General features: G+C 67.6%; 55 protein-coding genes, 1 tRNA gene, 2 rRNA genes and 1 pseudogene (1 of these 59 running past the window's edge). 28 read left to right on the top strand and 31 right to left on the bottom strand.

Annotated elements, in window-relative coordinates; all coding sequences use genetic code 11:
• The 3 genes from FHU31_RS18325 to FHU31_RS18315 all read left to right on the top strand — a co-directional run.
• A protein-coding gene (locus tag FHU31_RS18325) for a flavin reductase family protein (protein ID WP_208411102.1) crosses the window boundary here: on the top strand, positions 1-132 show its 3' end. 408 nt of this gene lie to the left of the window's left edge; the window shows 132 of its 540 coding nt (coding positions 409-540); its start codon lies beyond the left edge, outside the window; it ends in the stop codon at positions 130-132.
• 7 nt (positions 133-139) lie between these two features.
• Positions 140-742: a PaaI family thioesterase gene (locus FHU31_RS18320; RefSeq protein ID WP_167161180.1), complete on the top strand. Its 603-nt coding sequence runs from the start codon at positions 140-142 to the stop codon at positions 740-742.
• Positions 743-924: 182 nt separating this feature from the next.
• Positions 925-1,590: a TetR/AcrR family transcriptional regulator gene (locus tag FHU31_RS18315; RefSeq protein ID WP_167161265.1), complete on the top strand. Its 666-nt coding sequence runs from the start codon at positions 925-927 to the stop codon at positions 1,588-1,590.
• Between the two features lie 119 nt (positions 1,591-1,709).
• Here FHU31_RS18315 and FHU31_RS18310 read toward each other — a convergent pair whose 3' ends face one another.
• Both FHU31_RS18310 and FHU31_RS18305 read right to left on the bottom strand, forming a co-directional pair.
• Complete coding sequence (locus FHU31_RS18310; protein ID WP_167161263.1) at positions 1,710-2,435, bottom strand: SDR family NAD(P)-dependent oxidoreductase; 726 nt, start codon at positions 2,433-2,435, stop codon at positions 1,710-1,712.
• Positions 2,436-2,477: 42 nt separating this feature from the next.
• Positions 2,478-3,263 (bottom strand): FadR/GntR family transcriptional regulator, encoded by a 786-nt coding sequence (locus FHU31_RS18305; protein ID WP_409371267.1) that lies wholly within the window; start codon positions 3,261-3,263, stop codon positions 2,478-2,480.
• A gap of 30 nt (positions 3,264-3,293) precedes the next feature.
• On the opposite strand from FHU31_RS18305, the gene FHU31_RS18300 reads away from it, so the two are divergent.
• The 10 genes from FHU31_RS18300 (at position 3,294) to FHU31_RS18255 (ending at position 12,368) form a co-directional block, all read left to right on the top strand.
• Entirely contained in the window at positions 3,294-4,451 is a 1,158-nt protein-coding gene (locus FHU31_RS18300) for an acyl-CoA dehydrogenase family protein (protein WP_167161259.1), read from the top strand.
• Positions 4,448-5,344: an acyl-CoA dehydrogenase family protein gene (locus FHU31_RS18295; RefSeq protein WP_167161257.1), complete on the top strand. Its 897-nt coding sequence runs from the start codon at positions 4,448-4,450 to the stop codon at positions 5,342-5,344. Before FHU31_RS18300 ends, FHU31_RS18295 begins: the two co-directional genes overlap by 4 nt.
• The gene (locus FHU31_RS18290; RefSeq protein WP_167161255.1) at positions 5,341-6,504 is read left to right on the top strand and encodes an acyl-CoA dehydrogenase family protein; all 1,164 of its coding nucleotides are present in this window, start codon (positions 5,341-5,343) and stop codon (positions 6,502-6,504) included. Before FHU31_RS18295 ends, FHU31_RS18290 begins: the two co-directional genes overlap by 4 nt.
• On the top strand, positions 6,504-7,562 hold the full coding sequence (locus FHU31_RS18285; protein WP_167161253.1) for an acyl-CoA dehydrogenase family protein: 1,059 nt from the start codon (positions 6,504-6,506) through the stop codon (positions 7,560-7,562). Before FHU31_RS18290 ends, FHU31_RS18285 begins: the two co-directional genes overlap by 1 nt.
• Positions 7,563-7,633: 71 nt before the next feature.
• The gene (locus FHU31_RS18280) at positions 7,634-8,173 is read left to right on the top strand and encodes an anti-apoptotic protein (protein WP_167161251.1); all 540 of its coding nucleotides are present in this window, start codon (positions 7,634-7,636) and stop codon (positions 8,171-8,173) included.
• 175 nt (positions 8,174-8,348) lie between these two features.
• A complete protein-coding gene (locus FHU31_RS18275) occupies positions 8,349-8,717 on the top strand; it encodes a heme-binding protein (RefSeq protein WP_090352907.1) in 369 nt (122 codons plus the stop codon).
• Positions 8,718-8,769: 52 nt separating this feature from the next.
• The gene (locus FHU31_RS18270; protein ID WP_167161249.1) at positions 8,770-8,979 is read left to right on the top strand and encodes a hypothetical protein; all 210 of its coding nucleotides are present in this window, start codon (positions 8,770-8,772) and stop codon (positions 8,977-8,979) included.
• Positions 8,980-8,982: 3 nt separating this feature from the next.
• On the top strand, positions 8,983-10,419 hold the full coding sequence (locus tag FHU31_RS18265; protein ID WP_208411101.1) for a neutral zinc metallopeptidase: 1,437 nt from the start codon (positions 8,983-8,985) through the stop codon (positions 10,417-10,419).
• The gene (locus FHU31_RS18260) at positions 10,419-11,834 is read left to right on the top strand and encodes a protein kinase domain-containing protein (protein ID WP_167161247.1); all 1,416 of its coding nucleotides are present in this window, start codon (positions 10,419-10,421) and stop codon (positions 11,832-11,834) included. Before FHU31_RS18265 ends, FHU31_RS18260 begins: the two co-directional genes overlap by 1 nt.
• Positions 11,835-11,840: 6 nt before the next feature.
• Complete coding sequence (locus FHU31_RS18255; protein ID WP_167161245.1) at positions 11,841-12,368, top strand: DUF4333 domain-containing protein; 528 nt, start codon at positions 11,841-11,843, stop codon at positions 12,366-12,368.
• A 4-nt stretch (positions 12,369-12,372) separates the two neighbouring features.
• Here the strand turns inward: FHU31_RS18255 and FHU31_RS18250 are convergent, their stop codons facing one another.
• The 5 genes from FHU31_RS18250 to FHU31_RS18230 form a co-directional block, all read right to left on the bottom strand.
• Entirely contained in the window at positions 12,373-13,632 is a 1,260-nt protein-coding gene (locus FHU31_RS18250; RefSeq protein ID WP_167161243.1) for an ammonium transporter, read from the bottom strand.
• Positions 13,633-13,684: 52 nt separating this feature from the next.
• The gene (locus FHU31_RS18245) at positions 13,685-14,905 is read right to left on the bottom strand and encodes a sensor histidine kinase (protein WP_167161242.1); all 1,221 of its coding nucleotides are present in this window, start codon (positions 14,903-14,905) and stop codon (positions 13,685-13,687) included.
• 255 nt (positions 14,906-15,160) lie between these two features.
• On the bottom strand, positions 15,161-16,936 hold the full coding sequence (locus tag FHU31_RS18240; RefSeq protein WP_167161240.1) for a PGRS repeat-containing protein: 1,776 nt from the start codon (positions 16,934-16,936) through the stop codon (positions 15,161-15,163).
• Between the two features lie 1,133 nt (positions 16,937-18,069).
• The gene (locus FHU31_RS18235) at positions 18,070-18,873 is read right to left on the bottom strand and encodes a GAF and ANTAR domain-containing protein (protein WP_167161238.1); all 804 of its coding nucleotides are present in this window, start codon (positions 18,871-18,873) and stop codon (positions 18,070-18,072) included.
• A gap of 140 nt (positions 18,874-19,013) precedes the next feature.
• Positions 19,014-19,098, bottom strand: a tRNA-Leu gene (locus FHU31_RS18230).
• A 176-nt stretch (positions 19,099-19,274) separates the two neighbouring features.
• Between FHU31_RS18230 and FHU31_RS18225 the strand changes: the two genes are divergently transcribed.
• Together FHU31_RS18225 and FHU31_RS18220 are read left to right on the top strand one after the other, a co-directional pair.
• Positions 19,275-19,640 carry a hypothetical protein gene (locus FHU31_RS18225; protein WP_167161236.1) on the top strand — a complete coding sequence of 122 codons (366 nt, stop codon included), beginning with the start codon at positions 19,275-19,277 and terminating at the stop codon, positions 19,638-19,640.
• A complete protein-coding gene (locus FHU31_RS18220) occupies positions 19,637-19,981 on the top strand; it encodes a DUF3817 domain-containing protein (RefSeq protein ID WP_090352894.1) in 345 nt (114 codons plus the stop codon). Before FHU31_RS18225 ends, FHU31_RS18220 begins: the two co-directional genes overlap by 4 nt.
• Here the strand turns inward: FHU31_RS18220 and FHU31_RS18215 are convergent.
• The 11 genes from FHU31_RS18215 to clpS all read right to left on the bottom strand — a co-directional run bounded on the left by FHU31_RS18215 (position 19,929) and on the right by clpS (position 28,079).
• A complete protein-coding gene (locus tag FHU31_RS18215) occupies positions 19,929-21,380 on the bottom strand; it encodes an MFS transporter (protein WP_263988226.1) in 1,452 nt (483 codons plus the stop codon). The two genes, FHU31_RS18220 and FHU31_RS18215, sit on opposite strands and share 53 nt — an antisense overlap.
• Positions 21,381-21,407: 27 nt before the next feature.
• Complete coding sequence (gene rdgB, locus FHU31_RS18210; protein WP_090353893.1) at positions 21,408-22,022, bottom strand: RdgB/HAM1 family non-canonical purine NTP pyrophosphatase; 615 nt, start codon at positions 22,020-22,022, stop codon at positions 21,408-21,410.
• Complete coding sequence (gene rph / locus FHU31_RS18205; RefSeq protein ID WP_090352891.1) at positions 22,019-22,801, bottom strand: ribonuclease PH; 783 nt, start codon at positions 22,799-22,801, stop codon at positions 22,019-22,021. Before rph ends, rdgB begins: the two co-directional genes overlap by 4 nt.
• Before the next feature lie 22 nt (positions 22,802-22,823).
• Positions 22,824-23,591, bottom strand: coding sequence for a cyclic nucleotide-degrading phosphodiesterase (locus tag FHU31_RS18200; protein WP_090352888.1), 768 nt, complete (start codon positions 23,589-23,591; stop codon positions 22,824-22,826).
• A 124-nt stretch (positions 23,592-23,715) separates the two neighbouring features.
• Entirely contained in the window at positions 23,716-24,375 is a 660-nt protein-coding gene (locus FHU31_RS18195) for a rhomboid family intramembrane serine protease (protein ID WP_167161232.1), read from the bottom strand.
• A gap of 70 nt (positions 24,376-24,445) precedes the next feature.
• Entirely contained in the window at positions 24,446-25,414 is a 969-nt protein-coding gene (locus tag FHU31_RS18190; protein WP_167161230.1) for a cysteine synthase, read from the bottom strand.
• A 3-nt stretch (positions 25,415-25,417) separates the two neighbouring features.
• Positions 25,418-25,690, bottom strand: coding sequence for a MoaD/ThiS family protein (locus FHU31_RS18185; RefSeq protein WP_167161228.1), 273 nt, complete (start codon positions 25,688-25,690; stop codon positions 25,418-25,420).
• Between the two features lie 9 nt (positions 25,691-25,699).
• A complete protein-coding gene (locus FHU31_RS18180) occupies positions 25,700-26,116 on the bottom strand; it encodes a M67 family metallopeptidase (protein WP_090352882.1) in 417 nt (138 codons plus the stop codon).
• Position 26,117: 1 nt separating this feature from the next.
• Positions 26,118-27,179, bottom strand: a complete 1,062-nt coding sequence (locus tag FHU31_RS18175) for a P1 family peptidase (protein WP_167161226.1) — start codon at positions 27,177-27,179, stop codon at positions 26,118-26,120.
• A 2-nt stretch (positions 27,180-27,181) separates the two neighbouring features.
• On the bottom strand, positions 27,182-27,760 hold the full coding sequence (gene aosR, locus FHU31_RS18170) for an oxidative stress transcriptional regulator AosR (RefSeq protein ID WP_167161224.1): 579 nt from the start codon (positions 27,758-27,760) through the stop codon (positions 27,182-27,184).
• A 4-nt stretch (positions 27,761-27,764) separates the two neighbouring features.
• Complete coding sequence (clpS, locus tag FHU31_RS18165; RefSeq protein ID WP_167161222.1) at positions 27,765-28,079, bottom strand: ATP-dependent Clp protease adapter ClpS; 315 nt, start codon at positions 28,077-28,079, stop codon at positions 27,765-27,767.
• 101 nt (positions 28,080-28,180) lie between these two features.
• Between clpS and FHU31_RS18160 the strand changes: the two genes are divergently transcribed.
• From FHU31_RS18160 to FHU31_RS18150, 3 genes are read left to right on the top strand one after another with little or no spacing between them, the layout of a single operon-like run.
• Positions 28,181-29,503 carry a nicotinate phosphoribosyltransferase gene (locus FHU31_RS18160; protein ID WP_167161220.1) on the top strand — a complete coding sequence of 441 codons (1,323 nt, stop codon included), beginning with the start codon at positions 28,181-28,183 and terminating at the stop codon, positions 29,501-29,503.
• On the top strand, positions 29,500-31,482 hold the full coding sequence (locus FHU31_RS18155) for an ATP-dependent DNA helicase (protein ID WP_263988227.1): 1,983 nt from the start codon (positions 29,500-29,502) through the stop codon (positions 31,480-31,482). The genes FHU31_RS18160 and FHU31_RS18155 overlap by 4 nt, the downstream gene beginning before the upstream one ends.
• A 43-nt stretch (positions 31,483-31,525) precedes the next feature.
• Positions 31,526-32,962, top strand: coding sequence for a neutral zinc metallopeptidase (locus FHU31_RS18150; RefSeq protein WP_167161218.1), 1,437 nt, complete (start codon positions 31,526-31,528; stop codon positions 32,960-32,962).
• On the opposite strand, the gene FHU31_RS18145 is transcribed toward FHU31_RS18150, so the two are convergent.
• The 3 genes and pseudogenes from FHU31_RS18145 to glgP form a co-directional block, all read right to left on the bottom strand.
• Positions 32,959-33,690, bottom strand: a complete 732-nt coding sequence (locus FHU31_RS18145; RefSeq protein ID WP_167161216.1) for an MspA family porin — start codon at positions 33,688-33,690, stop codon at positions 32,959-32,961. The genes FHU31_RS18150 and FHU31_RS18145 overlap by 4 nt on opposite strands.
• A gap of 58 nt (positions 33,691-33,748) precedes the next feature.
• Positions 33,749-34,600 carry a Vgb family protein gene (locus tag FHU31_RS18140; RefSeq protein WP_167161214.1) on the bottom strand — a complete coding sequence of 284 codons (852 nt, stop codon included), beginning with the start codon at positions 34,598-34,600 and terminating at the stop codon, positions 33,749-33,751.
• Positions 34,597-37,189, bottom strand: a pseudogene (glgP, locus tag FHU31_RS18135) (alpha-glucan family phosphorylase). The gene FHU31_RS18140 and the pseudogene glgP overlap by 4 nt, the downstream one beginning before the upstream one ends.
• A 151-nt stretch (positions 37,190-37,340) precedes the next feature.
• Between glgP and FHU31_RS18130 the strand changes: the two are divergent.
• Together FHU31_RS18130 and glgB are read left to right on the top strand one after the other, a co-directional pair.
• A complete protein-coding gene (locus tag FHU31_RS18130) occupies positions 37,341-39,410 on the top strand; it encodes an alpha-1,4-glucan--maltose-1-phosphate maltosyltransferase (RefSeq protein ID WP_167161212.1) in 2,070 nt (689 codons plus the stop codon).
• A gap of 4 nt (positions 39,411-39,414) precedes the next feature.
• Positions 39,415-41,610 carry a 1,4-alpha-glucan branching protein GlgB gene (glgB, locus tag FHU31_RS18125; RefSeq protein WP_167161210.1) on the top strand — a complete coding sequence of 732 codons (2,196 nt, stop codon included), beginning with the start codon at positions 39,415-39,417 and terminating at the stop codon, positions 41,608-41,610.
• A gap of 9 nt (positions 41,611-41,619) precedes the next feature.
• On the opposite strand, the gene FHU31_RS18120 is transcribed toward glgB, so the two are convergent.
• The 3 genes from FHU31_RS18120 to FHU31_RS18110 all read right to left on the bottom strand — a co-directional run bounded on the left by FHU31_RS18120 (position 41,620) and on the right by FHU31_RS18110 (position 44,151).
• Positions 41,620-42,501: a tetratricopeptide repeat protein gene (locus tag FHU31_RS18120; RefSeq protein WP_167161208.1), complete on the bottom strand. Its 882-nt coding sequence runs from the start codon at positions 42,499-42,501 to the stop codon at positions 41,620-41,622.
• A gap of 13 nt (positions 42,502-42,514) precedes the next feature.
• The gene (locus FHU31_RS18115; RefSeq protein ID WP_167161206.1) at positions 42,515-42,892 is read right to left on the bottom strand and encodes a DUF3817 domain-containing protein; all 378 of its coding nucleotides are present in this window, start codon (positions 42,890-42,892) and stop codon (positions 42,515-42,517) included.
• Positions 42,893-42,957: 65 nt separating this feature from the next.
• On the bottom strand, positions 42,958-44,151 hold the full coding sequence (locus tag FHU31_RS18110; RefSeq protein ID WP_167162825.1) for an acetyl-CoA C-acetyltransferase: 1,194 nt from the start codon (positions 44,149-44,151) through the stop codon (positions 42,958-42,960).
• Positions 44,152-44,247: 96 nt separating this feature from the next.
• Here FHU31_RS18110 and mce point away from each other — a divergent pair, with 96 nt between their 5' ends.
• On the top strand, positions 44,248-44,724 hold the full coding sequence (gene mce, locus FHU31_RS18105; RefSeq protein WP_167161204.1) for a methylmalonyl-CoA epimerase: 477 nt from the start codon (positions 44,248-44,250) through the stop codon (positions 44,722-44,724).
• Positions 44,725-44,731: 7 nt separating this feature from the next.
• Here the strand turns inward: mce and FHU31_RS18100 are convergent, their stop codons facing one another.
• Together FHU31_RS18100 and nucS are read right to left on the bottom strand one after the other, a co-directional pair.
• Positions 44,732-45,028, bottom strand: coding sequence for an Rv1322 family protein (locus tag FHU31_RS18100; RefSeq protein ID WP_167161202.1), 297 nt, complete (start codon positions 45,026-45,028; stop codon positions 44,732-44,734).
• A complete protein-coding gene (nucS, locus tag FHU31_RS18095; protein WP_167161200.1) occupies positions 45,028-45,714 on the bottom strand; it encodes an endonuclease NucS in 687 nt (228 codons plus the stop codon). The genes FHU31_RS18100 and nucS overlap by 1 nt, the downstream gene beginning before the upstream one ends.
• A gap of 47 nt (positions 45,715-45,761) precedes the next feature.
• On the opposite strand from nucS, the gene FHU31_RS18090 reads away from it, so the two are divergent.
• Entirely contained in the window at positions 45,762-47,366 is a 1,605-nt protein-coding gene (locus tag FHU31_RS18090) for an adenylate/guanylate cyclase domain-containing protein (RefSeq protein ID WP_167161198.1), read from the top strand.
• Here the strand turns inward: FHU31_RS18090 and glsA are convergent.
• Positions 47,355-48,647: a glutaminase A gene (gene glsA, locus FHU31_RS18085; protein WP_167161196.1), complete on the bottom strand. Its 1,293-nt coding sequence runs from the start codon at positions 48,645-48,647 to the stop codon at positions 47,355-47,357. The genes FHU31_RS18090 and glsA overlap by 12 nt on opposite strands.
• Positions 48,648-48,658: 11 nt before the next feature.
• Positions 48,659-50,254: a hypothetical protein gene (locus tag FHU31_RS18080; RefSeq protein ID WP_263988228.1), complete on the bottom strand. Its 1,596-nt coding sequence runs from the start codon at positions 50,252-50,254 to the stop codon at positions 48,659-48,661.
• A 10-nt stretch (positions 50,255-50,264) separates the two neighbouring features.
• Here FHU31_RS18080 and FHU31_RS32065 point away from each other — a divergent pair, with 10 nt between their 5' ends.
• The 3 genes from FHU31_RS32065 to FHU31_RS18070 all read left to right on the top strand — a co-directional run bounded on the left by FHU31_RS32065 (position 50,265) and on the right by FHU31_RS18070 (position 52,255).
• Positions 50,265-50,627 carry a hypothetical protein gene (locus tag FHU31_RS32065; protein WP_263988229.1) on the top strand — a complete coding sequence of 121 codons (363 nt, stop codon included), beginning with the start codon at positions 50,265-50,267 and terminating at the stop codon, positions 50,625-50,627.
• A 336-nt stretch (positions 50,628-50,963) separates the two neighbouring features.
• Entirely contained in the window at positions 50,964-51,638 is a 675-nt protein-coding gene (locus FHU31_RS18075) for a TetR/AcrR family transcriptional regulator (protein WP_263988230.1), read from the top strand.
• Positions 51,635-52,255: a TetR/AcrR family transcriptional regulator gene (locus FHU31_RS18070; RefSeq protein WP_167161192.1), complete on the top strand. Its 621-nt coding sequence runs from the start codon at positions 51,635-51,637 to the stop codon at positions 52,253-52,255. The genes FHU31_RS18075 and FHU31_RS18070 overlap by 4 nt, the downstream gene beginning before the upstream one ends.
• On the opposite strand, the gene FHU31_RS18065 is transcribed toward FHU31_RS18070, so the two are convergent.
• Positions 52,238-53,617 carry an ABC1 kinase family protein gene (locus FHU31_RS18065; protein ID WP_167162821.1) on the bottom strand — a complete coding sequence of 460 codons (1,380 nt, stop codon included), beginning with the start codon at positions 53,615-53,617 and terminating at the stop codon, positions 52,238-52,240. The two genes, FHU31_RS18070 and FHU31_RS18065, sit on opposite strands and share 18 nt — an antisense overlap.
• A 393-nt stretch (positions 53,618-54,010) precedes the next feature.
• On the opposite strand from FHU31_RS18065, the gene FHU31_RS18060 reads away from it, so the two are divergent.
• The 3 genes from FHU31_RS18060 to FHU31_RS18050 all read left to right on the top strand — a co-directional run bounded on the left by FHU31_RS18060 (position 54,011) and on the right by FHU31_RS18050 (position 56,925).
• Positions 54,011-54,859, top strand: a complete 849-nt coding sequence (locus FHU31_RS18060) for an alpha/beta hydrolase (protein ID WP_167161190.1) — start codon at positions 54,011-54,013, stop codon at positions 54,857-54,859.
• Positions 54,860-54,937: 78 nt separating this feature from the next.
• A complete protein-coding gene (locus tag FHU31_RS18055) occupies positions 54,938-56,440 on the top strand; it encodes a DNA-3-methyladenine glycosylase 2 family protein (RefSeq protein ID WP_167161188.1) in 1,503 nt (500 codons plus the stop codon).
• Positions 56,437-56,925 carry a methylated-DNA--[protein]-cysteine S-methyltransferase gene (locus tag FHU31_RS18050; protein WP_167161186.1) on the top strand — a complete coding sequence of 163 codons (489 nt, stop codon included), beginning with the start codon at positions 56,437-56,439 and terminating at the stop codon, positions 56,923-56,925. The genes FHU31_RS18055 and FHU31_RS18050 overlap by 4 nt, the downstream gene beginning before the upstream one ends.
• Before the next feature lie 98 nt (positions 56,926-57,023).
• Here FHU31_RS18050 and rrf read toward each other — a convergent pair.
• Positions 57,024-57,136, bottom strand: a 5S ribosomal RNA gene (gene rrf, locus FHU31_RS18045).
• A 173-nt stretch (positions 57,137-57,309) separates the two neighbouring features.
• Positions 57,310-57,671 (bottom strand): 23S ribosomal RNA (locus FHU31_RS18040); the annotation flags it as partial.

Genomic DNA, 57,671 nt, shown 5'->3' with positions numbered 1-57,671 from the left:
GCCGGAGACCACACCATCGTCGTCGCCCACGTCACGACGTTGCAGGCGCATCCCGGCCGGCCGTTGCTCTTCTACCGGGGGGACTACGGCGGGCTATCCGGCCTGCGAGCAGATCCTGCTGCGGTGGGATAGGCGATCAGTGTCCGTCGATGACAATCCCGATGCCGCCGAGGCCGTTTACGCCTCGCTGACCAACTCCGTTCGTCGACTCGTCGACGCCACCATCCGCAGCCAAGTCGACCTTGCCACCATCGCATCGGTGCAGCAGAAGATCGATGCCGCCGCTGACGAACTCTGTGCCGCACTGATGCCAGGATCCTTCGGACTGCCCGAGACTTCCGACGGTCGAACTCTGACGTGGGGCAACGCCGTGATCGGCGTGCGCAACGCCTTTGCCCCGCCGTTGTCTGTTCATCACCGATCAGATGGGAGTGTGTGGACCGACGTCACCCTCGGAGCCGCCTACGAAGGACCTGCCGGACACGTCCACGGCGGTGTCTGTGCCTTGATACTCGATCACGTCCTGGGTGCTGCGGCGCACAAGCCCGGCCACCCGGCGGTGACGGGCACGCTTTCCGTGCGCTACGAGGCAGGCACTCCCCTTGGGCCTGTACACGCCGAGGCACACATCGATCGGGTCGACGGGGTCAAGACAATCGTCGTCGGAGCTCTCGCGACATCGCAAGGCATCTCCGTGCGCGCAGAAGGCATCTTCTTCCATCCGCCGGCAGCCGCGCGATGAGCCAGAAAGATGACTTGGTGTGCGGCACATCGACGCTCATGCCGTCGACTCGACATGGAGGGTATACCGATGCGCTCGGCACCAGATTCGCCGCCCGGTGAATGAGACGGCGCACAGGCGGTGGGACCAACCGAACCTAGCGTTCGCACTGCGAGGTCACCTATGCCTACCAGGAGCTGGCCATGCCCCATCGCCTCCCCGCGCGCCTCACATCTACAGCGCGCACCAGTGAACTGGCACGAGGACGAGAGACGCGCCGCAAGCGGATCATCGCCGCCGCGGCGCGATTGGCGTCCCGCGGCTACGATCACTGTCAGATCCGATCCGTCGCTGCTGCAGCCGAATTGGCGCCCAGCACCGTCTACCTCTATTTCCCGTCCAAGGACGACCTCCTCCTGGCTTGCTTGCACGATTGGCTGCAGGACTTCGACGAAGGCGCCTGCTCCGAGTCACATACCTCCGTCGACGGCTATCAACGGCTTCTTCACGTGTTCGAGCTGCTCACGGTCAAGTTCTCCGAGTCACCGCACCTGGCCGAGGCGATGATTCGTTCCTACTTGTACGCACAGGGCCCCGCCACCGAGCAGGCGGATCTTGTGCGCACTCGGATCGTCGGAATCTTCGGCAATGCGATGGGCGAGGGCTTTTCGGTCCAGCTGCGCCAGGGCGTCGCCGACATGTTCACAGATGTCTGGACGACCAACATTTCCGTCATCGCTCAGCAGCGAACGACGACGCCTGAACTGATGCAGCGGTTGGCACACGCCATCGCGGCGATCAGACAGCGCGACAGCCGGCGTCAGCCGGCGCCGGACTGCGCCGGTGCGGCGAACGAGGAAGTGGCGTAACAGCTCCCGCATTGCCTGTCAGGCAGCTACGACTTGTTCAGTGATCACGGTGGCAGCGGCACCTCGCGCCGTCATCACAGTCATCCGATGCGCGCGCACTCGGCGAATCCGGACCGGCCTCAGGCGTGACGGCTGGTCACTCCCCCGTCCACGACCAGGTACGTGCCGGTGATGAACGACGCCTTGGGTGACATCAGGAACGCCACCGCGGCGCCGACCTCATCGGGTTGACCCAACCGGCCCAGCGGCGCGGCCTGCTCGAAACCGGCTCTGATCTCGTCGATATCCAGAGCGATCTGCAACATCGGCGTCCGAATGAAGCCGGGACACACCGCATTCACCCGGATCCCCAGCGGTCCGAACTGCGCCGCCATCGACCGGGTGAGTCCCAGAAGTCCGGCCTTGGATGCGCAGTAAGCCGGAATGAACGGGTTGGCACTGAGTCCTTCGATACTCGAAATACCTACCACCGCAGGCGATTCACCGGCCTGGGCCGCCGCCTCGAGTCCCGGCAGCATGGCCTGCACCAGCAGCGCCTGCGCGCGCAGATTCACATCCAGCACCGCGTCCCAGGATTGCGCGGTGTAGGCGCCGACCGGCTCGGCGATGACCCGGCCCGCCGCATGCACCAGTCCGTTGATGTCACCGGCGTTCACCAGTGCTTCGGTGACGGCAGCCATATCGGTGACATCGACGGCCTCGCCGCGGGCACCGAGCGCGCCGGCCACCTCCACCACCTCAGGAGCCACATCCCACAACACCACCTGGCGCCCGTCGGCGATCAGCGCCTCCGCGCTGGCCCGCCCGATTCCCGACGCCGCGCCCGTCACCACCACTACACCCATGCGATCACCTCGCGCGCTTCGCTCATGCGCGCCAACGCTAAGTCAGCAGCACCGTCCCGCGTGCGACTTTGCGCCACGAACCGCGTGCACCACGTCGTCGGTGAAGCGTTCCAGTAACAGTTCCTGCGTCGCGGCGAGGTGCCGCCGCGCGATGCGCTCGGCTTCCTCGGGCCGCCCGGCCGCGATCTCATCGACAAGCCGACGGTGTGTGCGCACCGCGCTGCGGGCTTCGGCTGCCGACGGGTACTCGCCGCGGCGCACCAACGCGTCGGCCCACTTCTCCTCCTGCGCCGACCACAGCGCCACCAGACTGCCCACCACGTGGCGGATGGTGGCATTCGGCGTGAATTCGACCATCAGGTCATGGAATTCGCGGGCGCACCGGGTGAACGCGGCCCCGTCGCCCACCACGTCCGCGCTGGCGTCGACATTGCGGGTCAGCACCGGCACCACCACCTTGAGGCGGTCGGAGCGCCGGGCCACCTCGGCGGCGCACAGCGGTTCCAGCACTTGCAGCCCCGCGGCCAAGTCCCCGATCGGCACCGACGCACCCTGTAGCGCCAGGCCGAGGTGATATGCCGCCGAGGATTCGTCGGGCCGGTGCACCTGCGCCCCGCCGACGCTGCCGCGGCGCACCGTGACCAGGCCCTCGGTCTCCAGGATCCGCAGTGCCTCCCGCACCGAGGGATAGCTGACGCCGAACTCGGCGACCAACTGGTCCTGAGTGGGCAGCCGGTCGGCACCGGCCAGGATCCGGTTGCGCAGATCGGCGGCCACCGTCTCGGCGATACGGCGCTGCGGGGTGGGCACGACACAAATACTAGCAATCCTTATAAGGATTGTCGTAGCATCGCCGCTGTGGACTTCGACATGGGGCCCGACGCCGCTGCCCTGCGCACCGAGCTGCGAGCGCTGGTGAAATCGCATGTGCCCGACGACTACCTGGGCGCGTTCACCGACGACCCGGCTGACCTGGAGGTCGCCCAGAACTTCTGCCACGAGCTCGCCGACCGTGGGCTGCTGTGCATGTCCTGGCCCACCGAATTCGGGGGGCGCGCCTCGTCGCCGTGGGAGCAGACCGTGGTGCGCGAGGAGATGTGGGCGCACCACGAACCGCGCGGAGCGCAGTACATGGGCGTGAACTGGGTGGGGCCGATCATCATGCGCTTCGGCACCGAGGAGCAGCAGCGCACCCATCTGCCGCCGATCGCGGCCGGCGAGGTGATCTGGTGCCAGGGCTTCTCCGAGCCCGAGGCCGGGTCGGATCTGGCATCGCTGCGCACCACGGCGGTGCGTGACGGGGACGGCTGGCGGATCAACGGTCAGAAGATCTGGACCTCCTACGCAACCATGGCGCACTGGTGTTTCCTGCTCGCCCGAACCTCGAAGCTCGGCGAGGGCGCAGCCCGAAAAAAGCAACACGGCCTGAGCATCTTCCTGGTACCGATGTCCGCCCCCGGCATCACCGTGCGACCCATCCGGACCATGATGGGTCCGCACCATCTCAATGAGGTCTTCTTCGACGACCTTCGGGTGACCGACGCCGACCTTCTCGGCACCGTGGACGACGGCTGGACCATCGTGCAGAACGTGCTGGCCTTCGAACGGGTCGGCATCGCCCGCTACGCGCGGTGTGAACGGCTGCTGCAGTTGGCACCCGGCGCGCTGGGCGATCGCTGGGCCGACCTGCCCGCCGAACTTCGCGGCCGGTGGGCGCGGATGCTCACCTACTGTCGCCGGGCCCGGCTGATGGCATATCGGATCGTCGCCTTGCAGAGCACCGGCCAGGTGCGCCCCACCGATTCCGCGGCCTATCGGATCGCGGTGACCAAACTGGACCAGGACAGTGCCGAGGTGTTGATGGAGATCACTGCGGCCCTGCCCGACCAAGAATCCCGGCACTTCCGGGCCGAGGTCGAGGACCACTGGCGGTACTCGCAGGCCTCCACGGTGTCCTCGGGAAGTATCGAGATGCAGCGAATCCTGTTGGCCCGCACACTGTTGGCGGCCTCGTGAACATCGACCTGAGCCCCGAGGCCAACGAGTACGGCGCCGAAGCGCGCAAGGCGTTCGAAGCCGCCGGGGGCGACGAGCTGTTGCAACGCGCCGAGGCCGATCCCGACACCCGCGACACGGTGGTGGCCCCGGTGCTCGACGGGCTGGGCGCGTGGGAGCTGGAGCCCCGCACCGATCCCGACTCCGCAGAGGCCTCGGCGGCGCTGTGCCGCAGCGCCGGCTATTGGGGCCTGCCCTACCCGGTGGCCGAACGACTGGCCCGCCCTGCCGACGCCGACGGACTGCTCGTCGTCACCGAGCACGCCCCGGCAGGCACCCTCGCCGGGATCGCCGGGACGTGGGCGACCGTCACCGCTACCGGCCGGCGGGGCCGGGTGACGGGCACCTCCGAGGACCGGGCCGGCTTTGTCACCTCCCTTCAGGTCAGCGCGCTCGACGGCGACGGCACGGCCGATCTCGCGCTCGCCGTCACGCTGCCGTGCTGGACGCTGCTCGGAATGCTGGACCGGGCACTGGAACTCACCATCGCCCATGTGCAACTGAGACAGCAATTCGGCCAACCGCTGTCCGCGTTCCAGGGCGTCCAGTTCCAGCTCACCGACGCCGAGGTGGAACGCGGCGGCCTGGAGATGCTGGCCCGGTACGCACTGTGGAGCGGGGAGCTCGCCGATGCGCTGGCACTGCGGCTGGCCGCGCTGGAGGCTGCCGACGTGGTGTTCCGGGTTGCCCATCAACTCCACGGCGCCGTCGGTTTCTGCGACGAGACGACGCTGTCCTGGCTGTCGCGCCACAGCCAGCCGCTGCGCCGGCTGCCCTGGGGCCTGTCGGCGACGCGCGAGCTGCTCGCCGACGCGGTGGAGGCGCACGGATTGACGGGGCTCTACAGCGCATGAGCCTGCAGGACTTCCGGCGCCAGGTCCGGCAATGGTGCGAGGAACATGTGCCCACCGACTGGCGCGCCGCCCAGACCGGGGTGAGCGATGCGGAGTACGTACGTTTCCAGAAGGCGTGGTTCGCCGAATTGCACAGGGCCGGTTACGCCGTCCCGCATTGGCCGCGCGAATGGGGCGGCGGGATGTCGGTCGCCGAGCAGGTGGCGCTCTACTCCGAGCTGGCCGCCCACGACGCACCCCGACTGGTGCTGGCGTTCGTCGGCATCCATCACGCCGCCTCGACCCTGCTGACCGCGGGCACCGACGAGCAGCGCCGCCGCCACCTGCCGGCCATCCTGGACGGCGAGATCTGGGTACAGGGCTTCTCCGAACCCGAGGCCGGGTCCGACCTGGCCGCCTTGCGGACGACGGCCCGCCGGGACGGCGAGGAGTACGTCGTCAACGGCCAGAAGCTGTGGGCCAGCGGCGGATTGCACGCCGACTGGTGCCTGCTGTTGGCTCGCACCGATCCGGACGCACCCAAACGCCACGGCATTTCGTACTTCCTCATGGACATGACCAGCCCCGGCATCGATGTGCGGCCGATCAGGCAGGCCACCGGTGAATCCCATTTCTGCGAGATCTTTCTCAACGATGTCCACATCCCGGCCGCCAACTTGATCGGGCCGGAGAACCAGGGCTGGCAGGTGGCGCAGCAGACGCTGGGCGCCGAACGCGGGATGACCATGCTGGAATTGGCCGAGCGGCTGGGCAACGCCGGGTTCGGCTGGCTGGTGGCAGAGTGTGCCCGCGCCGACGTGCTCAATGATTCCCTGGTCGCAGACCGATTGGCGCAGTTCGAGATCGAGATCACCGGACTGCGTGGGATGTGCCGGCAGTTCGTCGAGACACCCGACCCGGCACCGGCGGACGCCTCGATGGTGAAGCTGTTCTACAGCGAACTGCTGCAACGGATGACGGATTTCGGCGCCGAGATCGCCGGGTTGGCCGGTCATACCGTACTGGCCAAGCCGATCTCCAGCGGATGGGAGTCCGGGGCCTGGGTGCTCGATTTCATCGGCTCCTGGGAATGGACCATCCCCGGCGGGGCCAGCGAGATCCAGCGCACCATCATCGCCGAACGCGGCCTCGGACTGCCGCGCGAACCGGCGGCGTCCTGATGACCCGCGAGTACGCCGAGTTGCACGGTGAACTGCGCAGCGTGGCAAGGGAACTGCTGGCCAAGGGTGACCCCGATGCCGATGCCGTCGCGCAGGCCGGCTGGACCGGGCTGGAGGTCCCCGACGCTCTCGGCGGTGCCGGGGTGTCCTTCGCCGAAACCGCGATCATCGCCGAGGAACTGGGCCGGGCCGCGTCCGGCACCGGCTACCTCGGAACCACGCTGGGTATCGGGGCGCTGCTGGAGCTGGTCGCGGACGAGGTCAGGGACGACTGGCTGACCGCCGCCGCGACGGGCCGGCCCTGCCCGGTGGCTGCGCTGACGACCGGGGGCGCAGGCGGTACCGCGTTCACCCTCAAGGGTGCCCAGCTGGACGGGCACGCCGAGTTCGTTGCCGACGCCGCGTCCGCCCCACTGCTGCTGGTACTCGCGGTGGACGGCGCCGGCACACCCGTGGTGGCCGCCGTCGCCCCGGATTCAGACGGGGTGACGGTGACCGCACAACCGGTGCTCGACGAGACCCGGCGGCTGGCCGCCGTGCGCGCTGACGGCGCGCCCGTACACCACGTGTGGCAGTTCGCAGGTGATCCGGCGGCGGCCGCGCGGCGGCTGGCCGACCGCGCCGCGGTCATGATCGCCTGCGACAGCCTCGGGCTGGCCGAGGCCATGCTGGCCGCGACGGTCGGTTACGTGACCGTGCGGCATCAGTTCGGCCGACCCATCGGATCGTTTCAGGCGGTCAAGCACGCGTGTGCCGATATGGCGGTGCACATTCGGGTGACCCGCCGGCTGGTGGACGCCGCCGTCGACCGGCTGTGTGACGTGGACGCCGCGTCGGGGGCTGCGTCTATGGCTGCGTCGATGGCTGCGTCTATGGCGAAGGCCTACGCATGCGACACCGCTGTGCAGGTTGCCGGCAAAGCGATGCAGTTGCACGGCGGCATCGGCTACACCTGGGAAAGCGGGATCCACGTCTACCTGAAACGGGCCTCCTTGAACCGATCGCTGTTTGGTTCGCCCGCCACACACCGCAAAGCACTCGCCGTTCGCTACCGATAAGCGCCGACGGCACACTACGCAGCGTGAGATGTGCGATTGTGGTCGCGATGCATCGACGTGAAGGAGGCTCCATGAATCGGTGGTTGGCTGCCCCATTGGTGATGGCGGCTGCGGCAACACTGGCCGCGTGCTCTTTCTCGACGTCGGTCGGCACTACGTCGGTGAGCAAGGACGACGTCCAGAAGCAGATCAGTGAGAAGGTCACCGAGCAGGGCGGCACCAAGCCCGATTCGGTGACGTGCCCGTCCGACCTCAAGGCCGAGGTCGGCGCCACGTTGGACTGCAAGATGTCCGACGGCAAGAAGAACTACGGCGTGAACGTCACCGTGACCAGCGTGGACGGCAAGACCGTGAACTTCGACATCGTGCAGACGGTGGACAAGGACGCCGTCGCCGAGCAGATCTCCGAACAGCTCACCCAACAGGTCGGGCGTGCCCCGGAATCGGTGACCTGCCCGTCGGACCTCAAGGGCGACAAGGGCGACAAGGGCGCGACCCTGCAGTGCGAGCTCACCGATTCCGGTGAGACCTACGGCGTCACCGTCACCGTCACGAGCGTCAAGGGCGGCGACGTCAAGTTCGACTTCAAGGTCGACGACCAGCCCAAGTAGGCGTCCAGACCAGCGGCAGGATCCGCCCTGGCTGAACTGAGCCCCCGCTGCGCGGCCTGTCCGAAGTCGCTGGGAGTTGACTGTGTCCGCGAGCGCCGAGAGTGCCGGGTCGACACACTGAATGCTGCGGCGATACCGCACGGCCATCTCGCCGTCACCCGAAGAAGGAGTAGACATGCACGTCCGACCGACCCGTCTGGCCATCGGCGCAGGCACCCTCGCCGCATCCGCGTTGTTCGGATTGTTCGGTGCCATCCCCGCTGCGCTGGCCGACCAGGACCCGGCAGCGAACCCGCCGAACTGCAGCGCCGGCGATCTGGAGCAGGTCCGGGCCGGCGTGTCGGCAGCCACCTCGGTGTACCTCTTCACGCACCCGGACGTCAACGCCTTCTTCAGCAGCCTCAAAGGCCTCACCCGCGAGCAGGCCTCGCCGAAGGTGAAGGCCTACCTCGCCGCGAACCCACAAACCCATGACGAGCTGACAGCCATCCGGCAGCCCCTGACCGATCTGAAGAACCGCTGCGCCGCGGCACCCGGCGCCTGACGCCACCCTGACGGCGCCGCCGACGCGCCGCCGCCTTGTTAGCCTTTTCGTCATGCAGCGGTGGGCGCAACGCACGGTCATGGTGGCCACGGCCGCTCCGGCCGCCGTCGCCATCGGCACCGCAACCGGCGACGGCTATCCCGAACACAGTTTCAACTGGGACTTCAACTGGGACGTCGTGCAACGGGTGCGGGCCGGCCTGGAACAGGCCGGTGCGCACACCGTGGCCGGCTACCTTCGATCGATGTCCACCACGGGCTGATCGATGACCATCCCGCTTCGTCCGTTGCTCGGCTGCGTAGTGGCCGCAATGATGCTGCTGACCGGTTGCAGCACAACGGTGCTCCACGGGCACGCGGTGTCCATGCTGTACGACCCCAGCCGCGCCGGCGGCCTGCCGGCCAAGGACGGCTACAGCGGGCAACGGGCCGGGGCCCCCGATCCCACACACACCGCTGCCAACAGCGACGGCGGCCCCGCCGACCGCCTGGCCCTGCTCGCGGTCGACGACCTGGAGGACTTCTGGTCGCACAACTGGAACGGGGCGCTCACCGGTACCTTCTCGCCGATCTCCGGGCTGGTGTCCTACGACTCCAACAGCACCACCAACCCGGACGTGTGCGGCGGCGGCCTGACCGATATGGCCAACGCCTTCTACTGCTTCAGCAACGACACGATGGCTTGGGACCGAGGCAGTTTCATCCCGGGCGCGGCGAAGTACTTCGGCAACATGGGTGTCGTCGGGATCATGGCGCACGAGTTCGGCCACGCCGTCCAGGCCAAGGCCCATCTGGTGGAGAAGGGCACACCGGTCCTGGTCAAGGAGCAGCAGGCCGACTGTTTCGCGGGCGTGTATCTGCACTGGGTGGCCGCCGACAAATCGCCGCGTTTCTCGTTGTCCACCGGCGACGGCCTCAATCATGTGCTGGCCGGCGCCATCTACATCCGCGACCCGCTGATGACCCAGGAAGAGGCACTGGCCGCCGGTGACGCCCACGGTTCCGCCCTGGACCGGATCAGCGCCTTCCAGATCGGGTTCAGCGGCAATGCCGATCAGTGTGCGGCGATCAACATGGACGAGATCAAGAAGCGCCAGGGCGACCTTCCGCAGTTCTTGTCCTACGACGCCTACGGCGCTCCGGCCAACGGCGACAGCCCCATCGACGAGAATCTGCTCACCAAATTGATGGCCTCGCTGAACCAGATCTTCACCCCCGCCAACCCGCCGCAGCTGAGTCTGGAACCGGGAACCTGCCCCGACGCCAAGGCGACCTCGCCCGCGTCGTACTGCCCGGCCACCAACACCATCGGCATCGACATGCCCGCCCTCGAGGACGTCGGCACGCCGCGCAGCGAGAGCCAGGGAGTGCTGCTCCAGGGCGACAACACCGCACTGTCGATGGTCACCTCCCGCTATGTGCTTGCGCTGCAACACGAACGTGGCGCGCCGCTGCAGTCGACCACCACCGCGTTGCGGACCGCGTGCCTGACCGGCGTCGCGCAGAGCAAGATGAGCGAGCCCGGCAGCCCGTTGATGCTCTCCGCCGGCGATACCGATGAGGCGATCTCCGGCCTGCTCACCAGCGGACTGGTCGCCAGCGATGTCGATGGCGTGACCGCGCTGGCCGGCTTCACTCGCATCCTGGCCTACCGTGCGGGCCTGCAGGGCGATGCCGACCAGTGCTACCAGAGGTTCTCCTGATGGCGATCCGGGTCGGTGAGAGGTTCGGGCCCTACGACCTGCGCGCGCTGCTGGGCGTCGGCGGTATGGGTGAGGTGTACCAGGCCTTCGATACAGTCAAGGGACGCATGGTCGCGCTCAAGCTGCTGCGACCGGAGCTGGCCGCCGATCCGTCGTTCCAGGAACGGTTCCGGCGCGAATCCCGGATCGCGGCGCAGCTGCACGAGCCGCATGTGATACCCGTCCATGACTTCGGCGAGATCGACGGCGTGCTCTATATCGATATGCGTCTGGTCTCCGGGTACAACCTGAAATCCGTACTGGCCCAGCAGGGCCCACTGCACCCGCTCCGCGCGGTGGCCGTGATCACCCAGATCGCGGCCGCGCTGGACGCCGCCCACGCCGGCGGCTTGACGCACCGCGACGTCAAACCCGAGAACGTCCTGCTGACCCCGGAGGATTTCGCCTATCTGGTGGACTTCGGCATTGCCCGCTCCGGCACCGACAGCGGGCTGACCACCGCCGGCTCCGCCATCGGGTCCTGCGCGTATATGGCGCCCGAACGGTTCACCGACGGTGCGGTGGGCCCGCCGACCGACGTCTATTCGCTGGCCTGCCTGCTCTACGAATTGCTCACAGGTGCACCGCCGTTCCCCGCGAGCGATGTCGCCGTGCTGATGAATGCGCACCTCTCGTCCCCACCGCCGCGACCCAGTGTGGCGCGCCCGGGGATCAGCCGGGCGTTCGACGACGTCGTCACCTGGGGGATGGCCAAGGACCCGGCGCAGCGCTGCCCGACGGCGGGCACGCTGGCACGGGCGGCCACCGCGGCGGCGACCGCGATATCCACTACGCCTTCGGCGCCCACGGTCCTCAACCAGTCAGGATCCGAAAAAGTCTCTGCGCCAAAGCGTTCCACCCTTCCGGCCCTGCTCTCGGTGATCGGTGTGGGCACGCTGATCGCGATGGCCGGTATCGGGGCATGGCTCATGTTGGGCCGCCAGACCACGGCAAGCCCCCCGGCGGCGGTCCAGGCGACGGTGACACGCACCGCGACGGCGATCCCCACTACGGCGATCTCCTCGACCATCGCCGCCCGGGCCTCCCTGCCCGGCACCGATGCCCTGGGCTTCTTGGCCTACCCCGGCGCCCGGTGTGATCCGGGCCAGGTCCCGGTGACGCTGGGGCTGACCGCGCTGTCGGCAGTGGTCATCTGCGAAACACCGTCGGGGGCTTTCGTCTACCGCGGAGTCCGGCTGAGCGATAACGCCGGTATCGAACTCGGCGGCGCCGTGCACGTACCGGGCGGTGGTTTCGACATCACCAACCGCACCGATGGCACCCGCTATCAGATCCGCAATACCGCGCTGATCATCACCGGTCCCGACGGCAGTGAGCACACCGAGTCGATGGAGCAGTATGCATCCACGTTCTGAGGCCCCATGACGACTCCGCCCACCGACCCGATCCAGCCGTGGTGGACCAAACCGGGTGGTGCTCCCCCGCCGGGCGCGCCTGCCCCGCGCGCGCCGTATCCGCCGCCCCCGCAGCGCCCACCACCACCACCGCAGCCGGATCCCCATCGCTACCGGCTGCCGCCGCAGCCGCCCGCCTCGCACCGGGCGCCGAACCAGACGTCGGGCCCGAACATGGTGCTACTCGGGGGCATCGCCGGTGCGGTGGTGCTGCTCATCGTCGCGGGCGTGAGCATCTGGGCGTGGAAGTTCCGCGACAGCACCGTGATCGATGTCGCGCAAGCCGAAGCCGGTGTGCGGGAGATCCTCTCCGATCCGATCAACGGCTACGGGTCCAACACCATCAGCGCAATGCGGTGCAACGGGGGCAAGAATCCGGCTGCCGCCAAAGGCGACAGTTTCACCTGTGAGGTGGAGATCGACGGCGCCGTGCGCCATGTCACCGTGGTGTTCCAGGATGACAAGGGCACCTTCGCCGTGGACGGGCCGCGCTGACCGACTACTGCACACCCGGCCGCTTGTGCTGATGCCCGTGCACACCCTCGGCGTACGCCGTCTCGGCGTGCTGGGTGAAGTCGATGCCCGCCAGCTCGTCTTCGCGGGTAACCCGGAAACCGAAGGTCACGGTGATGAGCTTGCCGATCCCGTACGTCACCGCGAACGCGAACACCGCGACCGCGACGATGGCCAGTGACTGCTTGCCCAGCTGGGTCAGTCCGCCCCCGTAGAACAGGCCCGCGGGCCCGCCGGAGACCATCTCGGCGGCCAGCAGGCCGATCAGGAAGGTGCCCACGACGCCACCGACGAAATGCACACCGACCACGTCGAGCGAATCGTCGTAGCCGGCCCGGAACTTCCACCCGATGGCGAACGAGCAGACCACGCCGGCCGCGGTCCCGACGAGGGCCGCACCGATCGGCGTCACGAACCCGCATGAGGGCGTGATGGCGACCAGGCCGGCGACCACACCGGAGGCCGCACCGAACGTGGTCGGACGACCGTCGCGCACCCGCTCGACCGCGAGCCAACCCAGCATGCCCAGACAGCCGGCCACCAGCGTGTTGAGGAAGATCACGGCGGCCTTGCCGTCCACGGCGAAGGCCGAACCGGCGTTGAAGCCGAACCAGCCGAACCACAGCAGGCCGACCCCGAGCAGAACGAACGGCAGGTTGTGCGGGCGCATGGGTTCGGACTTGAACCCGATACGGGGCCCGAGCACCAACGCCAGCGCCAACGCCGATGCCCCCGAGACGATTTCGACGACGAGTCCACCCGCGTAGTCCAGGGCACCAAAGGTCGTCAGCCAACCGCCCGGACCCCACACCCAGTGCGCCACCGGCGCGTACACCAGCAAGGTCCACAGCGGCAGGAACACGATCCACGCGGAGAACCTGGCCCGGTCGGCGATCGCACCGCTGACCAGTGCCGCGGTGAGGATCGCGAACGCCAACTGGAAGGTGACGAACAACAGCTCGGGAACGTTGGACCGGACGGCGGTGAGGTCGATGTTCGCCAGGCCCAGATGATCCAGGTTGCCGATCAGGCCGCCGCCGGCGTCAGCGCCGAAGGCCAGGCTGTACCCGGCCAGCAGCCACGTCACGGTGACCACCGGGATGGCGATGAAGCTCATCATGATCATGTTGAGCACGCCGGTCGAACGGACCATACCGCCGTAGAAGATGGCCAGACCAGGGGTCATCAACAAGACCAACGCGGTACTGGCGAGCAGCCAGGCGGTCGCGGCCGGATCGATCTGCACACGGACTCCTTCGTCTGGGCAAACGCTCGGACGAGAGTACGACACGTGCCTCTCAGTCCGTGCCGGGCACCGGCAGCGCGATCGAGATCGTGGTGCCCGGTGCGCCGGTGACCTCGAAGTCGCCGCCGGCGGCGAGCACCTTGGCCCGGACCGAGGCGAACCCGATGTGGCCGTTCTCGACTGCCATCGCCAGCCGGTCCGGCGGGATGCCCACCCCGTCGTCGGCGATACGCAACAGCGCCCGGCCGTCGGCACGGCAGAGGGTGAACCGGAGGCTGTCGGCCTTGGCGTGCTTGATCACGTTCGTGGAGAACTCCCGGGCCGCGCCGTAGAGCAGATGGTCGGCCTCGGTGCGCAGATCGTCCGGCCAGCTGCCGGCATCCACCGAGACGTCGAGTGCGGTCCGGGCGGCGATACCGTCGGCCAGGCTGGTGAGCGCAGCCTTGAGCCCGGACCGGGCCAGCACCTCGGGATGCAGTTCACGCACCACGTCGCGCAACAGCCGCGATGACTCCCCCAACGCGAGCTCGACGCGATCCATCCCGTCGGTCGATCCCTCGCGAACTTCCTCCATCTCGCGTTTGGCCGCGAGCACGTACTGCAGTGCGCCGTCATGTAGGCGTTCCGAGAGCGACTGGCGTTCGCGCTTCTCGAGGCCGATCACCTCTTCGAGCAACCCGGCCCGTTCCTGGGCCAGGCCGGCGATGGTCCGGGTATTGGACTGCTGAATCCACGACAGTGCCACCGAACCGGCTGCCAGCCCGGACAGCACCCCCGTCGTCACCACGATCGATCCCCACGGCTCGTCATCGTTGACGGACCTGTTGACGCAGTTGATGGCAAAGAAGGTGACGATCGCGGGGACGGCGACGATGGCGCTGATGACGGGATCGAGTTGGGCGGCGGCGATCAGCGGGATCAGGAACAGTCCGTACTGCAGCACATCGGAGGTCCAGGCTTGCGGCGAGCTGATCCCGGCCTCGACCGAAAGCACCGCCACCACAGTCAGATCCGCGCCCAGCATGAAAAGTGCCACCGAACGCGCGGGCTCGGCGGGCGATCGGCGCGCGGAGCGCAGCCCCCACACCGCCCACGCGGCGACCACCACGGCATAGGTGAGGGCCACACCCCAATGCAGCCAGAGATGGTTGTCGGGCGGCTGCCACAACAGCGTGGCGGCGATGAAGGCGGCCAGCAGTATCCGCAACCCGAGCTGAAGCTGCAGGCCACGGACCATTGCGCTCTCCGAACTCGGCACGAACCCCGTCGTCATGCTGTCCCCGTCCTGCGCAAAGTTGGCAGAAGTATAGGGCCGGAAACGCCGAGAACGATGCGGGTGGCGGCAATCACGAATCCGCAGATACACAGGCCCTGACAGGTGAAAGATGCTGCCCTGAACGAAGGTTCCACCGGATTGTTCGGTCGAACTGCAGCCGGTGGTCGAGCTGCCACGACATCAGGGGCGCCGGCACAGCCGACGCCCCTGATGTCCTCACAGCACTCGTTTACTGCAGCGTTGCGCTATCGACTACGACGACGCGCCATTCGCTCCGGGAGAGCCGGCGTTGCCACCGGCGCCGCTGCTGCCGGCGTTGCCGGTCGCACCGGAGGCACCGGTGCTCCCCGTCGCCCCGGTGGAGCCGGTCGACCCGGCGTTACCCGTCGCACCGTTGGCACCCGTGGTGCCGGTATGGCCGTTGCTGCCGAAAACGCCACTGTGACCGGCAGTACCGGCTGCCGCACCGTTACCACCGGTGCCACCGCTGCCGCCTGCCGCACCGGTACCACCCGTGCCGCCGGCGCCGCCGGTTCCGCTGGTCCCTCCGGACCCGCCCGGACCACCGGTGGCTCCGGTACCACCGGCCCCGCCGGTGCCACCGACCCCGGTCCCGCCGGCGCCGGTGCCTGCGCCGCCCGCTCCACCGGAGCCACCGTTGCCGCCGGCATCGCCATTGCCACCGGTGCCACCCGCGCCGCCGGTACCACCCGTGCCGCCGCTGCCACCGGCTTGACCGGTGCCACCCGCCCCGCCGTTGCCACCCGTGCCGCCGCTACCCGCAGCGCCGCCGCTGCCGAAGAGGCCGCCACGGCCGCCGTTGCCGCCGGTGCCCGCCGGGCCGCCGGCGGTGCCGGTGCCTCCGACGTTGGTGCCGTTGGCACCCGTGGTGCCGGTACCGCCGGTGCCGCCTGCTCCACCGGACTGCCCGGCAGCGCCGATGCCACCGTCACCGCCGATGCCACCGTTGCCGCCCACACCCACTCCGCTGACGCTGACTCCCGCGCCACCGGCACCTCCGGCGCCGCCGTCGGTGGCCCCGGTTCCGCCGTTGCCACCGTTGGCACCACTACCACCAATGGCCGTGCCACCGGCACCCGTTGTCGAGGAGGCGCCGCCCGCGCCTCCGGCTCCACCGTTGCCACCATCGGTACCGCTGGCGCCGTCGGCGCCGGTACCGCCCGTTGCCACCAGGGCCGTGCCTGCCACCGCGCCACCCGCGCCGCCGGCGCCGCCGGGGTTGCCCGAAGTACCGGGGAGGCCGTCGCCACCGGTCACTGTGCCTGCGGCACCCTCAGCACCTGCAACTCCCGCAGGACCGCCCGCGGCGGGATTGACGCCGTCGGCTCCGGTCCCGCCCACCGCGCCAGTTGTCCCGGTCGTACCGCTGGCAGCGATGCCCGCGCCCGTCGCACCGACTGTGCCTGCCGAACCGCTCCCCCCGACGCCGCCGTTACCGCCGTGACCGAGCAGCGCCAAGGTGCCGGCGTTACCGCCGTTGCCGCCCGACGCGCCGATCCCGCCGGCCCCGCCGCCACCGCCGTTGCCGACGAAGAACCCGCCCTTGCCGCCGCTGCCGCCGGCTTGGCCTACGGCACCGGATCCACCGGCACCACCGAAGCCCATCAACAGGCCGCCGTTACCGCCGTTGGCGCCCGTGCCTGCCGCACCGTTGGCCCCATTGCTGACGAAGATGTTCACGATCGGGATGAAGTTGCCGATGCCGATGAGGTTGTAGAGCGGCGAGTGCATTGTGGGACCGACGAAGGCAGCGGCCAGGGCGTTCGGAGTGGGCGTGAGTGCCAAGTAACTGACGGCGCCACTCGTCGTCGTCACGACACCTGACGGGCATCCGGTCGCCACCATGAGGCACTGCACACCCGCCGACGGTGATTGAAGGGACGTCAGAGGGGCGGGCGAGGGAGCCAGCAGGGGTGACGCATGCGCGGCGCCCGCTCCGAGGGCCAACGCGGCGCCCGCCCCGACCATGGCAATACCGGTCGCGCACGGATAGATGTAGTTTCTCATTTTCGATCTCCTATAGACATTTTCTGGTGATTTCGGGCAGCAGGGCACGATGAATTCGTGGATCTATTTCTGCGAATTATGTGTGCACCTAGCTAGGCGGCAATTCCCTTAAACGCGCCGCTTGATCCGGCTTTTGGCACGCTTCGCATTCACCGAAGCGTGAGCCTGAACATGCCGACGGTCGGTCGACAAGAATTATTGAAAGCAGGTCGCAGACGAAGCTGTTGATTTAACTTCGTGTCGATGCGTGTCGATATCGATTTCCATCATCAGCCGCAGCGTGAGACGACGACTGGAGTGGAACGATTTATGTGCGGATGCGCACTCGCATGACCGGGGACGTTGATGGTCCGAACCGGTGGCGGCAGTGAAACCGCCGGTGATGCCCCCTTGCAGGCTGGAGACCATTGTCGTGGCCCCAGCGATCGCGTCGTTCCTCGATGGATCTTGAGTACTTCGAACCATAGCTTTGCTACGTGTACGTGTCAACCGTCACACATCGACCCTGAAGCTAACGCATCAGCCTCCACGTGACTCAATCCCGATTAGTGATACCCCCCGGATTACCAGACGAAACCACAGTTCAACCGCCCAACGACGCCACACCTGTGCCGCAACGCGCCCTTACAAGCAATCTGGTCAAGCGACTTCTGGAATGGCCGTTAATATTTGCTGGACACGTCGCCTAGCCCCGGCTTCACCCTCACGAACACCACGGGCCGTCAGCAGGGCGAATTCGGGTGCGCCCTTGGTGGCGAGACCCCAACCAAGGGACCCCGCGTCGCGTTCGAGTCCCTTCGCGGGCGACCGCCGAAACGTTCACCTGCGACTTCGCAGGAGATAACTCGAATCTCGGCCGGCCATAGGACATGGGCGGATCAGTTCACAATCGGCGCCACGCGCCGATTTCCTTGATGACAGCTAATCCCCCGACGATACGGTCAACGACGGGTATGAGATATCCGACGGCGCCAGACATGGGATTTAAAGAGACATTTAGAACGACACCGTGGGACCAGATCACGAGTTTCTTCACGGCACACACAAACTGCGCGGGAAACGTGCGTCAAATGCAGAACGACCCGTGGCCGATCAATACCCGCCACGATTGATATCACCCCGCGGCTACGGGTTCAGGTTCGGTTGCGCCGGGCACGAGCGCGGCGGACGGCCTCATCCAGAATGCTCTGGGCAATATCCACCATCTTGCGGTGTTCGCTTTGACTCATCGCCCGGAGTTGGGCCAGGGCATCCTCTGCGCTCAGCCCGCTACGACCCCGAAGCAGGCCGATTGCCTGGTCGATTACCGGCCGGACCGACAAGGCGGCCCGCAGCTGAACCGTGAGCGCAAGCGCCTGACTGAGAATCTGGGCGTTGTGTACCGCCACCGCAGCCGGTTTGGCGAAAAGCTCTCCGAGGCCCGCCGCATGCTCATCGAAGACACCCTTGCCGTGGGCATAGACGTTGATCGCACCGATCACCTTCCCAGGCATCAGTAGCGGCAGGGACAACGCACTGTGGATACCCATATCGCTGACGTGCGGACCGAAGAGCGGCCACATATCCTCTCCGCCCAAGAAGCCGGAGCGCACCGTGCGCCCTTCCTGCACGGCGGTGATACAGGGCCCCTCGTTGAGGGTGACGTACTGCACGTGATCGATCTCGGCGACGAATGGTGCACTCGCAGCCAATGCTTCGATGGTGTCGCCTGGCTGGTCGGCCTGCAGCAATGTCACGCCCGCGCCATCTGCACCGGGTATTGCGCGAACCGCGAATCCCGCTACCTCGGTGAGCAATTCCGGCAGTCCGAGGCTGCCGGCCACCAGGCTCGCAAGGGCACCGACGCCGGCAAGGAGGTCCGCGGTGTCAGCGCTGGACTGCTGGGCGGTCAGCGTCCCGGCCTTCGTGTCGTTTCCGCCCGAGTGGAGCTCTGCCATGGTCGACACCTGCGCTAACAGCCCGTAGTAACCCGGCGGGGTCGCTGCGGGATCACTCCATGCTAGACGCGGACGAGAACCGACCACCTGCGCAAGACACTCACGTTGGCGACATCGGTGACGATCCTGAAGCACTCACATGGTGCGCGAGGGGGGATTCGAACCCCCACGCCCAAAGGACAATGGCACCTAAAGCCATCGCGTCTGCCGTTCCGCCACTCGCGCAAGCGCGTCCAGACTACCGCTTGGGTCGTCGCCGACCACCGCAAGGTGCGGCACCACCGAGACCTGATCACTTCTCTTCTGGGGAGTGTCAGCGATTGTTGACACAGTTCAGAAGAGAACTACCTCAGAGCCCGCCGACCAGCCAACGCCCGAAACCCGCACGGTACCGTTGACCCATGTCCACTACACGGCGTAGGAGGCCGGCGCTCATCGCGCTGGTGATCCTCGGCGCCGTCGGCTGCCTGCTTCTGGCGTGGTGGCAGTGGACCCGCTTCGAATCCTCCTCGGGCAGCTTCCAGAATCTCGGCTACGCGCTGCAGTGGCCGATGTTCGCCGGCTTCTGCGTGTACGCGTACTACAAGTTCGTGCGCCTGGATGAGGCGCCGCCGGCCGAGCCCAAGCCCGACTCCGAGATCCCCGCCGGCCTGCTGCCCGAACGCCCCAGACAGGCCTCCGCAGCCGACGACGACGACCCGACCCTGCGCGAGTACAACGCCTACCTCGCCGAGCTTGCGAAAACAGATAAGGAAGACACCGAATGAGCACCCCCGAAACGCCGGCCTCGGCCGCCCCCGTCGAGTCGATCCGCAAAGCTCTGCTGAGCTACCGCGTGATGGCGTGGGCGACGGGTCTGTGGCTGATCGCGCTGTGCTACGAGATGGTGATGAAGTACATCTTCAAGGACGCCTCCCTCAGCTGGATCGGCATCGTGCACGGCTGGGTGTACTTCGTCTACCTGCTCTGCACCGCGAACCTGGCGGTCAAGGCCCGTTGGCCCATCGGCCGGGCGATCGGCACGCTGATCTCCGGCACGGTGCCGCTGCTGGGCATCATCGTCGAGCACTTCCAGACGCAAGACGTGAAGAAGCGCTTCGGTCTGTAGCCTCTGCCGGGCGCGCGAGCGGGATCAACAACGCCAGCATCCCGGCCAGGGCGGCGACGCCCGCCGCGATCCACAGCGCGGCCCGGAAGGCCTCCAAGGTGGGCACCGCGCGCCCACCCGCGGATATCGTCAGCCCGGCCAGCACCGCACCGATCACGGCACTGGAGATCGACGTTCCCAGCGATCGCGCGAGCGCATTGATGCCGTTGGCCGCCGCGGTCTCCGAGATCGGCACCGCCGCGTTGATCAACGTGGGCATGGACGCATAGGCGAAACCCACCCCGACACTCACCAGTACGTTGAGCACCATCACCTGTGGCCCGCCGCCGAGCAGCCAGAGCCCGGCGAGATAGCCACCGGCAATGACCGCGCAGCCGACGAACAAGGTGAACCGCGGTCCGCGCGCGGCCATGACACGCGCCGCGATGGGTGCGGTCACCATCATCGCCAGCCCGCCCGGCGCCATCCAGAGCCCAGCTTCGAGCATGCTCATCCCGAGTCCGTAGCCGGTGCCGGCCGGTAGCTCCAGGATCTGCGGTGCGATCAGCGACAGCGCGAACATGGCGAACCCGACGCCGATCGAGGCGATGTTGGTGGTCAGCACGGGCCGACGCACCGTCGTACGCAGGTCGACGATCGGCGAGTCGAAACGCAGCTGCCACACCGCGAACAGGGCGAACACCACCAGCGAGGAAGCGAACATCCCCGTCGTGGTCGCCGAGGTCCAGCCCCACGCACGGCCCTTGGTGATACCCAGCAACAACGTGACCAGCCCCGCCGCGAGCAGCAGCGCGCCCAGCGGGTCGAGACGGTCGGTGGAGGTGGCCGGCACCGACGGCACCAGGAACACGAACATGGCGAGCGCACCGACGCCCAGCCCCGCGGCCACCCAGAACAACGCATGCCAGGTGAAGTGCTGGGCGATGGCCGCCGACAACGGCAGCCCGAGCGCCCCACCCACCCCGAGCGATGAGCTCATCAAACCCATTGCGGCACCGACCTTCTCGGCCGGCACCGAGGCGCGCAACACGCTGATGCCCAGCGGGATGATCGGAATCGCGAGCCCCTGCAGGCCACGACCGGCGATGAAGGGCACCAGCGACGATGTCACCGCGCACACCAGCGACCCCGCGGTCAGCAGCAGCGCGCACGCGATCAACACCCGCTTGGGTCCGTAGATATCGCCGAGGCGGCCGAACACCGGGGTCGCCACCGCCGCGGTGAGCAGCGTCGCAGTGATGGCCCATGAGGCGTTGGCGGGATCGGTGTCCAGCAGCTTCGGCAGTTCCGGCACCAGCGGGATGATCAGGGTCTGCATCAGGGACACACCGATGCCCGCGGCCGACAGCACGGCGATGAGCACGCGTGGATGCGTCGAACCCCAGCCGCGTGAACTCACGGCCGCGAGCATTACACGTTAGTTTGTCTATGTAAAATTCAGCGCGCGCAGCGCCGGCACCAGCAGACCCAGGGCGCGGCCGCGGTGCGACGCCGCATCCTTTTCGGCCGGGCTGAGTTCGGCCGCCGAACGCTGCGATCCGGCCGGCACGAAAATCGGGTCGTAGCCGAACCCGCCGTCACCGCGCGGTGCGCGGGCGATCGCGCCGGGCCACTCCCCGCGGACCACCACCTCGTCCTGGTCGCCTGGACCGAAAACCAGCGCACATGCCGACACGAACGCCGCACCGCGACGTTCATCAGGCACATCGCGCAGTTGTCCCAGCAGCAGTTCGAGATTGGCCACATCGTCGCCGTGCCGCCCGGCCCAGCGCGCCGACAGCACCCCCGGCATACCGTTCAGTGCGTCGACGGTCAGCCCGGAATCGTCGGCCACCGCCGGTAGGCCGGTCGCGGCGAACGCATCCCGTGCCTTGGCCAACGCGTTCTCCTCGAACGTCGCCCCCGTCTCGGGTGCCTCGTCGAAGGCGGGCACATCGTCGAGCGACAGCAGCTCCAGTCCGGACACCCCGGCTGCGTCGAGCACCCGCCGCAGTTCGGCCAGCTTCTTGGCGTTGCGACTGGCGACGAGCAGCCGGCTCAGCTTCCGAACGCTTTCTTCGCCGGCCCGGTCGGCTCGGGCAGCACACCCGGATACGGCAGCTCGAGCGCCGCGCGCTGCAGGGCGAACAACTGATCGCATGCGGCGAGCGCCGCGTCGAGCAGCTTGTCCAGCGTGGAGCGCGGGAACGTCGCCCCTTCACCGGTGCCCTGGACCTCGACCAGAGTGCCGGTATCGGTCGCGACGACGTTCATGTCGACTTCGGCGCGCGAGTCCTCGGTATAGGGCAGATCGGTCCGGACGCGCCCGTCGACGACACCGACCGACACCGCGGCGATGGCGCAGGACAGCGGCCGCGGGTCGGAGAGCTTGCCCGCAGCGGCGAGGTAGGTTATCGCGTCGGAGAGCGCGACATAGGCACCGGTGATCGCCGCGGTACGGGTACCACCGTCGGCCTGCAGCACATCGCAGTCGATCGCGATGGTGTTCTCCCCCAGCGCCCGCAGATCGATGCAGGCGCGCAGCGACCGGCCGATCAGCCGGCTGATCTCCTGCGTGCGTCCACCGACGCGGCCCTTGACCGACTCGCGGTCGGAGCGGCTGTGGGTGGCCGCGGGCAGCATCGCGTATTCGGCGGTGAGCCAGCCGAGTCCGGAGCCCTTGCGCCAGCGCGGGACGCCTTCGGTCACCGAAGCCGTGCACATGACCCGGGTTTGACCGAATTCGACCAGCACCGATCCCGCGGGATGGGTGGTGAAGCCGCGGGTGATGACCACCGGCCTCAGCTCGTCGTCAAGCCTGCCGTCTTCTCGTCTGGACACGGGCCAACCCTAGCCGGTGGGCTCAGTGGCGCGTGATGTCGATCGTCTCGTTGCACACCACGGCGTGCACCGGGCCGTCGAATTCGGCTTTCGCCTCGCTGATGACGTCCTCGCGCGAGGTCCACGGCGGGATGTGGGTGAGCAGCAGTTCACCCACGCCGGCGCGGGCCGCGATCTGGCCGGCTTCGGTCCCGGACAGGTGCAACTTCGGCGGGCGGTCCGGAGCGTGGGTCCAAGATGCCTCGCACAGGAAGACGTCCACCCCCCGGGCCAGTTCGACGACGGCGTCGCAGATGCCGGTGTCACCGCTGTAGGCGAACGTCACGCCGTCACGGTCGGTGAAGCGCATGCCGTAGGACTCCGTCGGATGACAGACCAGGCGGGGTTCCACCGTGAGCGCACCCAGGACGACGGGCTGCCCGTCGACCCACGGCTGCACATCGAAGATGTCGGAGATGTCGTCGATCTCCCCGCCCTCGGGCGAGGAGGCCGCACCGAGGCGTTCCCAGGTGTGCGTCGGCCCGTACAGCAGGGCTCGGCCCGTCGGCGGATTGGGGTGATACCGGCGCCAGACGAACAGGCCCGGCATATCGAGACAGTGGTCGGCGTGCAGGTGCGACAGCAGGACGTTCACCGCGCCGGGGTCTGCGTGTCGCTGCAACGCGCCCAGCACTCCGCCGCCGAAGTCGATGACCATCGGCGTGGTGTCGGGTTCGGTCAGCAGGTAACCGGACGCCGGCGAATCGGGCCCGACAACACTGCCGGAACAACCCAGTACGGTGATTCGCACGCCGTCTAGCTTGCCACGTCTGCTATCCGGGCGACGAAAGCATCACCGCAATACGCGACAAGATTCATTTTCACCTGCGCGCAGTGACGCGTACCGCACCGCGGACGGCCCAGCAAACATGCCGTCAACTGCCCAGCGGGGCCACATTCTTCCGGCGCTCCCTGGTCTTGCGTTCGCGACCGGAGAGCACATAGGCGGCGAAGATTCCCGCCAGCGCCCCACAGAGATGCCCCTGCCACGACACTCCCGGAGTACCGGGCAGCACACCGAACAGCACACCGCCGTAGATGAACGCCACCACCACCCCGACCACGATCTGCCACACGGTCCGGGTGAAGAAACCGAGCACGATGACGTACGTCAGCCAGCCCATGATCAGTCCGGAGGCGCCGATGTGTGTGGTGGTGCAGTGCACCCCCACGTACGGGCAGTGCGCGCCGAGGTTCCCGATGAGCCACGTGCCCAGTCCACCGAGAATCCAGATGATGGCGGTGGCACCGAGGAAGCGTCCGTATCCCGACAGGCTGGCGAGGAAGCCGAAGAGAAGCGCCGGCACGGTGTTCGCGACGAGGTGTGGCCAACCGCCGTGCAGCAGCGGCGCCCACAGGATTCCCCACAGCCCATCGGTCCGCAGCGGCTGGATGCCGTCCTGGTCGAGCCCGCCGCGGTACACCGTGGCGTCGACCGCTTCGATGACATACAGCAACGCGACGAACGCAAGGACCGTCGCGCCGCCGAGCTTCCAGGCGACCGGCTTCTTCTCCTGCGGAACCGGGAGGCTCACGCGAACTCCTCAGGCACGATCGTCGAACTCCTCAGCGCGGCTCGTCCCTCCCCGCTTGATCGTCGTTCGACTAGGCCCATAGCTGCCCTTCCAACGCGTCCTCGGCGTCATCCAGGCTACCGGCGTAGGCGCCGGTGGACAGGTACTTCCAGCCGGCGTCGCACACGGTGAACGCGATGTCGGCACGCTCGCCCGCCTTGATCGCCTTGGCCGCCATGCCGAGCGCGGCGTGCAGGATCGCGCCGGTCGAGATGCCCGCGAAGATGCCCTCCACCTCGACGAGCTCGCGGGTCCGTTTGACGGCATCGAACGCACCCACCGAGAAGCGCGTCGTCAGCACCTCGGGGTCGTACAGTTCGGGCACGAAACCCTCGTCGATATTGCGCAGGGCGTACACGCCCTCGCCGTAGCGCGGCTCGGCCGCCACGATCTGAATCCCCGGCACGTGCTCGCGCAGGAACCGGCCGGTCCCCATCAGCGTGCCGGTGGTACCGAGGCCGCCGACGAAATGGGTGATCTCGGGCAGATCGGCCAGCAGTTCGGGTCCGGTGCCCTCGTAGTGCGCGGCGGCATTCGCCGGGTTGCCGTACTGGTACAGCATCACCCACGAAGGATTCTGCGCGGCAAGCTCTTTCGCGTGGGCGACGGCGGTGTTCGAGCCGCCCTCGGCGGCGCTGTAGATGATCTTCGCCCCGTACAGCTCGAGCAGCTGGCGCCGCTCGATCGACGTGTTCTCCGGCATCACGCAGATCATCCGATAGCCCTTGAGCAGCGCGGCCATCGCCAGTGAGATACCGGTGTTGCCACTGGTGGGCTCGAGCAGGGTGTCGCCCGGCTTGATCAACCCGTCACGCTCGGCCTGTTCGATCATCCGCAGCGCAGGCCGGTCCTTGATGGAGCCGGTCGGGTTGCGGTCCTCGAGCTTGGCCCACAACCGCACGTGGGGTCCGTTGGTGTCGTCCTCCCAGCGCGGCGAGAGCCGCTGCAGCCCGACGAGCGGTGTGTTCCCGAGCGCCTCCAGCAGCGAGTCGTACCGCACGACTCAGCCGCCTGCGACGGCAGGCAGGATGGTGACCGAGTCGCCGTCACTGATCGGGGTGTCCAGACCGCCGGAGAACCGCACGTCCTCGTCGTTGACATAGATGTTGACGAAGCGGTGCAGCTTGCCGTTGTCCACCAAACGCTCGGAGATGCCGGCGTGGTTGGCCTCCAGGTCACTGATGACGGCGGCCAGCGTGGCGCCGTCGGCGCTGACCCGCTTCTCGCCGCCGGTGTGCGGACGCAGGATGGTGGGGATCGAGACGGTTACTGCCACGGTCGTTCCTTACTGGTAGTTCTCAACGATGGATACGGGTTCTTCGGTGACGACCCCGTCGACGATGCGGTAGCTGCGCAACTCGTGTTCGTCGGGATCGCGGGTCGAGACCAGGACGTAGTGCGCATCAGGTTCGGAGGCGAACGAGATGTCGGTGCGGCTCGGGTAGGCCTCGGTGGCGGTATGCGAGTGATAGATGACGACGGGAACCTCGTCGTTATCGTCCATCTCGCGCCACACCTTGAGCTGCTCGGCCGAGTCGAACCGGTAGAACGTCGGCGAGCGCTCGGCATTGATCATCTGGATGAAACGCTCAGGCTGATCCGAACCCTCCGGCCCGGCGATGACACCACACGCCTCGTCGGGGTGGTCGGCGCGCGCGTGGGCGACCATGGCGTCCGCCAGGTCTGCGCGGATCACCAACACGTCAGGTCTCCGTTCGTCGTGGGAATGCTCCCGGCAACAGGCCGCGGTACGTCGGTATTCCGGCGACCGACTCGGCTGCCAGCACTCCTACCAGGACCGCCCGCGCCAGGCAATCCGCCGCCGCGGCCCCGACCGCGGTGACAACCGCCGTTTCCGGCGACATCGCCACCGGCGTCTTCGGGTTCGGCGGCACCTGCACCGCGCCGGTTGCCAGCGCGAACACCGTATCGCCGTCCAGCGGGGTGTGTGCGGGACGGATCGCGTGGGCAAGACCGTCCTGGGCGGCGACGGCGACCCGCCGGCAGCCCGCGGGGCTCAGCGCCGCGTCGGTGGCCACCACCGCGACGGTGGTGTTGAGCGGACCGCTCTTCTTGTCCAACGCCGCATACGCCGCGATCTGGTCGGCGGGCGGCGGGGTCAGCCCGAACTCGGCGATCAGGTCGGCCATCCACGGCAGGCCGGTCTTCGGGTCCACGACGTTGCCGCCGGGATTGACCGCGACCACCGCACCGACGGTGACACCGATATCGGGCAACGTGATCGACGCGGTACCCAGTCCGCCCTTGAGCACACCGGCGCGGGCCCCCGCCCCGGCGCCCACGTTGCCGATCGCCACCTCGGTGGTGGCGGCCCGTGCGGCCGCATAACCGAACTCCGCGGTGGGCCGGCAACCCCAGCCCCCGACCGGCAGGTCGAAGATCACCGCCGCGGGCACGATCGGCACGACGCCGCCGTCCATCGCGACCCCGCGCCCGCGCTCCTCCAGCCAGGTCATCACGCCGTCTGCGGCGGCCAGCCCGTAGGCGCTGCCGCCGGTGAGCACCACGGCGTCCACGTGCCGGACGCTGTTGGCCGGGTCGAGCAGATCGGTCTCGCGGCTACCCGGTGCACCGCCCCGGCAGTCCACCGCGGCCGTGGTGCCCGGTGGGGCCACCACGACCGTGGTACCGCAGGCCCATCCGCTGCCCAGAGTGGCGTCCGTGTCGATGCGGTGATGGTGGCCGACGAGGATGCCCGCCACATCGGTGATCGATCCGAAATCGCTGCGCTCTGCCTCGGTCACGTCTACCTACCCATCATGCCGAGCACCAGATACTCCTGCAGCACCGTCAGCCACTGATAGACGTCGAGGTGGCCGGCCATCGGATGCTCGGGCGGCAGTCGGTCCAGACCGTCGGGCCCGATATCGAGCATCGTGCCCAGCGCCAGCCGCACGTCGTTGACCGCCGATGCCCAGGCCTGCGCGTCGGCTTCGGCCAGTTCGAGCTTGCCGCCACCCTCCGGCAGGGTCGCCAACAGTCGTTGCGCCGCTTCACGTTTCGCGTCGAGAATGGTGGGCTCATGCAGGCTGCGCAGCGCGCGGTTGAGGCTCTCGGCGGCGGTGGCGCCGGCCGGATGCTCGCTGCGGGACCGATAGAAGTCGGGCAGCAGCCGTTTCATGGTTTCGTCCTCGGGCGGCTGTGAATGCCCGGTCCGGATGCCGGTGATATCGGCGAGCTCGTCGGACGGGGCCGAGGATTCGCGGTCGGCGAGCATCTCCACCATCGAGGTCACCAGATTGCGCAGCAGCGCCGCCTCATGGGCGGCCAGCGACGAACGGAACCGCGGACCTGCCGGGCCGTCGACCCGCTTCCACTTACGCACGCGCTCAGCGGTCCTGCTGCATCGTCGCCCACAGCCCGGCCGCGTGAAGTTTGGTCACGTCGACCTCCATGGATTCACGGCTGCCCGCGGACACGACCGCCTTGCCGTCGTTGTGCACCTCAAGCATCAGCTTGGTCGCGTGCGGCTCGCTGTAGCCGAACAGCTTCTGGAAGACATACGTCACGTAGGACATCAGGTTGACCGGGTCGTCCCAGACGATCGTCACCCAGGGGCTGTCGGTCGCGGCGTCTTCCTCGTGACCGGTGTCGGCCTTGTGCTCCTCACGGGTACCCGGACGAGTCCGCGCTGGGGTAACCATGCCGCTGAGGATACCGGGGCGCGTTCACGCGCAGAGAATCGGAACGGTGCAGTTACGGTTGCCTCCGTGAGGATCAGCGAGGAGCCGGAGGCGGATCGCGCATGAGTACGGCGCTGTTGACCGACAAGTACGAGCTGACCATGCTCGCGGCGGCCTTGCGGGACGGCTCCGCGCACCGCCACTGCACGTTCGAGGTGTTCGCCCGCCGCCTGCCCGAGGGCCGCCGCTACGGCGTGGTGGCCGGCACCGGCCGCTTCTTGGAGGCGCTGGAGGACTTCACGTTCGACGACGATGCCCTGGCGTCGGTGTCCGGCTTCCTCGACCCGGCCACCCTGGAGTTTCTGGCGAGCTACCGCTTCGCCGGTGACGTGGACGGCTACGCCGAGGGTGAGCTGTACTTCCCGGAGTCCCCGGTGCTGTCGGTGCACGGCAGTTTCGCCGAGTGCGTCATCCTGGAAACCCTTGTCCTGTCGATCCTCAACCATGACAGCGCTGTCGCCTCGGCCGCCGCGCGGATGGTGAGCGCCGCCGAAGGCCGGCCGCTGATCGAGATGGGCTCGCGGCGCACCCACGAGCAGGCCGCCATCGCCGCCGCGCGCGCCGCCTGGATCGCCGGCTTTGCCGGCACGTCGAATCTGGCCGCCCAGCGCGCGTACGGGGTGCCGGCGCTCGGGACCAGTGCGCACGCCTTCACGCTGCTGCACACCACGGATGCCGGACCGGACGAGCGCGCGGCGCGCGACCGATCTGAACGCTCCGCGTTCGCGGCCCAGGTCGACGCGCTCGGTGTCGGCACCACCCTGCTGGTCGACACCTACGACATCACCGCCGGGGTGGCGAACGCCATCGCCGTGGCCGGCCCGGAGCTCGGTGCGGTGCGCATCGACTCAGGGGACCTGGGTGTGCTGGTGCGCCAGGTGCGCGACCAACTCGATGCGCTCGGCGCCACCGGCACCAAGATCGTGGTGTCCAGCGATCTCGACGAGTTCGCCATCGCGGCGCTACGCGCCGAGCCCGTCGACAGCTACGGGGTCGGCACCTCCTTGGTGACGGGTTCCGGCGCCCCCACCGCGGGCATGGTCTACAAGCTGGTCGAGGTCGACGGCCGGCCCGTGCAGAAGCGCAGTGCGCACAAGGAATCCCACGGCGGGCGCAAGGCGGCGCTGCGGCTGGCCAAACCGTCCGGGACCGTGGTCGAGGAGGTCGTCTACCGGCAGGGCCACCGCCCCGAGATCGGCGGGAAGCTCACCGCCCGGCCGCTGACGGTCGAGCTGGTGCGGGCCGGGACGCGGGTCGGCGGTGACACCGATCTGGCTGCGGCGCGCGACCGGGTCGCGGCGGGACTGCGCAGCCTGCCGTGGGACGGGCTGGGCCTGTCCAAGGGCGATCCCGCCATACCCACCCGGCTCCCCGCACCCGCGTGACCGCCACCCCGGTCCGCGATCTGCTCGCCGCCGCGGTCACCGCGCTCGGCGGTGCCCAGCGCCAGGGCCAGATCGAGATGGCCGAGGCCGTGGCGCGCTCCTTCGACACCGGCGAACACCTGGCCGTGCAAGCGGGCACCGGCACCGGCAAGTCGCTGGCCTATCTGGTGCCGTCCATTGCGCGTGCCGCGTCGGGACACGCCCCGGTGGTGATATCCACCGCCACCATCGCCCTGCAACGCCAGCTGGTCGACCGCGACCTGCCCAGACTGGCCGACGCCCTGGCCCCGTCACTCCCGCGCAAGCCCACCTTCGCGCTGCTCAAAGGCCGGGGAAACTACCTGTGCCTCAACAAGATCCACAACGGCGCCAACACCGACCCGGCCGAGGACCAACCTCAGGAAGAACTGTTCGATGCGGTCGCCGCGACCGCGCTGGGCCGCGATGTGCAACGCCTGACCAAGTGGTCGTCGGACACCGAGACCGGCGACCGCGACGAGCTGGTGCCCGGCGTTCCGGATCGGTCGTGGAGCCAGGTCAGCGTGTCGGCGCGCGAGTGCATCGGGGTGGCGCGCTGCGCGTTCGGCACGGACTGCTTCTCCGAACGGGCCAGAGCCAAGGCGGGCACCGCCGATATCGTCGTCACCAACCACGCGCTGCTGGCCATCGACGCCATCGCCGACGCCTCGGTGCTGCCCGAACACGAACTCCTCGTCGTCGATGAGGCCCACGAACTCGTCGACCGGGTCACCGGGGTGGCCACCGGTGAGCTGTCGGCCACCTTGCTGGGCGCGGCTCAACGCCGTATCGGCCGCCTTGTCGATGGCGAACTCGCCGACCGGCTGGACGCCGCGGGCTCCATCCTCGCCTCAGCGATCCACGACGGCGAGCCCGGCCGCATCGACTACCTCGACGAGGAACTGGCCACCTACCTCACCGCGCTGCGCGACGCCGCGCACGCGGTCCGCACGGCCATCGACACCGCACCCACCGACCCGCAGGCCGCCGCGGCGCGGACCGAGGCGGTCACCGCGGTGACCGAGATCGGCGATATCGCCTCCCGCATGCTGGATTCGTTCGTGCCCGCCATTCCTGACCGGCTCGACGTGGTGTGGCTGGAACACGAGGAGACGAAGAGCTCGGGTAAACGGGCCATGCTGCGGGTGGCCCCACTGACGGTGTCAGGCCTGTTGCGTACCAGGATCTTTCAGCGTTCCACCGTGGTGCTGACCTCGGCCACGCTCACCCTCGGCGGCAACTTCACGGCGATGGCCGCCGGCTGGGGACTCGCCGGTGAGGAGACCGGAACCGCTTGGCGCGGAATCGATGTCGGTTCACCGTTCGAACACGCCAAGTCCGGCATCCTCTACGTGGCCAAACATCTGCCCGCACCGGGCCGCGACGGCAGCGGGTCGGCCGCCCAGCTCGATGAGATCGCCGAGCTCATCACCGCAGCGGGCGGGCGCACCCTCGGGTTGTTCTCCTCGATGCGGGCGGCCAAGGCCACCGCCGAGGCGATGGCCGCGCGGTTGGACACCCCGGTGCTGTGCCAGGGCGAGGACTCCACGGCCACCCTCGTCCAGCGGTTCAGCGACGACGAGGCCACCTCACTGTTCGGCACGCTCTCGCTGTGGCAGGGCGTGGATGTGCCCGGTCCGTCGCTGTCGCTGGTGATCATCGACCGCATTCCCTTCCCCCGTCCCGATGACCCGTTGCTCACCGCGCGCCAGCGGGCCATCGCCGCGCGCGGCGGCAACGGATTCATGGCGGTGGCCGCCGGCCATGCGGCCTTGCTGCTCGCGCAGGGGGCCGGCCGGCTGCTGCGCCGGGTCGACGACCGGGGCGTCGTCGCGATCCTCGATTCGCGGATGGCGACCGCGCGCTACGGCGGCTACCTGCGCGCATCGCTGCCCCCGTTCTGGACGACCACCGACACCGACCGGGTGATCGCGGCACTGAAGCGCCTGCGTAGCGAGTGATCGACCCGCCCTGCCGGGCCCGCAGTCACATATCCTTTCGGTCATGAATCGCCGACGGTGGGCGGGAACCGTGTTCAGCGCGTGCGTGCTGCTGCTGGTGACCTCCTGCGCGCACACGCTGCAGGGCAACGCGGTGTCGGTGTTCGCCGATCCGTTCCGGGTGGCCGGGATGCCCGCCACCGATGGGCCCACCGGCCTGCGTGACGACGCTGCCGCGCCGACCCGCACGGCGCGCGACACCGACGGCGGACAGATCGACCACCTGGCCGAGAGCTCCGTCAGCGATATCGAGGAATTCTGGCAGCAGGCCTACCCGCAGGCATTCGACGGTGAATTCACCCCTGTCAAAGAGCTGATCTCCTGGGATGCCGACGGTTTCGACGGCGAGTTCTGCGACTCGAACACCTACAACCTGGTCAATGCGGCGTTCTGCCACGACGACAACACCATCGGCTGGGATCGTGGCGTGTTGATGCCCTCGCTGCGCAAGGCCAACGGCGATATGGCCGTCACCATGGTGCTCGCGCACGAATACGGACATTCGGTGCAGAAGCAGGCCAAGCTCACCCGCAAGGCCACCCCCACCCTGGTCTCCGAGCAGCAGGCCGACTGCCTGGCCGGCGTCTACATGCGCTGGGTCGCCGAGGGACATTCCAGCCGGTTCACGCTGTCCACCGCAGACGGCCTGAACAACCTGCTGGCGGCAATGATCTCGTTCCGCGATCCGCTGCTCAAAGAGGGGGATTCCGCCGCAGGCGAGGACGAACACGGCTCGGCCTTCGAGCGGATATCGGCCTTCCAGTTCGGCTTCACCGACGGCGCGTCGTCCTGTGCCTCGATCGACCCCGCGGAGATCAAACAGCGCCGCGGCGACCTGCCGGTGCTCCTGCCGGAAGACCAGTCGGGCGAACTGCAGATCACCGAGGCGTCGGTGCGCTCCATCGTCGATGCCATGGGCATCCTGTTCGCACCGAAGAACCCGCCCCAGCTGACCTTCGACCGGCCCGCGTGTGCCGATGCCCATTCCGACGCGGCCGTGACCTTCTGTCCGGCGAGCAACACCATCTCGGTGGATCTGCCCGCGCTGGAGGCCATGGGCGCCCAGTCCGAAGCCGAGCCCGGCACGGGCCTGACGACCGGCGACAACACCGCCTATTCGGTGCTGGTGTCCAGGTATATGCAGGCGATCCAACACGAGCGCGGCGGCCTGGCCCTCGACAGCGCCAAGGCCGCGTTGCGGACGGCCTGCCTGACCGGCGTCGCGACGGTGAAGATGACCCACGCGGTGAACACCCCGGACGGCAACACGATTCAGCTCACGGCCGGCGATGTCGACGAGGCCATCTCCGGGATCCTCAGCAACGGTCTGGTGGCCAGCGATGTCAACGGGGAGTCCGTACCGTCGGGCTTCTCGCGTATCGACGCCTTCCGGGTCGGTGTGCTGGGCGATGAGGACCGCTGCTTTAAGCGGTTCCCCTAAACCTGTTTGGTCACCCCGTAATACCCGAGCACGACATCGGACTGATCCGTCGAACGGGTCAGCACCGCGTAGGACCGCAGGAACGACTGGCCCACACAGCCGTCGATCTTGATGTGGAAGTTGGACACCATCACCCACGGATCCGGGCCTTTGAACTCCTTCTTCACCACCGGGACGATGTTGACGATGCCGGGCTTCAACGCGACGCCGATACCGCCGCTCACCGGGATGGAGAAGATCGGTGCCACGCCGGTGGGCAGCGCGCCCAGCGGCCCGCTCAAGCCCAAACCACTGTTCAGACCCACCGAGCCGGTCAGGGTGACTCCGTTGGACGTGCTCATGTCGATTCCGCAGCCGATCTGGTAGCCGACCTCCAGCACACCCCGGGGCGCCGACGCGGAATCCGGGGGCACCAACGATCCGTTGAACACGCCGCCCGCGCTGTACTCCCGGGAGGAGACAGCCGTCGTCAGCGGCGCGATCGGCAGCTGGACCTCGTCTTTGGACGAGACCGTCAGTGTCCAGCCATCGGGCGTCTTCACGGTCTGCGGCGGCGCCGACGGGACCCTGCCGTCATCGACCGGCGGTGGTGGCACCTCGTCGGGCGGCGGTGCGTCGGCGGCGGCCGGTTGGATCGCCGGCGGGTCCGCCGGGTCGGCTACCGCAACAGGTGCCCACAGCACCAGCGCGACGGCACAGGTGCCGAAGGTGGCGGACCGGATCGACATCCTCGGAATTTACCCGGCGCCCGCCGCTGCCCGTGGCGAGTGCGAAAAGTGCGTCCGCTCAGCCGACAGGCAGGCGCAACACGTATCCCGATTCCAGTGCCACCCACAGCGCACCGTCGGGTGCCATCGCCACCCCGTGCGGTTCGCTTCCCGGCGGCAGGTCGATGGTCGCGACCTCGCCGTCGGCACCGACCCGGGCCAACTGGTCGGCACCCCACAGGCTCACCCAGACCCCGTCGGCCTGGTCGGCCACCACCGCGTGCGGTTTGCCGGGCAGGTCGAGTTCCTGGATCGCCTCGTTCATCGGGATCCGCCCGAGCTTGTCGGCCCGGATGGCGGTGAACCAGACCGCGTCGTCATGGGTCGCGGTGATCCCCACCGGCCCGGCAGACGGCGTCGGAGTCTGCCGGGTGCTCAGCTTTCCCGCCATGTCCACCCGCCCGATCGCACTGGCACCGTTGAGCGTGAACCACAGGGCGCCGTCGGGTCCCGCGGTGATCATCGACGGTCCCCCTCCGGGCACGGCCACCATGTCCACGGCACCGCCCGCGTCGACCCGCCCCACCGCCCCGGAGGCTGCCGCGGTGAACCACAGCGCACCATCGGGACCCACACAAAGACCGAAAGGTGCACTGCCATAAGGCAATTCGATCTCGCTTCGGGCACCGTCCACCTCGATGCGACCGATCCGGTCGTCACCGTTGCGGGTGAACCACAGCGCACCGTCGGGGCCCGCGGCGATGATCGACGGCTTGCTGTCGGGATGCACCGGATAGACGCGGAGGTCACCGTCGGGCGCGATGCGCGCGATCTCGCCGCTGTGCACCAGCGTCACCCAGACGGCCCCGTCGGGTCCGGGGTTCAGCGCATACGGACCGCCGGGCACGGCGATGTCGAGAAACCCCCTCACGCGAGCGTGACGAGTCCGAGTTCGCCGGTGCCGGCCAGCAACCGGTGATACGGCAGCACGCGCACGGTGTAGCCGACGGGACCGGCCGCGGGCAGCGGCGCCGTGGTCGAGAAGATCTGGTTGCCGCCCTCACCGGGACCGGTGTACGTCATCTCGACGGTGACCGGGTTCTGCAGCACGTCGGCGGCGTCCACACCGCCGAGCACGGCCTGCACGACGACTTCCTCGGGCGCCAGCCCGGCCAGGTGCACCGACGCGGTCAGGGTCAGCTCGCTGCCCAGTACCGGTGTGTCGGGCAGCCCGTAGCTGTCCACATCGGTGATCTGGATCCGCGGCCACGCCTCGAACGCCCGCCGCCGGTAGTCGGCCAGGTCTCGGGCGGCACCGAACGGGACCTCGGGCGCGTCATCGGCGGGCTCGATCGTGGCGCGCAGGGATTGTGCCGCGGGTGCGTAGTACTTCTCGGTGTAGTCGCGCACCATCTCCACCCAGCGACCGGGCACGCCGTGTTCGTTGCGCTCGTAGTACTTCGGTGTCACCGATGATTCCAGCAGGTCGTACAGGGCCCCTGCCTCGATGTCATCGCGCCGGCTCTCGTCGGCCAGGCCGTCCGCCGTCGGGATCTCCCAGCCGTTCTCGCCGTCGTACCACTCGTCCCACCACCCGTCGCGGATGGACAGGTTCAGCCCGCCGTTGAGCGCGCTCTTCATACCCGAGGTACCGCACGCCTCCAACGGGCGCAGCGGATTGTTCAACCAGACGTCGCAGCCCCAATAGAGCAGCCGCGCCATCGACATGTCGTAGTCCGGCAGGAACGCGATGCGGTGCCGCACCTCGGGACGGTCGGCGAAGCGCACGATCTGCTGGATGAGCGCCTTGCCGCCGTCATCGGCCGGATGCGATTTACCGGCCACGATCAACTGCACCGGCCGCGACTCGTCGAGCAGCAGCTTCTCCAGCCGGACCGGGTCACGCAGCATCAGGGTGAGCCGTTTGTAGGTAGGCACCCGGCGCGCGAACCCGATGGTCAGCACCTCGGGATCGAACGCGGTGGCGATCCAGCCGAGTTCCGCCTCGGAGGCGCCCCGCTCCAGCCAGGACCGGCGCAGCCGGGCGCGGACGTCCTCGACCAGGACCGCACGCAGCTGTGACCGGATCCACCACAGATGCCCCGGATCGACCTGCTGCAGCCGCTGCCAGGTCTCCGCCTCGCCCAGCGAGTCCAGGTTGTCGCTGCCGATCAGGTCGCGCGCGAGTTCCACCCACTGCGGGGCGGCCCACGTCGGCGCGTGCACGCCGTTGGTGATGGAACCGATGGGCACCTCGGCGGTGTCGAAGCCCGGCCACAGCTCGTTGAACATCCCCCGGCTGACCCGCCCGTGCAGGAGCGACACCCCGTTGGCGCGCTGGGCCAGCCGCAGACCCATATGCGCCATGTTGAACTTCGACGGGTCGTCCTCGGCGCCGAAGGCGATGATCCGGTCCAGGGGAACTCCGGGCAGCAGACGCGAATTCGCGCCAGCGCCCGGCCCTGCGGCCTGCTCCTCGCGCGAGCGCTCGTCGGCCCCGAAGTAGCGTTTCACCATGTCCACCGGGAACCGGTCGATACCGGCGGGCACGGGGGGTGTGGGTGGTGAACACCGTCGACGAGCGCACCACGGTCAGCGCGGTGTCGAAGTCCAGTCCTGCGTCGATGAGCTCACGGATACGTTCGGCACCCAGGAACCCCGCGTGCCCCTCGTTCATGTGGAACACTTCCGGGGCCGGGCGGCCTTCGATCTCGGTGTAGGCGCGGATGGCGCGGACACCACCGATACCGGCGAGGATCTCCTGCCGGATGCGGTGTTCCTGGTCGCCGCCGTAGAGCCGGTCGGTGACCGTACGCAGGTCGTGTTCGTTCTCACCGATATCGGAATCGAGCAGCAGCAACGGAATTCGGCCCACCTGGGCCACCCAGACGTGAGCGGACAGGTGCGCACCCTCGGGCAGCGCGAGATCGATCAACACCGGTTCGCCGTCAGCGCTGGTCAGCAGCCGAAGTGGCAGACCCTGTGGATCCAGCGAGGGATAGGTCTCGTGTTGCCAGCCGTCGGCGGTCAGCGACTGACGGAAGTACCCGGACCGGTAGTACAAACCGACACCGATCAGGGGCAGACCCAGATCGGATGCGGATTTCAGGTGATCACCGGCGAGGATACCCAGGCCACCCGAGTAGTTCGGCAAGACCTCGGCGACGCCGAACTCCATGGAGAAATAAGCGATCCCGCTGGGCAGCCCGTCCCCGGCGGCCTGTCTCTCCTGATACCACAGCGGCCGGGTCAGATAGGTGTCCAGGTCCTCCGCCAACTGGTCGACGCGTTCCAGGAAACCGCCGTCGAGCGCCAGCTCGTCCAGGCGTTTCGGATCGACCCCGCCCAGCAGGGCGATGGGATCCTGCCCGACCCGCTGCCACAACTCGGCGTCGATCGCCGCGAACAGGTCCTGGGTCGGCTTGTGCCAGGACCATCTCAGGTTGTTGGACAGCCGCTCAAGCGCGCCGAGGCGGTCGGGTAGGTGGGCTCGGACGGTGAACCGGCGAAGAGCTTTCACGTGACTTGACCTTACTGAAAATTCAGGCCGCGGTCGGATTCCCGAGGTTGGATTACAGACTGGTTCCATCGGGCACCCTGTGCCAGTCCGCCCACTACGGTGGACATCGACGCGCGGCGACAGAGCCGCGCCCGCATGAGGGAGTGAATGGGTGCCCGGTCGTATCGAGATCGATGACGCAGCGCCCGTGCTGTCCGGTGGGCGTTTCCCCGCCAAGGCTGTGGTCGGCGAGGTGGTACCCGTCAGCGCGGCGGTGTGGCGCGAAGGCCACGATGCGGTGGCCGCAACGCTGGTGGTGCGCTATCACGGCTCGGCATATCCGCAGCTGGTCAGCGATCCGCCGGGGATGAAACCGAGTCCGCCCGCCCCTGCCACCCCACCGCGGATCAAACCCCTGGCGCTGCCCATGGCGCTGGGCCGCACGCCCGATGTGTTCCACGGCCAGTTCACGCCGGACAGGTTTGGGCTGTGGACTTTCCGGGTAGACGGCTGGGGTGACCCGATCAGCACCTGGCGAAAGGCGGTCACCGCCAAACTCGACGCCGGGCAGGGCGAGACCGAACTGTCCAATGACCTCCTCGTCGGTGCCCACCTGCTGGAGCGCGCCTCGACCGGGGTACCACGCGAGCACCGACAGCCACTTCTGGACGCGGCGGCGGCGCTGCGCAGTCCGGGGGATCCGCTGACCCGCGCCGGCCTTGCCCTCTCTCCCGCGGTCGGTGACCTGCTGCGGAAATACCCGCTGCGCGAATTACTCACCCGTGGTGAACAATTCGGCGTGTGGGTGGATCGGCCGCTGGCCCGGTTCTCGTCCTGGTACGAAATGTTCCCGCGTTCCACCGGTGGATGGGACAGCGAGGGAAAGCCGGTGCACGGCACCTTCGCCAGTGCTGCCAAGGAGTTGCCGCGCATCGCTCGGATGGGTTTCGACGTGGTGTATCTGCCCCCCATCCACCCGATCGGCAAGGTCCATCGCAAGGGTCCGAACAACTCGGTGACCGCCGCGCCCGGCGATGTCGGGTCACCGTGGGCGATCGGCAGTGACGAGGGCGGCCACGACGCGGTCCATCCCGATCTCGGCGGGATCGAGGGATTCGACGATTTCGTCGCTGCGGCAACCGATCACGGCCTGGAGGTGGCCCTGGATCTGGCGTTGCAGTGCGCACCGGATCATCCCTGGGCCAAGACACATCCGGAGTGGTTCACGGTGCTGCCCGACGGCACCATCGCCTACGCCGAGAACCCGCCGAAGAAGTACCAGGACATCTACCCGCTGAACTTCGACAACGACCCGGCCGGGCTCTACGAAGAGGTCCTGCGGGTGGTGCGCTACTGGATCTCGCACGGCGTCAAGATCTTCCGAGTCGACAACCCGCACACCAAACCACCGAACTTCTGGGCGTGGCTGATCGGTAAGGTCAAAGACGAGAGCCCCGACGTCCTGTTCCTCTCCGAGGCGTTCACCCGGCCGGTGCGGTTGTACGGCTTGGCCAAACTGGGCTTCACCCAGTCCTATTCGTACTTCACCTGGCGCACCGCCAAGTGGGAGCTCACCGAGTTCGGCGAGGAGATCGCCAAGTACGCCGACTGCGCCCGGCCCAATCTGTTCGTCAACACCCCCGACATCCTGCACGAATCACTGCAGCACGGCGGCCCCGGGATGTTCGCCATCCGGGCCGCGCTGGCCGCCACGCTCAGCCCGGTGTGGGGGGTGTACTCCGGCTACGAACTCTTCGAACACGAAGCGGTACGCGCCGGCAGCGAGGAGTACCTGAACTCCGAGAAGTACGAGCTGAGGCCACGAGATTTCGAGGGGGCGCTCGCCTCGGGGCGGTCTCTTGAACCATTCCTGACCCGGCTCAACGAGATTCGGCGCCTGCACCCGGCGCTGGCCCAGATGCGCACGATCAAGTTCCACCATATCGACAACGACGCGCTGCTGGCCTACAGCAAGTTCGACCCGATCAGCGGCGACTGCGTCCTGGTGGTGGTGACCCTCAACGCCTTCGGCCCGGAGGAGAGCACGTTGTGGCTGGACATGGAAGCACTCGGCATGGAGGCCTACGAACGGTTCTGGGTTCGCGACGAGATCACCGGCGAGGAGTACCAATGGGGCCAGTCCAACTATGTGCGCCTCGATCCCGTCCGGACCGTCGCCCATGTCATCAACATGCCGCTGATCCCGCACGACGCCCGAATGACCCTACTGCGAAGGGAGTGAGCCGATGACCCGGATCAACCCGGCCACCAGCACTCACCTGCGTCCCGACGATGCCGATCTGCACCGCCTGCTGACCGGCGAGCACCACGACCCGCACTCCATCCTGGGTGCCCAGGAATACGGCGACCACACCGTCATCCGCGCCTTGCGCCCGCACGCCGAGACGGTGGCCGCCGTGATCGGCGGGGTGCGCTACGAGGCCACCCATATCGACGGCGGATTGTTCGCGGTGGCGGTGCCGATCACCGGACTGATCGACTACCGACTGGAGCTCGGCTATCCGGGTGCGCCCGTGCTCACCGTGGCCGACCCGTACCGATTCCTGCCCACGGTGGGCGAGATGGACATGCACCTGTTCGCCGAGGGCAGGCACGAGCGGCTGTGGGAGATGCTGGGCGCACATCCGCGCACCTTCACCACCGCCGACGGCCCGGTACCCGGGGTGTCGTTCGCGGTGTGGGCGCCGAATGCCAAGGGCGTCAGCCTTATCGGCGAGTTCAATCATTGGGATGGCATCGAGGCGCCGATGCGCAGCCTTGGTTCGTCCGGCGTGTGGGAGGTGTTCTGGCCCGGCTTCCCCACCGACGGCATGTACAAGTTCCGGGTACACGGCGCCGACGGCGTGGTGTCCGACCGGGCCGATCCGATGGCCTTCGCCACCGAGGTGCCACCGCACACCGCATCGCGGGTGAACACCAGCTCGTATGAGTGGAGCGACGGCGACTGGATGGCCGGACGCACCCTGCGCAACCCGGTATTCGAGCCGATGAGCACCTACGAGGTGCACCTGATGTCGTGGCGGCCGGGCCTGAGCTACCGCCAGCTGGCCGACGAACTCACCGAATACGTGGTGGCACAGGGCTTCACCCATGTGGAGTTGCTCCCGGTCGCCGAACATCCGTTCGGCGGGTCGTGGGGGTACCAGGTCACGTCCTACTACGCGCCGACCTCACGGCTCGGTACGCCCGACGAGTTCCGGCACCTGGTCGACACACTGCACCAGGCCGGGATCGGTGTCATCGTCGACTGGGTGCCCGCCCATTTCCCGAAGGACGCCTGGGCACTCGGACGGTTCGACGGCACCGCCCTCTACGAGCATGCCGACCCCCGACGTGGCGAGCAACTCGACTGGGGTACTTACGTATTCGACTTCGGCCGGCCCGAGGTGCGCAACTTCTTGGTGGCCAACGCGCTGTACTGGCTACAGGAGTTCCACATCGACGGGCTGCGGGTCGATGCCGTGGCCTCCATGCTGTACCTGGACTACTCGCGGCCCGCGGACGGCTGGACACCCAACGAATACGGCGGCCGGGAGAATCTGGAAGCAGTGCAGTTCCTGCAGGAGATGAACGCCACGGTGCACAAGATCCACCCGGGCATCGTCACCGTCGCCGAGGAGTCCACCTCATGGCCCGGCGTCACCCGCCCGACCAACCTTGGCGGCCTTGGCTTTTCCATGAAATGGAACATGGGCTGGATGAACGACACGCTGGCCTACATCGCCCGCGATCCCATCCACCGCAGCTTCCACCATCACGAGATGACCTTCTCGATGCTGTACGCGTTCAGCGAGAACTACGTGCTGCCGATCAGCCACGACGAGGTGGTGCACGGCAAGGGCACCCTGTGGGGCCGGATGCCGGGCAACGACCACAACAAGGCCGCCGGCGTCCGAAGCCTGCTGGCCTACCAGTGGGCACACCCCGGTAAACAGCTGCTGTTCATGGGACAAGAGTTCGGGCAGCGCGCCGAATGGTCCGAGGAACGTGGGCTGGACTGGTATCAGCTGGGCGAACAGAGCTTCTCCACCGGCATCCAGCAGCTGGTCGCCGATATCAACCGGCTGTACCGCAGCCGTCGTGCCCTGTGGTCCAGGGATACCGTTCCCGACGGTTACTCCTGGATCGACGCCAACGACTCGGCCAACAATGTGCTGAGCTTCCTGCGCTTCGGCGATGACGGATCGGTGCTGGCCTGCGTGTTCAACTTCTCCGGAAGCGAGCATGCCCAGTACCGCCTCGGGTTGCCCCATACCGGGACGTGGCGTGAGGTGCTCAATACCGACGCGACGATCTACAACGGTGCCGGGCTGGGCAATCTCGGCTCTGTCGAGGCCACCGCACAGCCCTGGCACGGCCGTCCCGCGTCGGCGGTGATGTCGCTGCCGCCGCTGGCCGCGCTCTGGTTCGAACCGGCCTGATCCGGCCGGTCAGTACAGGGCGTTGGCCAGGTTGCGCCGGCCCGCGATGACATCCGGGTCGGCGGCGTCGAACAGTTCGAAAAGTTCGATCAGGCGGGTCCGCACCTTGGTGCGGTCATCGCCCGCGGTCCGCTTGACCAGCGCGATCAGCCTGTTGAACGCCGGTGCGACGCTCTGCTGCAGGATCTCGACATCGGCGGCGGCGAATGCGGCCTCGATAGCGTCGGGGGCGGCGTCGGCCGCCGCCACGGCGTCGGGACTGTGCGTGGTGGCCCGCTGCAGGAACGAGATCTGCCGGATCGCCCCGGTGGCCTCGGCGTCGTTGGGCTTGGCCGCGAGAATCGCCCGATAGGCGGCCAGGGCGGCGTCGAAGTCACCGTTGTCCAGATGCGCGCGGGCGGCCTCCACTTCGGGGTCGACCTGCTCGGCCTCGTCTCCCCCGCCGCCGGGGTTGCCCGCGGCCTGCAGCAGTGAGTCGATCCACCGCCGCAGCTGCTCGGGCGGCTGCGGCCCCTGGAAGCTGGCGACCGGCTGCCCGCCGACCACTGCCACCACGGTGGGTACCGCCTGCACGCCGAACATCTGCGCCACCCGCGGGGTGGTGTCGACGTTGACCATGGCCAGCACCCAGCTGCCGCCGTCGGCCGCGGCCAGCTCGGCGAAGGCGTCGCCGAGCGCGGCGCTGGCCTCGCTGCGTGGGGTCCACAGCAGCACCACCACGGGTTTCTCGCCGGAACGGACCAGGACCTCGGCTTCGAGGTTGGCTTCGGTTACCTGAACGGCACCCGACGGGCCCGCGGCGGCGGCTTGTGAGGGCGGAGGTTGCTTGAGGGCCGACAGATCGACCGCGCCAGCCAGCGCGGGGCCCAGAGAAGACCGGGGTCGTGTCACATCGACAAGTCTGTCACGTCGCCGGCGCGCTCGACCCGGCTGGTTCGCCCCGCGTTGTCTTCCCGTCGCTTCGGACACCCAGCCGGCCGGTGCGATCCGCCCAGATGACGAAGATCACACTCGCCAACGGCACGATGCTGGCCAGCAATGCCGCTGTCCAGGTGGACAACGACCACTTGTGGGCCAACCCGACCAGCAGCGCCAGCACCACGAAGGCGATGAAGATGCCACCGTGGATCGGGCCGAACACCTTCACGCCGATCTCGGTGCGGGGTGTACCCAGGTATTTGAAGTACATCCCCACCAGCAGACCGACCCAGCTGACGGCTTCGGCGCCGGCCACCAGCCGGAACCAACTCGCGGCGCGTTCACCGCTGACCATGCGTGCCATAGGGCCCATTGTGCCCGAGCAAGCACTGAGCTACTACGCCCTGTCGTTGAAGGTTGAGAACGCGCTCAGGGGCGGCGCAGAATCAGCGCGTCGCCCTGGCCACCGGCTCCGCACAGCGCGGCGACGGCGTAACCCGAGCCCTTGCGTGCCAGCTCCAGCGCCGCATGCAGGGTGATCCGGGCACCGGACATCCCGATCGGGTGGCCGATGGCAATGGCGCCGCCGTTGACGTTCACCTTGGCAGCGACAGCCGCCTCGTCCAACCCCAATTCGCGGGCCGACGCCAGCGACACCGCGGCGAACGCCTCGTTGATCTCGACGACATCGAGTTGATCGACCGTGATGCCCTCGCGCGCCATGGCCTTCTTGATCGCGTTGGCCGGCTGGCTCTGCAGCGTCGAGTCCGGACCGGCGACCACACCGTGCGCACCGATCTCGGCCAGCCAGCTCAGCCCGAGCTCCTGCGCCTTGGCCTTGCTCATCACGACGACCGCCGCGGCTCCGTCGGAGATCTGCGAGGCCGAACCGGCGGTGATGGTGCCGTCCTTGCGGAAGGCGGGCTTGAGTCCGCTCAGCGATTCGGCGGTGGTGTTGGCGCGAATGCCCTCATCCTCATTGAACTCGAGCGGGTCACCCTTGCGCTGCGGGATCTGCACCGGCACGACCTCATCCGCGAATACGCCGTCCTTCCAGGCCGCCGCGGCCTTCTGGTGCGATTGGGCGGCCAGTTCGTCCTGCTGGGCGCGGGTGAACTGGTCGACATCGTTGCGCTGCTCGGTGAGCGCGCCCATCGGCTGGTCGGTGAACACGTCGTACAGACCGTCGTAAGCCAGGTGATCCACCAGCGTGGTGTCGCCGTACTTGAAGCCCTCGCGACTCTTGGGCAGCAGGTGCGGGGCCTGGCTCATCGATTCCTGGCCACCGGCGACCACGACCTCGAACTCGCCGGCGCGGATCAGCTGATCGGCCAGCGCGATGGCGTCGATACCCGACAGGCACATCTTGTTGATGGTCAGGGCGGGCACATCCCAGCCGATCCCGGCGGCGACGGCGGACTGGCGTGCCGGCATCTGACCGGCACCGGCGGTCAGCACCTGACCCATGATCACGTAGTCCACGACGGAGGCGTCCACACCCGCCTTCTCCAGCGCACCTTTGATGGCGATCGCCCCCAGATCAGTACCCGAGAAGTCCTTGAGCGAGCCCATCAGCTTGCCCACCGGGGTGCGGGCGCCCGCCACGATCACCGAGGTCGTCATGTCCATCCTCCAAAGGTTATGTAAAGCGCGCCGAACGAGCTTAGTGTGGCCTATCACACAGGCATAAAATCGACTATGTCAGGTTACTTTTAGTCTATGACCACCGAGCACGTCGACACCCGTCCGGCCCTTGCCAGCGCACTGGTGACCGCCATCGACCACGTCGGTATCGCCGTGCCGGATCTGGACGCCGCGATCAAGTGGTACCACGACCACCTCGGCATGATCGTGCTGCACGAGGAGGTCAACGAGGAGCAGGGCGTCCGCGAGGCCATGCTCTCGGTGCGCGGCGCGGCCAAGGGCAGCGCGCAGATCCAGTTGCTCTCCCCGTTGGACGAGAAGTCCACCATCGCCAAGTTCATCGATACCCGCGGCCCCGGCCTGCAGCAGCTGGCCTACCGCACCAGCGATATCGACGCCCTCTCCGAGCGCCTGCGCGCCGACGGCGTCCGGCTGCTCTACGACGCGCCGCGGCGCGGCACCGCGAACTCGCGGATCAACTTCGTCCACCCCAAGGATGCCGGCGGTGTGCTGATCGAACTCGTCGAACCCGCCGCCTCCAGCGACCACTGACGAGCCACTAGCTCCACTTGCGGGTCGGGCCTCGGTTGGCCCTGTTGGCCCAGCACGGCGTATGCCAGTGCCTACGGTCGTCGATATCGGCCTCAACACCGCCCGGACCCGCCGGCCACACCAGCACATGCGCGGTCCCCGGCTTGATCTCGTGATCGCAACCGGGACAGCGGTAGGTCTTCTCGGCACGCGCCGCCGGCACCGGCCGGACGTGGTAGTCGTAGCCGTCCGGCCCCGCTTCGACCCGCGGCGGCGACGGCAGCGGCCGCACCGGCTGCGCGCGCCGGTTCGGGCGACGGCCCATCAGAACAGCCGGAACTCGTCGTTGTCCATCCCACGCATCTTGTCGTAATCCAGTACGACACAACGAATTCCGCGATCCTCGGCCAGCGTACGGGCCTGCGGCTTGATCTGCTGGGCGGCGAAGACACCACTCACCGGCGCCAGCACGGTATCGCGGTTGAGCAGCTCCAGATAACGGGTCAACTGTTCCACGCCGTCGATCTCACCGCGCCGTTTGATCTCCACGGCCACCGACCGACCGGTCTCATCCCGGCACATCAGGTCCACCGGGCCGATCGCCGTCATGTACTCGCGGCGCACCAGAGTGAACCCCGCCCCGAGCAGTTCGACGTGTTCGGCGAGCAGCACCTGCAGGTGTGCCTCGACACCGTCCTTGACCAATCCCGGGTCCACCCCGAGCTCATGACTGGAGTCGTGCTCGACGTCCTGCACGGTGATGCGAAGCTGTTCCCCCGCTTTGTTCTCCACCACCCACACCATCTCGGCGCCGTCGGCCGAGGCGTCCGGGACGCCCTCGGTGACCCAGCACGGCGGGCTCATCCAGTTCAGCGGCTTGTAGGCACGGTCGTCGGCGTGCACGCTCACCGAGCCGTCGGCCTTGAACAACAGCAGCCGACGGGCCGACGGCAGATGGGCGGTGAGGCGTCCGACGTAATCGACGGTGCATTGGGCGATGACGAGGCGCACCGAACCACCATAGATTGCCCGGGCGTTGTCACTAGGCTGACGCCACGATGACGGCCAAGAAGAGCACCGCGCAAAGACTCGGGCTGGTGTTGGAGAAGGTGACCAGCCAGAGCAGCCGGGTGCCGAGCACCCCGGCCTACGGATCATGGATTCTCGGTCGCGTTTCGGAGACCCAGCAACGCCGCCGCGTACGCATCCAGACCATCCTCACCACGTTCGCACTCGGGGCCAATCTCATCGGTGTCGGTGTGGCCGTCCTGGTCGTCACGGTCACCTTCCCGGTTCCCAGCGTGTTCGACGCACGGGTGCGATGGATCACGTTCGCGGTGGCACCGGCTTACATCGTGCTGGCCTTCATCGTCGGAGTCGTCTGGGCGACCAACCGGGTCATCAACAACGTCCGGTGGGCGATCGAGGAACGAGAACCGACGCCGCAAGATCAGCGCAACACGTTCTTCGCGCCGTGGCGGCTCACCCGCGTGCTCTTGGCGCTGTGGGGCGGCGGCACCGTCGTGCTGACCGTGTTGTACGGACTGCAGGACACCAACTACATCCCGAAGGTGCTGCTCGGCATCAGCTTTCCCGGCATCGTGGTCTCGGCAAGCTGCTACCTGTTCACCGAGTTCGCCCTGCGACCGGTGGCCGCACAGGCCCTCGAGGTCGGTCCCCCGCCGCGGCGGTTCGCCCCCGGCATCATGGGCCGGACCCTGACGGTCTGGGCGCTCGGCTCGGGGGTGCCCGTGCTGGGCATCCTGCTGGCCGCGATCATCACGCTCTCGCTGCACATCGTGTCACCGACGCAGTTCACCGTCGCGGTGATGATCCTCGCGACGTTCGCGCTGGTGTTCGGCTTCATCCTGATGTGGATCCTGTCCTGGCTCACCGCCACCCCGGTGCGCGTCGTACGCGCCGCGCTCAACCGGGTGGAACGGGGCGATCTGGACACCGAGTTGGTCGTCTTCGACGGCACCGAACTCGGCCAACTCCAGCGCGGCTTCAACGCCATGGTCGTCGGCCTGCGCGAGCGCGAACGCGTACGCGACCTGTTCGGCCAGCACGTCGGACGCGAGGTCGCGGCGCTCGCGGAGAAGGAACGGCCTCAACTCGGCGGTGAAGAACGCCATGCCGCAGTGATTTTCGTCGACGTGATCGGCTCGACCGCGCTGGTGACCAGCCGCCCGGCGGTCGAGGTGGTCGCGCTGCTGAACCGTTTCTTCGCGGTCATCGTCGACGAGGTGGACCGCCATCACGGCCTGGTCAACAAGTTCGAGGGCGACGCGGTGCTGGCGGTATTCGGTGCGCCCGTCTCACTGCCGAACCCCGAGGACGAGGCGCTGGGGGCCGCTCGGGCCATCGCCACCCGGCTCCGCGCCGAGGTCCCCGAGTTGAAAGCCGGTATCGGTGTGACGGCGGGTCAGGTGGTGGCGGGCAACGTCGGCGCCAAGGACCGATTCGAGTACACCGTCATCGGCGAGCCGGTCAACGAGGCCGCCCGGTTGTGCGAATTCGCCAAGTCGGTACCCGGCCATCTGGTGGCGTCTTCGGACACGCTGCGCGGTGCCACCGAAACCGAAAGCGCCCATTGGACTCTGGGTGACAGAGTCACCCTGCGCGGGCTGGACGCGCCGACCCGGCTGGCACTACCGGTCTGAGAACTGCTCACGGATGAATGTCTGGGCGGCGTCCACGGCTTGCTCGATGGTCGCGTACCGGATGTTCTCGAACTCGGACCCGTCGGGGATCACCACACGGTCAGGGTCCACGATCAGCCCGGCCTTGCCACGGTCGCGCAGCGCCGCACTCATCCCGGACAGCAGGCCCCTGGCCGCGTCGTCGATGTCGTCGACCCGCGAGACATCCAGGATCCCCACCCTGAAATCGTCGCAGCCGCGGTCGACGGTGCGCACCACTTGCTCCGCCCCGCAGAACAGCAGATCACCATGCGTCTCGTAGACGCGGATGTTGTCGTGTGGCTGGTAGACGGCCCGCAGGGTGGCGCGGGAATCCCGCGACACGGTCAGGAAGTGCAGCCCCAGCTGCTCGGACAGACTGCGGCACAACCGAACTCCCCGCACACTGTTGCCCTTGGCGTCCAGTAGCGGCGAATAGACACCGATGCCCACCTGTCCAGGCAGCACTGCCACGATCCCGCCGCCCACCCCACTCTTGGCCGGCATGCCGACCGCACTCACCCAGTCACCGGCCGCGTCGTACATCCCGCACGTCACCATCACCGACAAGGTGCGCCTGACCACCGCGGCGTCGGTGACCCGGCGGCCGGTCATCGGATTGATACCGCCGCGGGCCAGCGTGGCGGCCATCCGGGCCAGGTCGGTGGTCGTGACGTTGAACGAGCACTGCCTGAAGTACACGTCGAGTACGTCGTCGGGATCACCGTCGAGCACACCGAAACTGGCCAGCATGTAGGCGATCGCGCGGTTGCGACTGCCGGTGCGCTTCTCCGATGCGTACACCTGCGGATCGATCTCCAGCTGTCTGCCCGCGAACGCCGAGTAGAACTCTCGGATCAGTGCGAACTTCTCATCCGGTGTGGCACCCGGAACCAGCGACACGGCCGCGATCGCACCGGCATTGATCATCGGGTTCTTCGGTGTCTTGGTCGCAGGGTCGACGCTGATCTCGTTGAACGCCTCACCGGACGGTTCGACGCCGATCTTCGCATCGACCGCCCGCTGCCCGATCTGATCCAGGGCGAGCGCGTAGGTGAACGGCTTGGAGATCGACTGGATGGTGAATTCCAGTGCCGCATCCCCTGATTCGTAGACAAATCCATCGGAGGAGGAAAGCGAGACGCCGAATCCGTCCGGGTCGACAGTGGTCAGCTCCGGGATGTAGCTGGCCAGCGCGCCCTCGGCCACCCCGGCGTGCTCGGATCGGATCAGGTCCAGATACTGCTGTACCAGTGCGGCCACAACCGCAGAGTCTACGGCTGCGGGTAAGGCGCGAACCGGTTGTCGAATCCGTTCTTGCGGGCGGCGAGCTGCGCGGCCCGGTCGGCGGCGCTGACGTACGTCGTGTCCGGGGGCAGCACGTCGCCGAGCTCGCCCAAGGTCACCAGCTGAGAGCGGACGGTCGGGGATGTCCCGTCCTGCAGTACCTGGAAGCGGATGGAGAGGGTGCCCTGATGCAGTCCACCGGTGGAAACCCAGTTCGCCACACCGGGATCGGTCGGCGACACCACGATCGTGTAGGTCCCGTCCCCGTTGGGTGTCGCCTGGGAGATGTTGAGGCTGGTCTGTTCGTTCCAGTAGTCCTTCGTGACGGTCCAGTCGTCGGTCACCGGGACGACGAAATATCCGGCACCGTCCGGGTTGATCGTGAGCACCAGGGCCTGATCGTCGGCGAGCTGGAAGTAACCCGCACTCTGCAGCTGGGTGGCCAGGAACTCGGCGTTGCGGGTCGGGTTGCGCAGCACGTTGGGTTCCTGGCGTTGCCCGGTGGCCGGATCCGTGGTGGCGACGGCGATATAGGTGGCCTCGCGTTGAATGCCGAGCGCCATGATCACCGCGGTGACCGCGCCGCGCAGGACCGGCGGTACGGATGGGAGCGGCGGGATCAGCGAAACCAGTTTCGTCAGAACGGGATTGCGCACCACGGCCGGTCCGATCCGCGGTATGGCGAAACCGCCGAGCTGGCTGAACAAGCTGTTCGGCGGACCTCCGACGCGGGTGATATCCAGGCTCATCGGCACCTCGGTGCCCCAGTCCGACAACGTGTTGCGTGTCGCGATCAGGGTGGCGTCGGCGGGTAGTTGCAGATGGTTGACGCGCCCGTTGGCCGGCGTCGAGTCCGCGGTGACGGTGAACGTACCGTCGGGGTTGACCGTGAAGTTGTCCTTGGTGAGCACCGCCGCGGTGTCCCCGGTCAGACCGGTCAGCACGCTGAACGTGGTGTCGGCCGGCACGTGGGCAGGGTCGGCGAACCGCCCGGTGATCACGTACTTCGACGCGCCGTTGACTCCCATGAAGCGGTAGATGGTGTCCGGGTTGTCGTACAGGATGCGGGAGGCGGGAACGGCCTCGCCGGGCTGATCGGACCAGGTGTGCGGCGGGGCCACCTGCATGACGACGGTGGGTTCGGCCGAGTTGAGCAGTTGCTGCTGGAAGGCGGATGCCATGGCGTACGCATTCACCGCGGCGTCCAGGCGATCGAGGTTCCCCTGGTCCGGTCCGCCGACCTTGTCGAACTGCTGCTTGGCAGCCGACAGGAATCCGGCACGCAGGGCGAGCTTCACCAACGCGACCGGCAACGTGTTGACGACGCGCTTGGCCAGCTTCTCCGCCGCGAGCTGGTCCGGGGTGCCCAGCGGACTCGTCGCCCCAGCCGGCTGCGCGGTGACCGCGGCAACCTTTGCCGTGGCAGTGGTCGCCGCCGTGGCAGTGCGGGCGTGGGAAGCGGTGTCGTTGTCATGACCGATTTCGCGGCGTGCCACACCGGCAAGGGCCACGGCGGCCGGAGTGTCCTCGGGCCCTCGTGGGCGATCCGGCGCCTCGTCGTCGGGCTTGGTGGCACGCGGCACTCCCTTCGCCGTGACAAGACGCGACAGCGTGCGCTGGGCTCGTACGAGCGGCCGCCGCGACGTCGAGGTCCGAGGGCTTCGCCCGGCCGTCGACGATGCGGCGGTGCCGCCGTTGGATGGTGCGGGTTCGGCATCGGCCTTGGGCGGGGTTGCGGAGGCTGTGGTTGCGGAGGCAGGGGTGTGGTCCGCGCCCGGCTGGCTCACGCCGGCCGCGGGTGCGTCGGAAGGAGTCTCCGCGGCGGCGCTACCCGGGGAGTTGGCGATCGCGGCCCCGATCCCCAAGGCCACGGCCAACCCGCCGATCCGTCCGATGAATGCTGCGCTGCTGGACAATCTGCACCTCTTCTGTGACGACGGTCACAAACCTGTATAGCAGTGCCGAAACCGCGGCAAATCCAAACGTTCGATACTGGATGCGCCCGAGACCACCCGTCCGGACAGGCTCTCTCGGCATTCGCGTGACACCGACTCACACTTCACGAGCGGAGCAAACTTGCACAACCATGATTGATATGTCAATCTTTGCATCCCTGAGGTGGCCGCCGATGGTGGTGTGACAATCGGCCGCGGGTCCACCCCAGGTGTCGAGGGGGCGCGACGGTGGTCAGGCGCGACGCGACTGACCACCCTCGTGAATTCCCGATGTGCCCGACTTCGAGTCCGCGGGTTACCCGAGAAGTTCAGCACAGGATCGCTGTACACTCGCCGGGTGCAAGGGTCGGATGCCGCGGTCGAGGGCACTACACCACGACGTGGCCGGCCGAAGACCGCGGGGCTACAAGAGGCCCGGCGCAAGGCCATCGTCTCAGCGGCGTTCGCGGTGTTCACCCAGAAGGGGTATGACGACACCTCCATCGCCGATATCGCGGCTCATGCCGGAATCGGCCACGGCACCATTTACCGGTACTTCACCAGCAAACGCGAGATCCTGGATCACGTCTTCGATTTCGCGGTGGAGAAAACTGTGCACGCCCTCTCCTTCGAAGAACTCACGCTGGCCCTGGCCGACCGCGAACAGGCACGTGAATTGGTGGAGACTGTCGGCACGCGCCTTTTCGAACTGGTCGACCGCGAGCCCGGACTACTCAAACTGATCACCGTGCAATGCAGTGCGATCGACCCGGAACTGCGCGAACGGGTCACCGGGCTGTACTCCATGCTGGACGCCGAACTATCCCGTGGCCTGCACCATCTGGCACCGTCGACCGATGACGACGGCGAATGGACGCGCATGGGCCGTCTCGCGATCGGCATGATCGGCCCCGGCCTGGTGATGACGCTCCTCGGTGATTCCGACGCTGCCAAGCGCACGCACTTCCTGCAATCGGCGCAGGCGTTGGTCGATCGTGGCGTGCTGACAGTCCCGGAGGGGGCGGCCGAATGACCGCAACGCCGGCCTCCGATCGCGCATCGCAGCTGTACGCGGCGGCCGTCGAGTTGTTCATGGCGAACGGCTACCGCGAGGTCGACGTCGCCGAGATCGCGGCAGCCGCCGGCGCCAGCCACGGCACGTTCTACAACTATTTCCGCAACAAGCGCGACGTCCTCACCGCCATCCAAGCGAACACCGAAGCCGAGATCCTCGCCACGGTCAGCCCGACCGAAGGTGCGCCGCCACCGGCCGCCCGCGAGGACTTCATTGCCCAGTTCCAGCTTCGGATCTCCGGCGCCATAGCCTATTTCGTCGAGCGCGCCGAGTTCATGGCATTCATCGCACTGACCGCCGCCGGGGTCGATGACGCCGCACTCGCCGCCACCCTCACCACCTATCAGCGCGCGGCCCAGCAGTTCACCCGGCTCTTCGAGCACGGCCGTGAACAAGGCTGGGTGCATCGCGATCTCGATCTGGATGTCGCGGGACAAGCTGCGGTGTCCGCGATCATCACGACGGTGCTGCCGGCCCTGGTCGGCGGCGCCGACGAGGTGGACGTCGAGGAAGCCACGGCGCTGTGCACCAACTACCTTCTGCACGGGATGCGCGGCCTACCGCAACCTCGTTGACTCCCACTGTGCGATACGCCGACCCATCGCGGTGGCCGGCTCCCCGCCCAGAATCCACTCTTCCGAGATCGCCCGCCAGGGCCCACTGGACTGCAGATCGCCCAGTAGCGCACACACACTCATCTCGGTTCGGCGCGAGAACAGGTGCTCACGCGGAACTCGTTGGCGGTACATGCCTTTGCGGAACTCCGAGCGAGGCAGGATCGCCTGGGACAGCGACCGGTAGGCGACCTTGGGAGTTATCGTGACCACACCTGGCGCAAGATGCCAAGCAGCCACAGTGGTCAGGTAGTCCATCACCATCTCTTCGGGCATCGACGTCTCGTCGACGATGAACCCACCGGCGCGGGCGAACTCATAGGCCGTCCGCGAATCCCCGGCGAGCACCGCACCGAGAACCTTCCGTTCCAGCTCGAGCTGCGCCGAGTCCATCGTCAGGTACAGTCCGAAATCCACGAATCCCACCGCACCGTCGGCAAGCACCACGATGTTGCCCGGATGGGGATCGGCGCAGAACCGCCCGGTGGTGTGCACACCACCGCAGTAGAAACGGTAGACGGCCTCACCGAGGTGGTCCGCCACTTCCGGGCGCACCGGACCGAGTTGGTCGAGCGTGGTGCCGTCCAGATACTCACTGGTCAGTACCTTTGCCGTACAGAGACTTTCAATGGGTTCAGGGATACGGAACACCGGATGGCCGAGGTGGTCCTGGTACACCTGGCGGTGATTGGCGAACTCCCGCCGATAATCCAATTCGAGCAGAATCTGGTCGCTCAGTTCGTCGACCAACTCCTCGAGGCCCACATTCGGTAAATCGCGGGACCGCAGACGGACCAGCAGCGCAAGGTTTTTCAGGTCGGCGCGCACCGATGACTGGGCCGACGGGTACTGCACCTTGATGGCCACCGCCCTGCCGTCGTCGAGCACACCGCGGTAGACCTGTCCCAGCGAGGCCGACGCCAGCGGTTCGGGTTCGATGGACACCAACTGCCTTCGCCGGTCCCCCAGTTCGCGATCGATGACTCCGAACATGGCCGCATTGGCGACCGCGGGGGCGCGCCGGTACAGCGGGGCCAGCCGCCGGGAGAACTCATCGCGCGCCTCCGCCGAGCTGAGCCCGAGGTTCAGCAGCGACAGCGCCTGCCCGAGTTTCATCGCGGCGCCCTTCATCGCGCCGAGCGCCGACACCAGATCGTCGGCAAGCCGCAGCACCTCGGCATCCCGGGCGGCGGCCTTCTCGTCGTCGGACATGAACGGTTCTCGCGCCCGCCGCAGGGCCCCGCGCGATACGTGGGTGACCGCCACTTTGCTCAGGCGCGCGCCGCGGGCCACCCGGCCCTGCGGCTGCCGATCGTCAGGCATCCTCACGCCCGCATATCAGTACAGCAATCATGTTTCAGTTGCCGTTTCGGCGAGATCGTCACCAGAGGACGACCAACAGCAGCTATGACCACGTCTGTACGCCCCCCATTGGCCGTAACTTGGCGAATTCGCACGTCGGCGATCCGTCGACGGTGGCACAGAATTTTCCTGAGTGCAACTTTATGCACCGGAGTCGTCAGCGCGCCGCAGCAACCTTCTGGCAATTAGTCGACTGGCATGTCAGTATTGGTCAGATTCGCGGCCCGCGGTACGGGAGGACCGGCAGGGCTGCACAAGGTGACACCACGGGGGGAGACACATGACAACGGGTATCACGCGCATGGCGTGGCGGTCAGCCTGGGTCGGTGCCAGTGCACGGCGCCGCGGCGACGCATGAATCCAGATACGACTCGACCGCTGCGGCAGAAGATCGACAAGGGCTCGGCGTCGTCAGCCCGCCCGGCGCTGGTGTTCATCCACGGCGCCGGCCACTCGACTCAGTGCTGGGACGAGCATTTCCTGGACTACTTCGCCGACCGCGGTTACCGCGCCATCGCCCCGGACATGCACGGGAGGGGGCGCGGCGCTTCCATCGCCGACCGCGTCAATCGCGTCCACGCCCTCGTCGCCGATCTGCCATCCGCACCGATCCTGATCGGCCATGCCACCGGCGGGTACATCGTCCAGGAATACCTACGCACACACCGCACTCCGGCGGCGGTGTTGCTCTGCTCCGCCCCATCGCCCACTCACCTGTCGGCGATGATGCGCGGAACCCGCCTGCGTGATCTGCTCTTCGGGGCGGGCACTGCGGATGCACTTGTCGAAGCGTGCTACGCCGATAGGGACGACGGCGCCCTGCGCGCACTGTCCCCCGCTCTGGACCCGACGCAGGAACCCAGACCGAAGCTGCGACTGCTCAGGCCCCATGACACGCTGACCCCACTGCTGGTCATCGACGGCAGCCGGGATTCCTGGGACCCCGCGGTGGCCCGGTCTTTGGCCCGCGACTACCACACCAAAGCCGAACTGATGCCCGGCCTGCGGCACGACGCGATGCACGGACCCGGATGGATGGCCGTGGCCGAACGCATCCGGCGCTGGGTCGAGGCCGTACACCTTCGGGTGTCCGCTGTGCGGACCATCGGCCCACCGGATCGGGTACATCGATTCGGCGTGGTGGGTACGTCGGCCCGCACCACCGTGACACCGAGCAGTCCCCCGTGGGGAGGGCGGCGATGACCGCGGTGCAGTACGCGCCGCCACCTTGATGTCGTTTTCCCGCTAGTAGTGTCGGTGGGTGCGTGTAAGGCTGAATGCATGCACGACGATTTCGACCGCTGTTACCGGGCCGTCCAGTCCAAGGATGCCCGCTTCGACGGCTGGTTCGTCACCGCCGTACTCACCACTGGAATCTATTGCCGCCCAAGCTGCCCCGTCCGTCCGCCACTGGCCCGCAACGTCCAGTTCCATCCGACGGCGGCGGCCGCGCAGCGCTTGGGCTTCCGAGCCTGTAAGCGGTGCCGCCCCGATGCGTCGCCGGGGTCTCCGGAATGGAATGTCCGCGGCGATGTGGTCGCCCGCGCCATGCGGCTGATCGCCGACGGCACCGTCGATCGGTCCGGCGTCACCGGACTGGCGGCCCACCTCGGCTACACCACCCGACAGTTGGAACGGCTCCTCCAGGCCGAAGTCGGCGCCAATCCGCTGGCGCTGGCCCGGGCGCAGCGCACCCAGACCGCGCGCATCCTCATCGAGACGACCGACCTTCCCTTCGGTGACGTCGCCTTCGCCGCCGGGTTCGCGAGCATCCGCCAGTTCAACGACACCGTGCGTGAGGTCTGCGCCCTCACCCCCACCGACTTGCGCCGACGGGCGCGGACCAGGTTCGGCCGCGAGGACCATGCCACCTCCGATGTTCTGTCGTTACGGCTGCCGCTCCGGACGCCGTTCGCCTTCGAAGGACTGTTCGGGCATCTGGCCGCGAGCGCGGTACCCGGCGTCGAGGAGGTCCGCGACGGTGCCTATCGCCGGACGCTTCGCCTTGCCTTCGGGTCCGCAGTGGTGAGCCTGACACCGCAGCCAGACCATGTCCGCTGCCGCCTGGTGGTCGACGACTTCCGTGACTTGTCGGCGGCGATCGCCCGCTGCCGGCGGCTGCTCGATCTCGATGCCGATCCGACAGCAGTGGTGGAGGCGCTGAGCACCGACTCGCACCTCGCTCCGTTGGTGGCCAAGGCACCTGGGCAGCGCATACCGCGCACGGTGGACGAAGACGAACTCGCGATCCGGGTGGTCCTGGGGCAACAGGTATCCCTCAAGGCCGCGCGCACGCATGCCCACCGGCTTGCGGTCCGGTACGGCACCCCGATCGCAGATGCAGGTGGCGCCCTGACACATACGTTCCCCACGGTGGACCAACTGAGCGAGATGGACCCGGACCGGTTGGCCATGCCCGGGGCGCGACGCCAAACCCTCATCGCCCTGGTGACCGCCCTCGCCGCCGGCGAGGTGGAGCTCGACGCCGGCGTCGACTGGAACCGGGCCCGGGCCCAGCTCCTGGCGTTGCCAGGGATCGGTCCGTGGACGGCCGAAGTGGTCGCGATGCGCGGACTCGGAGACCCGGACGCCTTCCCCGTCACCGATCTCGGCGTCAGGGCGGCAGCCGCGTCGGTCGGGCTGCCTGCCGCAGCGGCCGCCCTCACCGCGCACAGCACGCGATGGCGCCCTTGGCGTGCCTACGCCACCCAACATCTGTGGACCGCATTGGACCATGCCGTCAACGACTGGCCGCCCACCGAGAACCAGCAGGAGAAACGATGATGAGGTTCCGCTCGATCGACAGCCCCGTGGGGCCGCTCACGTTGGCGGGGCGAGACGGACGATTGATGCACCTTCGTATGGTGGATCAGACCTACGAGCCGGACCGCGCCGACTGGCAGCCCGACGAACACGCCTTTCCCGAGGCGGTAGAACAGTTGAATGCCTATTTCGCCGGTACCCGCACGCATTTCGACCTGGAACTCGAACTGACGGGGACTGCATTCCAACGCAAGGTGTGGCAGGCGCTGTTGACCATTCCTTTCGGCGAAACGCGGTCATACGGCGAAATAGCCGAGCAGGTCGGCTCGCCCACCGCATACCGGGCCGTGGGATTGGCCAATGGTCATAATCCGGTGGGCATCATCGTGCCGTGCCATCGAGTGATCGGCGCCAATGGCAATCTCACCGGTTATGGCGGCGGACTGGACAAGAAAAGGGCGCTCCTGGAAATGGAGAAGAGCAGGAATTCGCCGGCACTGTTCTGAAAACGTGCGGAGGGTTTTTGTCAGGCACGAAAATTCCTGAATACACAAATGCCTCGGCCCTCCAATCTAGGATTGGAGGGCCGAGGGCTTTAAATTGTGTTCGGCGGTGTCCTACTTTTCCACCCGAAAGGGTAGTATCATCGGCGCTGGTAGGCTTAGCTTCCGGGTTCGGGATGGGTCCGGGCGTTTCCCTACCGCTATGGCCGCCGTAACTCTATTCACTTTTCAGTGACCCCCTCGTGGGGGAAATCTGTGGGTGTGTTTTGGTGGTGGGGTGCAGTCAAAATATTGTTTGATCTGCTGTGAATATGTGGTTGCGGGCAATGTGTTGTGCGTCTTTTTTCTTACACATGGTTTTGTTTGTTACCCCACTTTTGTTGGGGTGTGTGTAAGTTTTCGGCCGGTTAGTACCAGTTCCCTGAACCTATTACTAGGTGTACAGGTCTGGCCTATCAATCCCGTGGTCTGCGGGGGGCCTTATCCCTCTAAAAGGGTGAGAAGCCTGGTCTTGGAAGAGGTTTCCCGCTTAGATGCTTTCAGCGGTTATCCTGTCCGAACGTAGCTATCCAGCCGTGCCCCTGGTGGGACAACTGGTAAACCAGAGGTTCGTCCGTCCCGGTCCTCTCGTACTAGGGACAGGTTTCCTCAAGCTTCTGACGCGCGCGGCGGATAGAGACCGAACTGTCTCACGACGTTCTAAACCCAGCTCGCGTGCCGCTTTAATGGGCGAACAGCCCAACCCTTGG

It is taken from the genome of Mycolicibacterium fluoranthenivorans (genome assembly GCF_011758805.1).
Taxonomy (GTDB): Bacteria; Actinomycetota; Actinomycetes; order Mycobacteriales; family Mycobacteriaceae; genus Mycobacterium; species Mycobacterium fluoranthenivorans.
Note: the sequence above shows the minus strand (reverse complement) of the source record. Positions and strands in the feature narration are given on the sequence as shown.

Bases quoted from the DNA above. Each gene is read 5' to 3' on its own strand.
- FHU31_RS18315 (WP_167161265.1), top strand. From the start codon at position 925: ATGCCCCATCGCCTCCCCGCGCGCCTCACATCTACAGCGCGCACCAGT.
- FHU31_RS18310 (WP_167161263.1), bottom strand. From the start codon at position 2,435: ATGGGTGTAGTGGTGGTGACGGGCGCGGCGTCGGGAATCGGGCGGGCC.
- FHU31_RS18290 (WP_167161255.1), top strand. From the start codon at position 5,341: ATGAGCCTGCAGGACTTCCGGCGCCAGGTCCGGCAATGGTGCGAGGAA.
- FHU31_RS18285 (WP_167161253.1), top strand. From the start codon at position 6,504: ATGACCCGCGAGTACGCCGAGTTGCACGGTGAACTGCGCAGCGTGGCA.
- FHU31_RS18280 (WP_167161251.1), top strand. From the start codon at position 7,634: ATGAATCGGTGGTTGGCTGCCCCATTGGTGATGGCGGCTGCGGCAACA.
- FHU31_RS18275 (WP_090352907.1), top strand. From the start codon at position 8,349: ATGCACGTCCGACCGACCCGTCTGGCCATCGGCGCAGGCACCCTCGCC.
- FHU31_RS18270 (WP_167161249.1), top strand. From the start codon at position 8,770: ATGCAGCGGTGGGCGCAACGCACGGTCATGGTGGCCACGGCCGCTCCG.
- FHU31_RS18265 (WP_208411101.1), top strand. From the start codon at position 8,983: ATGACCATCCCGCTTCGTCCGTTGCTCGGCTGCGTAGTGGCCGCAATG.
- FHU31_RS18260 (WP_167161247.1), top strand. From the start codon at position 10,419: ATGGCGATCCGGGTCGGTGAGAGGTTCGGGCCCTACGACCTGCGCGCG.
- FHU31_RS18255 (WP_167161245.1), top strand. From the start codon at position 11,841: ATGACGACTCCGCCCACCGACCCGATCCAGCCGTGGTGGACCAAACCG.
- FHU31_RS18245 (WP_167161242.1), bottom strand. From the start codon at position 14,905: ATGACGACGGGGTTCGTGCCGAGTTCGGAGAGCGCAATGGTCCGTGGC.
- FHU31_RS18240 (WP_167161240.1), bottom strand. From the start codon at position 16,936: ATGAGAAACTACATCTATCCGTGCGCGACCGGTATTGCCATGGTCGGG.
- FHU31_RS18235 (WP_167161238.1), bottom strand. From the start codon at position 18,873: ATGGCAGAGCTCCACTCGGGCGGAAACGACACGAAGGCCGGGACGCTG.
- FHU31_RS18225 (WP_167161236.1), top strand. From the start codon at position 19,275: ATGTCCACTACACGGCGTAGGAGGCCGGCGCTCATCGCGCTGGTGATC.
- FHU31_RS18220 (WP_090352894.1), top strand. From the start codon at position 19,637: ATGAGCACCCCCGAAACGCCGGCCTCGGCCGCCCCCGTCGAGTCGATC.
- clpS (WP_167161222.1), bottom strand. From the start codon at position 28,079: ATGGTTACCCCAGCGCGGACTCGTCCGGGTACCCGTGAGGAGCACAAG.
- FHU31_RS18160 (WP_167161220.1), top strand. From the start codon at position 28,181: ATGAGTACGGCGCTGTTGACCGACAAGTACGAGCTGACCATGCTCGCG.
- FHU31_RS18150 (WP_167161218.1), top strand. From the start codon at position 31,526: ATGAATCGCCGACGGTGGGCGGGAACCGTGTTCAGCGCGTGCGTGCTG.
- FHU31_RS18145 (WP_167161216.1), bottom strand. From the start codon at position 33,690: ATGTCGATCCGGTCCGCCACCTTCGGCACCTGTGCCGTCGCGCTGGTG.
- glgB (WP_167161210.1), top strand. From the start codon at position 39,415: ATGACCCGGATCAACCCGGCCACCAGCACTCACCTGCGTCCCGACGAT.
- FHU31_RS18115 (WP_167161206.1), bottom strand. From the start codon at position 42,892: ATGGCACGCATGGTCAGCGGTGAACGCGCCGCGAGTTGGTTCCGGCTG.
- FHU31_RS18110 (WP_167162825.1), bottom strand. From the start codon at position 44,151: ATGACGACCTCGGTGATCGTGGCGGGCGCCCGCACCCCGGTGGGCAAG.
- mce (WP_167161204.1), top strand. From the start codon at position 44,248: ATGACCACCGAGCACGTCGACACCCGTCCGGCCCTTGCCAGCGCACTG.
- FHU31_RS18100 (WP_167161202.1), bottom strand. From the start codon at position 45,028: ATGGGCCGTCGCCCGAACCGGCGCGCGCAGCCGGTGCGGCCGCTGCCG.
- FHU31_RS18090 (WP_167161198.1), top strand. From the start codon at position 45,762: ATGACGGCCAAGAAGAGCACCGCGCAAAGACTCGGGCTGGTGTTGGAG.
- FHU31_RS18070 (WP_167161192.1), top strand. From the start codon at position 51,635: ATGACCGCAACGCCGGCCTCCGATCGCGCATCGCAGCTGTACGCGGCG.
- FHU31_RS18065 (WP_167162821.1), bottom strand. From the start codon at position 53,617: ATGCCTGACGATCGGCAGCCGCAGGGCCGGGTGGCCCGCGGCGCGCGC.
- FHU31_RS18060 (WP_167161190.1), top strand. From the start codon at position 54,011: ATGAATCCAGATACGACTCGACCGCTGCGGCAGAAGATCGACAAGGGC.
- FHU31_RS18055 (WP_167161188.1), top strand. From the start codon at position 54,938: ATGCACGACGATTTCGACCGCTGTTACCGGGCCGTCCAGTCCAAGGAT.
- FHU31_RS18050 (WP_167161186.1), top strand. From the start codon at position 56,437: ATGATGAGGTTCCGCTCGATCGACAGCCCCGTGGGGCCGCTCACGTTG.